The organism is Streptomyces sp. NRRL B-1140 (genome assembly GCF_001280065.1).
Lineage (GTDB): Bacteria > Actinomycetota > Actinomycetes > Streptomycetales > Streptomycetaceae > Streptomyces.
In genome coordinates this window covers 57,672-108,301 of sequence record NZ_LGEA01000100.1, presented here as the reverse complement: position 1 = coordinate 108,301, position 50,630 = coordinate 57,672, and the positions used below count along the sequence as shown (strand labels likewise).

Below are 50,630 nucleotides of genomic sequence, written 5' to 3'. Positions count from 1 at the left end.
GTCGTAATACGCCGACAGGCCCTGGAACCGGGAGTGGATGTCGCCGCCGGCGTCCCGGACATGACCCGCGTCCTTCTTCAGGTCCGCGTAATCCGTCTCCAGCTGCTCCAGATTCCCGGTGAACTGCGGGATCTTCTCCGGCTGGATCACTGCTCTCCCACCCCCGTGTCTCCGTCACCATCAGCTCGGCAAGTTCCCCCGAGCCTTGGCAAGTTGGATCATCATATAAATGAGGTGAGGCTGGTTGGGGAGCCCGTCACGGAATCCCTACAGGTGAGGGCTCGCCGGCCGAGGGGATCGCTCGTCCACCGCAACCGAACGTCAGTGCTGATCGTCCTCCCCGGCAACACCAACCACATCACCGGGGAGAGACGGTATGGAACGCACGGAGGGCACTTTCCCGAGCGAAGCCGCAGCCGCCGAGGACGAGGAGGCCGTCCCTGGGGTCCCCGACTCTGCCCCGGCACCCGACCGCCCTCGACGCACCAGGCGCCGACGCTGGATCAGACGCACGGCCATCGGCCTCCCTTTTATCCTCCTGCTCCCGCTCCTCTCCGCCCTGACAGCCCTCCGGATCAACTACACGGGCGACCTCGCCGACGGCACCCGCACCCGCGACCGCGACGCCCTCTGGCTCGGCCACGCCTGGGTCGACGGCCGCAAGAAGGACTCCGACGTCACCGCCCTCGCCCGCCGCCTGCGAGGCACCGGCATCCGCGACCTGTACGTCCACTCCGGCCCGCTGGAGCACGACGGGACACTCCCGAAGTCGGTGTACCCGAAGGCCCGTTGGTTCATCGAAGCCGTCAACGACAAGATCCCCGGCGTCCGCGTCCAGGCGTTCCTCGGCGATGTCCTCGCCACCGAGACGCCCGACGGCATGCGTCTGGAGGAGCCGGAGACCCGCGCCGCGGTCGTCCGCTCAGCCCGCCAGGTCCTGGACACCGGTTACGAGGGCGTCCACCTGGACCTGGAGCCCCTGCACTCCGGCGACCGCGACTACCTCACCCTCCTCGACGCCCTGCGCCGCGAGACCCGCTCCCGGGACGCGCAACTGTCCGTCGCCGCCCACCAGATCGACCCGCTCCCGGCCTTCCACACCGTCTGGGGCGGCATCACGGGCCACCCCAAGTGGTGGTCGCAGGAGTTCTTCGGGCAGGTCGCCCGCCGCGTCGACCAGATCGCCATGATGTCGTACGACACGATGCAGCCCCTGCAGAGCACCTACGGCGGTTACGTCGCCCAGCAGACCTCCCTCGCCCTGGAGGTCACCCCGCCCTCCACCGACCTGCTGATGGGGCTGCCCTTCTTCCACGAGAACCGCTTCGGGCACTGGAACCACGCCGAAACCGTCCCCGCCGCCGTGCGAGGCGTCCGGCTCGGCCTGTCCCGCACGGACGCCGACCGGGCCAACTTCGGTGTCGCGCTGTACATCGACTTCGCCGCGACGGAGGCGGACTGGCGTTCCTACAAGGAAGACTGGGTGCGGTGACGACGCCCAGACGCCCCCTCACCACCGCCGACCTCGCCCCCCTCGCCCGTGCCGCCCTGGGCCGGTCCCGCGCGCTCACCGGCGTGGAACGCCTGCGCGGCGGCACCAAGAAGGGCGTCTACCGCCTCACCCTCGACGACGACTCCACCGCCGTCGCCTACGTCTGGTCCGCCGACGAGGACTACTGGGATCAGCCGGACCCCGATCCCCGGGACGTCTTCTCGCACGGCACGGGCCTCGGCCTGTTCACGGCGGCCCACGACCGGCTCACCGCCGCCGGTGTCCGCACCCCCCGCCTTCGGTACGCCGACTCCACGCACACGCACCTGCCCGCAGACGCGGCCGTCGTCGAGGACCTCACGGGAGGCAGCCTGGAGGACGCCCTGACCCGCGACCCGGAGCACGCCCCGCGAGCCATGGAGCGGACTGCCGAACTGGTCGCCACCCTGCACAGCCACACCGGTCCCCGGTTCGGGAAGGTCGCCGTCGTCGACCAGGGTGGTTCCTCGTACGGCGTTTCCTGCGAGCAGCGCGTCACCGAAGGAGCCCTGCGTGCCGTGGCCGAAGCCGCCGCACGCGACCCCCGCGCCGCCGCCGCACGCCGGGAGCTGGAGGCGGAGATCCACACCCTGGCCGCCGAGGTCCGTCCCCGCGACAGCCACACCCTCGTGCACGGCGAACTCGGGGCTGACCACATCCTGCTCACGCCCGACGGACATCCGGCGCTCATCGACATCGAGGGCCTGATGTACTTCGACGCGGAGCACGAACACGTCTTCCTGCGGCTCCGCTTCGGCCCCCACTACGACGCCCTGCGCGCCCCCGGCCTGGACGAGGCGCGCCTGCGTCTGTACCGCCTGGCGATGCACATCGGCCTGGTCTCGGGCCCGCTGACCCTCATCGAGGGCGACTTCCCGCACCCGGAACGGATGCGGGAGATCGCCGAACACAACCTCCACCAGGCCCTCAGCCTGCTGAAGAGCGCCTCCTGATCTTCGAGCCCAGCCACACCAGCGGGTCGTACTTGCGGTCGACCGCCCGCTCCTTCAGGGGGATCAGCGCGTTGTCCGTGATCTTGATGCCCTCCGGGCACACCTCCGTGCAGCACTTGGTGATGTTGCAGTAGCCGAGGCCGTGTTCGTCCTGGGCGGTGGTCTTGCGGTCCAGGCCCGACTCCGCCGCCGCGTCCAGCGGGTGCATGTCCAGCTCCGCCACCCGCATCAGGAAACGCGGCCCGGCGAACGCCTGCTTGTTCTCCTCGTGGTCGCGCACCACATGGCAGGTGTCCTGGCACAGGAAGCACTCGATGCACTTGCGGAACTCCTGCGAGCGGTCCACGTCCTCCTGCATCATGCGGTACTCGCCGGGAGCCACACCGGCCGGCGGGACGAACGCCGGGACCTCCCTCGCCTTGGTGTAGTTGAAGCCGACGTCGGTGACCAGGTCGCGGACGACCGGGAACGCCCGCAGCGGCGTCACCGTGATCGTCTCCTCACGGCCGAACACCGACATGCGCGTCATGCACAGCAGCCGCGGCCGGCCGTTGATCTCCGCCGAGCAGGAACCGCACTTGCCCGCCTTGCAGTTCCAGCGCACGGCGAGGTCGGGAGCCTGGGTGGCCTGGAGGCGGTGGATGATGTCGAGCACCACCTCGCCGTCGTTGACCTCGACCTCGAAGTCCTCCAGGCCGCCGCCTCCCACGTCCCCGCGCCACACCTTGAAGTGGGCCGTGTAGCCGCTCATTCGTAGAGCTCCTCTTCGGAGAGGTACTTGACCAGCTCCTCCTTGTCGAACAGGGCGAGCAGGTCGGCACGGACGGGTTCGGTGGTCTCGCGGGTGAGGGCGATCTGGCCGCGGACCGGGTCCGTCGCCGCCAGCCCGCCCGTCGGGTCGGTGAGCGCGCACAGCAGGTTGATCCGCCGCCACGCGCGGTCCATCGACGGGTGGTCCTCGCGGGTGTGCCCGCCGCGCGACTCGGTGCGCTCCAGCGCTGCCCGCGCCACACACTCGCTGACCAGCAGCATGTTCCTGAGGTCCAGCGCGAGGTGCCAGCCGGGGTTGAACTGCCGGTGCCCCTCCACCCCGGCCCGGCGGGCCCGCAGCCGCAGCTCGGCCAGCTTCTGCAGGGCCTGCTCCATCTCCGGCTCCCGGCGGATGATGCCGACCAGGTCGTTCATCGTCTGCTGGAGCTCCTGGTGCAGGGTGTACGGGTTCTCCGGCGGGCCGCCCGCCGGTTCCTCGGTCTCCGCCTCGGCTGAGAAGGGGCGCAGGGCCTCCGCCGCCGCCGAGTCGATCTGTCCGTCGTCCACGACGGGCCGCGCCCCGGCGAGGCCGGCCGCGTACTCGGCCGCGTGCCGGCCCGCCCGGCGGCCGAACACCAGCAGGTCGGACAGGGAGTTGCCGCCGAGCCGGTTGGAGCCGTGCATGCCGCCGGCCACCTCACCGGCCGCGTACAGCCCGGGCACCCCGCGCGCGGCCGCCGTGTCGGACTCGACCGCGACCCCGCCCATCACGTAGTGGCAGGTGGGACCGACCTCCATCGCCTCCGCCGTGATGTCGACGTCCGCCAGCTCCTTGAACTGGTGGTACATCGACGGCAGCCGGCGCCTGATGGTCTCGGCGGGCATCCGCGTCGACACGTCCAGGAACACGCCCCCGTGCGGCGAGCCGCGCCCCTCCTTCACCTCGGCGTTGATCGCCCGCGCGACCTCGTCACGGGGGAGCAGTTCGGGCGGGCGCCGGTTGTGGTCCGGGTCGTCGTACCAGCGGTCGCCCTCCTCCTCCGTCTCGGCGTACTTGTCCTTGAAGACGTCGGGGATGTAGTCGAACATGAACCGCTTGCCGTCGGAGTTGCGCAGCACCCCGCCGTCGCCGCGCACCGACTCGGTGACGAGGATGCCCTTCACCGACGGCGGCCAGACCATGCCGGTCGGGTGGAACTGCACGAACTCCATGTTCAGCAGGGGAGCGCCCGCGAGCAGGGCCAGGGCGTGGCCGTCGCCGGTGTACTCCCAGGAGTTCGACGTCACCTTGAAGGACTTGCCGATGCCGCCGGTGGCGATCACCACGGACGGTGCCTCCAGCACGAAGAAGCGGCCCGACTCGCGTTCGTAGGCGAAGACCCCGGAGACCCGGCCGTCCTCCTTGAGCACGCGCGTGACCGTGCACTCCTGGAAGACCTTCAGCCGGGACTCGTAGTCGCCGGTCTCCTTGTGGTCCTCCTGCTGGAGGGAGACGATTTTCTGCTGGAGGGTGCGGATCAGCTCCAGGCCGGTACGGTCACCGACGTGCGCGAGGCGCGGGTACTCGTGGCCGCCGAAGTTGCGCTGGGAGATCCGGCCGTCCTTCGTACGGTCGAAGAGCGCGCCCCAGGTCTCCAGCTCCCAGACCCGCTGCGGCGCCTCCTGGGCGTGCAGCTCGGCCATCCGCCACTGGTTGAGGAACTTGCCGCCGCGCATGGTGTCTCGGAAGTGGACCTGCCAGTTGTCACCGCTGTTGACGTTGGCCATCGCCGCGGCGATGCCGCCCTCGGCCATCACCGTGTGCGCCTTGCCGAACAGCGACTTGCAGATCACGGCCGTACGGGCGCCCCGCTCCCGGGCCTCGATGGCGGCGCGCAGGCCCGCGCCGCCCGCGCCCACCACGACGACGTCCCACTCCTGCCGGTCGACCACGGACATCGATAAGGCTCCATCCCTCTAGAAGAAGCGCGGATCGTCGAAGGCACCGGACGCGACCAGGTAGACGTAGAAGTCGGCGAGCGCCACGCTCACCAGCGACGCCCAGGCGAGCTGCATGTGCCGGGCGTTGAGCTTCCCCGCCCACTGCCACATCCGGTAGCGCACCGGATGTCTGGAGAAGTGCTTGAGCTTGCCGCCGACGATGTGCCGGCAGGAGTGGCAGGAGATCGTGTACGCCCAGATCAGCACGATGTTGACCAGGAACACGAGGGTGCCGAGCCCCATGTGGCCCCAGGCGTAGCTCTCGTCGCGGAAGGCGAGCACGGTGTCGTAGGTCAGGATTCCGGCGACCACGAGCGCGGCGTAGAAGAAGTACCGGTGGATGTTCTGCAGGATCAGCGGGAAGCGGGTCTCGCCGGTGTACCTCTTGTGGGGCTCGGCCACCGCGCAGGCCGGCGGGGACGCCCAGAAGCCCCGGTAGTAGGCCTTGCGGTAGTAGTAGCAGGTCAGGCGGAAGCCGAGCGGGAAGATCAGGATGATGATGGCGGGCGAGATGCCCCACCAGCTTCCGAAGATCTCCCAGTTCGGGCCGCCCCGCATGGTCTCGCAGTTCTCCGCCAGGCAGGGGGAGTAGAAGGGCGAGACGTACGGCGCCGCGTAGTAGTCGGTGTTCGCGAAGGCCCGCCAGGTCGAGTACACGATGAAGGCGAGCAGGCCGGCGGCGGTGCCGGCCGGGGCCAGCCACCAGCGGTCGGTGCGCAGGTGCGGGGCGGCGATCGCGGCCCGCGCGCCGCCCCGGACACCGCCGCTCTCAGGTCTGGGTTCGGTGGCAGGGGGTTCCGTACCAGTGGCCACGTGACGACTCCGGTCGGGTTCGGGGGAGATGCCGGTCGGGCTCGACTCCTCCCCGGATCAGGGAGCGCGCCGGTCCCGGGCGCCGAGCCCCTCGTCGTCCGAGTCGCTCCACAGGGCGGAGTCGTACGGCGTGTCCGAGATGGTGACCAGCTCGGGACGGGTCGGCGCGGCCGGTGACGCGGCGGCGTCGCGCAGGAGAGCGACGCTCTCGCGCAGGTGGTTCGCGTCGGCACGGACGCGGCGCATCTCCAGACCGCCGGTGCCGAGCTGCTTCTCCAGGCGTCCCAGCGACCGGAACACCTCGTCGAGGCTGCGCTGGACTGACATCAGTTCGTCGTGAACGGACATGACTTGCCCTCACTTCCGCGGGTCCTTCATGGCCCAAGGCGGCAACGCTCATGCGCCTGCGAGTGTTGCGCGTCACACCTTGTGCTGTGAAGGGATGTGCATCGATTGGCCGAGGCGTACGGGTGCACTGCGCGGTGCGTTGCGCCGCACGGGTGACTTCCCGTCCGTGGCCGCCGTGTCGCCCTGTGTTGCCGAACCCTTTCCTCTTCAGTGGCCGCATACATCAGATGAACGCCAAATACCGCCAAAAGTGATCGTAACGCCCGCGGCTTCCCGGAGGTAGCACAGATGTCCCAGCACGGCGTCGGCCCGCGCGCGGTCATGCGCTCGGTCGCCTTCCTCACCGCGGGAGTGCTCGCGGTGCCCGCGCTCGCCGGATGCGGCTCCGACGACCCGTCCGGCAAGCCGCTCGCCGGGCAGGACATCCAGCCCGCACCCCGCGACCGGATCACCGACGGGGGCACCCTGCGCTGGGCGGTCGACTCCGTGCCCGACACGCTGAACACCTTCCAGTCGGACGCCGACGCCACCACCGCCCGCGTCGCCCAGGCCGTCCTGCCGTCGATGTTCCGCATGGACGCCTCCGGACGCCCGGAGCGCAACCCCGACTACCTGGAGTCCGCCGAGGTCGTCGACACCGAGCCCAAGCAGGTCGTCCTGTACAAGCTCAACCAGCAGGCCGTCTGGAGCGACGGCCGGGAGATCGGCGCCGCCGACTTCGCCGCCCAGTGGCGCGCCCTGTCCGGCAAGAACACCGCCTACTGGACCGCGCGCAACGCCGGCTACGACCGCATCCAGAAGGTCGAGCGCGGCGACAACGCCCTGGAGGTCCGGGTCACCTTCAGCCGCCCCTACGCCGACTGGCGCTCGCTGTTCTCCCCGCTGTACCCGAAGGACGTCATGGGCACCCCGGACTCCTTCAACGACGGGGCCCGCAAGAAGCTCAAGGTCACCGCCGGACCCTTCACGGTGAAGAAGGTCGACCGCAAGGACGAGACGATCACCCTCGCCCGCAGCCCGCGCTGGTGGGGCAAGCCGGCCAAGCTCTCCGAGATCGTGCTGCGCACCGTCCCGCGCGACAAGCGGGCCGCCGAGCTGGCCGCGGGCGAGCTCGACCTGGCCGAGATCGATCCCACGGCGGCCCGCCGCATCACCGTCGCCGCCCGCCCCCAGGGCTCCGCGAGCGCCCTGATGGGCCCCGGCGCGGACCGGTCCGCCGCGGACTCCCTCGAGTCCTGGGCCCGCGCCAACGGCTCCGACGAGGACGCCGCCGACGAGGAGATCACCGCCCGCAAGAAGCTGCGCAAGGCGGCCGCCACGTACGCCCGGCAGCAGCAGGCCCTCAGCGGCTTCGAGGTCCGCAAGTCCCTGGAGCCCGCCTACACCCAGCTCGCCCTGAACGGCGCCGAGGGCCCGCTCACCGACGAGCGCGTCCGCAGGGCCGTCGCCCGCGCCCTGGACCGCAAGGAACTCGCCCGGGTCGTCCTGAGGCCCCTCGGTCTGCCCGCCGTCCCGGTCGGCAGCCACCTGGCCCTGTCCGGCCAGGCCGCCTACGCGGACAACAGCGGCGCCCTCGGCGGCCAGGACACCAAGGAGGCCCAGGCCCTGCTCGCGGACGCCGGGTGGGTGCGCGGCGGCCCGGTCGAGGAGGAGAAGAAGAAGGAGAAGGCGGCCGGACCCGAGGGCGACAAGGCCGACGGCACCGGCGAGGACGACAAGGCGCGGCGGGGACCGGACCCCGCCGAGCACCTCGCCCGGGACGGCAAGCAGCACGCCCCCGGGCACCAGGGTGGCGCGCCCGGGGCGTACGCCCCGGAGGGCACGGCCGCCCCGGCGAACCAGGAGGCCGCCCCGCTCGCGAAGAACGGCAAGCCCCTGACTCTCCGCTTCGTGCTGCCCTCCGGCCCCGGCTCCCAGACACTGCGCACGGTCGCGGACCGCGTCTCCCGCATGCTGGGGCGCGTCGGCATCACCACCGAGATCTCCAAGGTCTCCGACGAGTCCTACTTCAAGGACCACATCGCCTCCGGCCAGTACGACCTCGCCCTGTACTCCTGGCCCGCCACGGCGTTCCCCGCCACCGACGCCCGCCCCGTCTACGCCAAGCCCGTCCCGGCCGCCGACGGCTCGCTGAACGTCGAGCAGAACTACACCCGGGTCGGCACCGACCAGGTCGACCAGCTCTTCGACGAGGCCGTGGCCACGCTCGACGAGGGCGAGTCCAACTCCCTGCTCCGCAAGGCCGACTCCCGGATCTGGGCGGCGGCCGGCTCGATCCCCCTCTTCCAGCGCCCCCAGCTCCTGGCGGCCCGCAAGAACCTGGTCAACACCGGCGCGTTCGGCTTCGGCACGCCGGTCTACGAGGACATGGGCTTCCTGAAGAAGGGCGCGAAGCCGGCGGCGGGGCCGTCGGTGAAGGGCTCGACCGCCCCGTAGCTCTGGGAACGCTCAAACGCCTTGCCGCCCCCGCCCGGCGCCCGCACCATGAGACCAGCAGTGATCATGGTGCGGGCGCCGGGCGTCCGTGCGCGGGGGACGGGGGCGGGCGGATGCACGGCATGGTGGGACGGGCCTGCAGGGCAGGGCTGGTCGTCGGGGTGCTGGTGGCGGGGGTGGGGGCGTGTACGGGGAGCGCGGGTGGCGGCAACGAGGCCGACCAGGGCCGTAAGCCGGACAGACGCGTCGCGACGGCCTGCGCGAACGGCACCTTCACCTGGTCCCACCTCACCGAGCGGGACCGCCTGACCGGCGTCTCCGGCCCCGAGCGGCTCAGGAAGGGCAGCGGCACCCTGCAGAACCCGATGCGGCGGGTGTACACCCCCAGCCCCTCGGTACGCGCCGACGGACCGGCCCCCTCCGCCGCGGAGATCCTCTTCTCCCTCGGCAAGAAGATCGGCGAGATCGACTCCGACGCGCGCACCCTGGCGGAGGCGGGCGGCGACACCTGGTCGTTCACCGACGTCCGGCAACCGGCCCCGAGGCTCGACGAGGAGCGCATCAGGCCCGGTGCGCCGGGAAGGTTCGTCCAGTACGCGGGTGTGCGGGAAGTGACGGCCGACTTCCGCTACACCTGCCCGGACGGCCGGACCGTCTCCGGCCGGGCCCGGAACTGGACGATCGACATCACCGGCCTGACCGACTGTGGCGAGCGCCCCGACTCGGCTCTGGCCAGGGAGGTCGCCCGGACCGCCTGCTCCGCGTAGCTCCAGGGCCTGACCTGCACTGACGGAGCCCGGCTAACCTCTGCGCCCGCAGCCCCGTACCATGGGGTGAGGCCGTGGCATGTTGAGCCCGGCAGGGCCCGCGCACCACCGACGTACGCGCAGGGCATTCACTACTCCGGGAGTAAGCCTTTTATGGCCACGCGCCACGACATCCGCAACGTCGCCATCGTCGCCCACGTCGACCACGGCAAGACCACCATCGTCGACGGCATGCTGAAGCAGGCCGGCGCCTTCGCCGCGCACCAGCTCGACTCGGTCGACGACCGCATGATGGACTCGAACGACCTGGAGCGTGAGAAGGGCATCACGATCCTGGCCAAGAACACGGCGGTGAAGTACCACCCGAAGGACGGGGGGGACGTCATCACCATCAACATCATCGACACCCCCGGCCACGCCGACTTCGGTGGCGAGGTCGAGCGCGGTCTGTCGATGGTCGACGGCGTCGTCCTGCTCGTGGACGCCTCCGAGGGCCCGCTCCCGCAGACCCGCTTCGTGCTGCGCAAGGCGCTCCAGCAGCGCCTGCCCGTCATCCTGTGCATCAACAAGACGGACCGCCCGGACTCCCGGATCGACGAGGTCGTCAACGAGACCTACGACCTCTTCCTCGACCTGGACGCCGACGAGGAGCAGATCGAGTTCCCGATCGTCTACGCCTGCGGCCGCGACGGCATCGCCTCGCTGACCAAGCCGGACAACGGCACGGTCCCGTCCGACTCCACCAGCCTGGAGCCGTTCTTCTCCACGATCCTGGAGCACATCCCGGCCCCGACCTACGACGAGGACGCCCCGCTCCAGGCGCACGTCACCAACCTGGACGCCGACAACTTCCTCGGCCGCATCGCGCTGCTCCGCGTCGAGCAGGGCGAGCTGCGCAAGGGCCAGACGGTCGCGTGGATGAAGCGCGACGGGTCCGTCAGCAACGTCCGCATCTCCGAGCTGATGATGACCGAGGCGCTCACCCGCAAGCCGGCCGAGATGGCCGGCCCCGGTGACATCTGTGCCGTCGCCGGTATCCCGGACATCATGATCGGCGAGACCCTGGCCGACCCGGAGAACCCGGTCGCACTGCCGCTGATCACGGTCGACGAGCCCGCGATCTCCATGGTCATCGGCACCAACACCTCCCCGCTGGTCGGCCGTGGCGCCACCGGCAAGGGCGCCGACAACAAGGCGGCCGTCAAGGACCGCAAGGTCACCGCCCGCCAGGTCAAGGACCGCCTCGACCGCGAGCTGATCGGTAACGTCAGCCTCCGGGTGCTGGACACCGACCGGCCGGACGCCTGGGAGGTGCAGGGCCGCGGTGAGCTGGCGCTGGCCATCCTGGTCGAGACCATGCGCCGGGAAGGGTTCGAGTTGACGATCGGCAAGCCGCAGGTCGTCACCAAGGAGGTCGACGGCAAGACCTACGAGCCCGTCGAGCGCATGACGATCGACGTGCCCGAGGAGCACATGGGCGCCGTCACGCAGCTCATGGGCGTCCGCAAGGGCCGCATGGACAACATGTCCAACCACGGCTCCGGCTGGGTCCGCATGGAGTTCGTCGTGCCCTCGCGCGGCCTCATCGGCTTCCGGACCGAGTTCCTGACCCAGACTCGCGGCACCGGTATCGGCCACTCCATCCACGAGGGCTTCGAGCCCTGGTTCGGCCCCCTCCAGACCCGGAACAACGGCTCCCTGGTCGCCGACCGCGCCGGTGCGGTCACCGCGTTCGCGATGACCAACCTCCAGGAGCGCGGCGTGCTGTTCACCGAGCCGGGCACCGAGGTGTACGAGGGCATGATCGTCGGCGAGAACTCCCGCTCCGACGACATGGACGTCAACATCACCAAGGAGAAGAAGCTCACCAACATGCGGTCGTCCACGGCCGACGTGACCGAGTCGATCGTCCCGCCGCGCAAGCTGTCGCTGGAGCAGTCCCTGGAGTTCTGCCGCGACGACGAGTGCGTCGAGGTCACCCCGGAGGCCGTGCGCATCCGCAAGGTGAACCTGGACGCCCGCGAGCGCGCCCGCGCCGCGAGCCGCGCCAAGCACGGCTGACGCCCGCCGCTGCGACGACGACACCGGGCACCCCGCGAGGCGGGGTGCCCGGTGCTGTTGTCTGAAGGAGGGGCACGCGAAGGCAAGGGTAGGGAAAACCCTCGACTTGCCCGCGACGGCCGTCCGGAGCGGTTCTCTCCCACTACCCTGCTCCGGAAGCGCCACGCGCCCCCGGCCTCGGGGATCGCGCAACGGCCTTGCCGCACAAGCTACTTGAGCGCGCGACAGACACCGAGGGAACCCTGCACGGATTCCACGGTACGCCGCAAGCGGTTTATCTCACTCTCGCGTCCGGAATGCGGACAGTCGGCACCGATAGATGTGTAACAAGTCCGTTTCGCAGGGATCTTTCACCAAACCCTTTGTCCGGATTTTGGAAGATGTATACGCGAGCTGTGATCGAACCGAGACCTCGAGGGTGTGGTTCGGTCTCGGTGTTTGGCAGATAGTTAGGCGCGTAGAGCTCGGATGTACGGGTCAGTAGCCGGCAGCGGCGCGACTCACGAGCGCGGGGGCACTCGACGAATTCCGGCACCGGCGACGGGCGGGGGCCGTGATGTGTCGTGTGCTCCCTTCGCGGTGAACCAATGACTTCTAGGAGGAACCCATGCGCGGTGCCAAGAGCGCCAAGTGGGTCGCGGGGGCGATAGTCGTCGCCCTGGCCGCCACTGCCTGCGGCGGCGGCGACGACAGTGCCGGCGACGACATGAACAAGGGGAAGGCCGACCCGAACGGCATCGTCACTGCGCAGCTGAGCGAACCTCAGAACCCGCTGCAGCCGGCCAACGCCAAGGAGAGCCAGGGCAGCCGCGTGCTGCGCACGATCTTCGCCGGCCTGGTCGACTACGAGCCCGGCACCGGCAAGCTCGAGTACGTCAACGCCGAGTCGGTCACGCCGAACGACGACTCGTCCGAGTGGACCGTCAAGCTCAAGCCGGGCTGGAAGTTCCACGACGGCACGCCGGTCACCGCGAAGTCCTACGTGGACTCCTGGAACTGGTCCGCCAACATCAAGAACAACCAGACCAACTCCAGCTGGTTCGCGGACATCGTCGGCTTCGAGGACGTGCACCCGGAGAAGGGTGACCCGAAGAGCGACAAGATGTCGGGTCTGAAGGTCGTCGACGACAACACCTTCACGATCAAGCTCACGCAGCCGGTCTCGTACTTCGCGTACAAGCTGGGCTACGACGTGTGGGCGCCGCTGCCCGAGGCCTTCTTCAAGGACCCGAAGGGCTTCGGCGAGAAGCCGGTCGGCAACGGCCCGTACAAGTTCGTGTCCTGGGAGCACAACAAGCTCATCAAGGTCCGCAAGTTCGCGGGCTACAAGGGCCCGAACGCCGCCAAGAACGGCGGTATCGACTTCAAGAACTACACGACCGCCGACGCCGCGTACTCGGACCTGCGTTCCAACAACGTGGACTGGATCGAGCAGGTCCCGACCACGGCGCTGACGAACTACAAGTCGGACCTCGGCGACCGCGCCATCGACCAGCCGTACTCGGCCGTCCAGTCGATCGTCCCGGCGTTCTACACCAAGCAGTTCAAGGACATCGACCCCAAGGTCATCCAGGGTCTGTCCATGGCGATCGACCGCGCGACGATCACCAAGACCGTCCTCCAGGGCACGCGTACCCCGGCCGACTCCTACGTCGCCCCGGGCGTCCTCGGCTACAAGAAGGGCGCGCTCGGCGACATCGTCAAGTTCGACCCGGCCCAGGCCAAGAAGCTCATCCAGGAGGGTGGCGGCGTCCCGGGCAACAAGATCCAGATCCAGTACAACGCCGACCAGGACCACAAGCCCTGGGTCGACGCGGTCTGCAACTCGATCCGCAAGTCCACCGGCGTGGAGTGCACGGGCGACCCGAAGCCGACCTTCCAGGCCGACCTCGACGCCCGCGACAAGGATCAGGTCAAGTCCATGTACCGCGGTGGCTGGGTGCTCGACTACCCGGTCAACTCGAACTTCATGCGCGACCTGTACGGCTCCACGGCGGCCGGCAACACCAGCGGTTACTCCAACAAGGAGTTCGACAAGCTGAGCTCCGAGGCGGACAAGGCCGGCTCGATCGACGAGACCGTGGCCAAGTACCAGGAGGCGGAGCAGCTCCTCGCCAAGGACATGCCGGCGATCCCGCTCTGGTTCTACAAGGTCAACAGTGGTCAGTCCACGCACATCCTGGGCAAGATCAAGTACGGCCAGGACGGTGACCCGATCTTCGACCAGATCCAGGTCAAGCAGAAGTAAGTAGACGACCGCAGACCGGTGCCGCCTCTCCCGGAGAAAGGGGAGCGGCGGCACCGGTCCGTAGGCACAGGCCTCCACCTCACCCCTCAACCTGCGGTGCAGATGAGTGCGCAGGCCTCGCCGACCCCTCACGGCATGGAGGCGCAAGATGGGGCGCTACGCCGCCAGGCGACTGCTCCAGATGATCCCGATCTTCATCGGGACAACTCTGTTGATCTTCCTGATGGTCCACATCCTGCCGGGCGACCCGGTCCGGGCCATCTACGGGGACAAGGCTCCCGATCCCGCACAGATCGCGCAGATCAAGCGCGAGTACGGCTTCGACAAGCCCGTCCTCGAGCAGTACTTCCACTACATGCTGAATCTCCTCAAGGGAGACTTCGGCAACAACCTCGCCGGACGCCCGGTCATCGACCTCATGAGCGAGGCCTTCCCGGTGACCCTGCGGCTGACGCTGCTGGCCATCACCATCGAGATCATCATCGGTGTCGGCCTGGGCGCGTGGGCCGGTCTGCGGGCCGGTAAGGCCGCCGACACCGGCGTGCTGGTCTTCACCCTGACGGTGATCTCCATCCCGGTGTTCGTGCTGGGCTTCATCGCCCGCTTCATCTTCGCCGACGAACTCGGCTGGCTGCCGCCCAACGTCCAGGACTCCACGGACTACTCGCAGTTGTTCCTGCCCGCGTTCGTCCTCGCCATGCTCTCCATGGCGTACGTGGCGCGGCTGACCCGGACGACCTTCGCCGAGAACCTGCGGGCCGACTACATGCGCACCGCGCTGGCCAAGGGCCTGCCCCGGCGCCGCATCATCGGGGTCCACCTGCTGCGCAATTCGCTGATCCCCGTGGTCACCTTCGTCGGCACCGACGTCGGCGGCTTCATCGGCGGCGCGGTCATCACCGAGGGCATCTTCAACATCCAGGGTGTCGGCAACCTCCTCTACCGGGCGATCCAGACGAGCGAGGGCTCCACGGTCACGGGTGTGGTGACGGTCCTCGTCCTCGTCATCCTCCTGATCAACCTGCTCATCGACCTGCTGTACGCGGTCCTGGACCCGAGGATCCGGTATGCCTGACGTGACCAAGGCCCAGACCACCGACGCCGCGACCGTGGACGCCGTGGCCCCGCCGGCCGTCGACGCTCCCGGCAAGCAGAGCGCGCAGAAGAGCGACAAGCCCCGCTCCCTGTGGGGCGACGCCTGGTACGACCTGCGGCACCGGCCCATGTTCTGGATCTCCTCGGTGCTGCTGGTCCTGCTGCTGGTGATCGCCGCGTTCCCCGGCTGGTTCACCAGCGTCGACCCGCGCGACGGCGACCTCGTCCACCACTACCTGGGCAAGCCGGAGCTGGGTCACTTCTTCCAGCCCGACTGGTTCGGTTACGACCAGCAGGGCCGCTCGATCTACTCGCGCGTCATCCACGGCACCCGCGCCTCGATCCTCGTCGGCGTCTGCGTCACCGCGGCCGTCACCCTGATCGGCGGTCTGCTCGGCATGCTGGCGGGCTACTTCGGCGGCTGGGTCGACTCGGTGATCTCCCGGGTCGTCGACATCTTCTTCGGCCTGCCGTTCCTGCTCGGCACCATGGTCGTCCTGAACGCCTTCACCGAGCGCAAGGTGTACGTCGTCATCCTGGCCCTGGCCTTCCTCGGCTGGACCTCGATCGCGCGGGTCATGCGCAGCTCCGTCATCACGGCGAAGCAGGCGGACTATGTGACGGCGGCCCGGGCGCTGGGCGCCGGCACCCCGCGGATCCTGTTCCGCCACGTGATGCCGAACGCCGTCGCGCCCACCATCGTCGTGGCCACGATCGCCCTCGGCGGTTACATCTCCGCGGAGGCGACCCTGTCGTTCCTGGGCCTCGGCCTCAGCGACCCGACGATCTCGTGGGGCATCGACATCTCCGAGGGCAGCAAGGTGATCCGGGACAACCCGCACACGCTGCTGTTCCCGGCGGGCATGCTCAGCCTCACCGTCTTCGCGTTCATCATGCTCGGCGACGCGGTGCGCGACGCCCTCGACCCGAAGCTGCGCTGAGGAGGGCGTACGTGACCACCATCGACAAGACCCGGAACGTCCCCGAGCCGCGCGGCGCGGCCGACGGCGACGTTCCCCTGCTCGAAGTGCGCGACCTGCACGTCGAGTTCCACACCCGTGACGGTGTGGCCAAGGCCGTCAACGGCGTCAACTACACCGTGAACTCCGGCGAGACCCTCGCCGTGCTCGGTGAGTCCGGTTCCGGCAAGTCCGTGACCGCGCAGGCGATCATGGGCATCCTCGACATGCCGCCCGGGCGGATCCCCCAGGGCCAGATCCTGTACCGGGGCGAGGACATGCTCACCATGTCCGGCGACGCCCGGCGCAAGATCCGCGGCCGGAAGATCGCCATGATCTTCCAGGACGCGCTGTCCGCGCTGAACCCGGTGCTCTCCGTCGGCTACCAGCTCGGCGAGATGTTCCGCGTCCACCAGGGCCTGAGCAAGAAGGACGCCAAGGCCAAGGCCATCGAGCTGATGGACCGCGTGAAGATCCCGGCCGCGAAGGAGCGCGTCGGCGACTACCCGCACCAGTTCTCCGGCGGTATGCGCCAGCGCATCATGATCGCGATGGCGCTCGCCCTGGAGCCGGACCTGATCATCGCCGACGAGCCGACCACGGCCCTCGACGTGACGGTCCAGGCCCAGGTGATGGACCTGCTCGCGGAGCTGCAGCGCGAGTACAACATGGGCCTCATCCTCATCACCCACGACCTCGGCGTCGTCGCCGACGTCGCGGACAAGATCGCGGTGATGTACGCGGGCCGGATCGTGGAGACCGCGCCCGTGCACGAGCTGTACAAGCGGCCCGCGCACCCCTACACCAAGGGTCTGCTCGAATCGATCCCGCGCCTGGACCAGAAGGGCCAGGACCTGTACGCGATCAAGGGCCTGCCGCCCAACCTGACGCGCATCCCGTCGGGCTGTGCCTTCAACCCGCGCTGCCCGATGGCGCAGGACATCTGCCGTACGGACGTCCCGCCGCTGCTCCCGGTCACCGAGCGGGACGGCGGCGAGCTGGCCGGCCGCGGCAGCGCGTGCCACTTCTGGAAGGAGACGATCCATGGCTGAGCTGGACAAGACGGACGAGTCCATGGACGCCACCCCCAACGTCACCGAGGTCGAGACGGTGGAGGCCGCGACCGACGAGGAGGCCGTCGCCGCCATCGAGGCGCCGGTCGAACGCGGTGAGCCGATCCTGCAGGTGCGCAACCTGGTCAAGCACTTCCCGCTGACCCAGGGCATCCTGTTCAAGCGTCAGATCGGTGCGGTCAAGGCCGTCGACGGGGTCTCCTTCGACCTCTACCAGGGCGAGACCCTCGGGATCGTGGGCGAGTCCGGCTGTGGCAAGTCCACCGTCGCCAAGCTCCTGATGATGCTGGAGAAGGCGACCGCGGGCGAGATCTTCTACAAGGGCCAGGACATCACCAAGCTGTCCGGGCGTGCGCTGAAGGCGGTCCGCCGGAACATCCAGATGGTGTTCCAGGACCCGTACACCTCGCTCAACCCCCGTATGACGGTGGGCGACATCATCGGGGAGACCTTCGAGATCCACCCCGAGGTGGCGCCGAAGGGCGACCGCCGCCGCAAGGTCCAGGACCTCCTGGACGTCGTCGGCCTCAACCCCGAGTACATCAACCGCTACCCGCACCAGTTCTCGGGCGGTCAGCGCCAGCGCATCGGCATCGCCCGCGGCCTCGCGCTCAACCCCGAGATCATCATCTGCGACGAGCCGGTCTCCGCGCTGGACGTGTCCGTCCAGGCCCAGGTCATCAACCTGATGGAGAAGCTGCAGAACGAGTTCAACCTCTCGTATCTCTTCATCGCGCACGACCTGTCGATCGTCCGGCACATCTCGGACCGCGTGGGTGTGATGTACCTCGGCAAGATGGCCGAGATCGGCTCGGACACGGAGATCTACGACCACCCGACGCACCCCTACACCCAGGCGCTGCTGTCGGCCGTCCCGGTCCCCGACCCGGAGTCCCGTGAGGGCCGCGAGCGGATCATCCTCACCGGCGACGTCCCGTCCCCGGCCAACCCGCCCTCGGGCTGCCGCTTCCGCACCCGCTGCTGGAAGGCGCAGGACAAGTGCGCCCAGGAGGTCCCCCTCCTGGCGATCCCCGAGCGCTTCCAGGGCGCGGACACCCCGGCGGCCCACGAGTCCGCCTGCCACTTCGCGGAGGAGAAGGACGTGGTCCACGCGGCCTGACCGCGCCACCTCGTTTCCCGGTATCCCCAGGGGTGCCGGGAAACGCTGCTGTCCGGGCCGGGCTCCCGCACCGCGAGCTCCCGCCAACTGCGTTAACACGCAGGCAACTTCGCCGACCCGGTTCCGATATACGGACACGTCAGGCTGGTCAGCGTACGGCCGTGCGGGTGCCGTAGACGGGCCGGGACGCCGCCAAGGCGTGCCGGCCCGTCGTCGTCTTCAGCCGGTCGTGAGACCCAGGGAGCGCTTCAGGAAGTCGACCTGGAGGAGGAGCAGGTTCTCGGCGACCTGTTCCTGGGGGGTGATGTGGGTGACGCCGGACAGGGGCAGCACCTCGTGGGGGCGGCCGGCGGCCAGCAGGGCCGAGGACAGGCGCAGGGCGTGGGCGACCACGACGTTGTCGTCGGCGAGGCCGTGCACGACCATCAGGGGCCGGTGCGGCTCGGCAGGGGAGGACAGCCCCTCGGCCGTGACGAGGGAGCTCTTGGCGTACGCCTCCGGGTGCTCCGCCGGAGTGCCCAGGTAGCGCTCGGTGTAGTGGGTGTCGTACAGACTCCAGTCCGTCACCGGAGCCCCCGCGATGCCCGCGTGGAAGACGTCCGGGCGGCGCAGCACCGCCAGGCCCGCCAGCCAGCCGCCGTAGGACCAGCCGCGGATCGCCACCCGGGACAGGTCCAGGGGGTGGCGCTTCGCGAGGTCCTCCAGGGCCTCCACCTGGTCGTCCAGCGACAGCGTGAAGTCGTGGTGGATCGCCTTCTCCCAGGCGGGGGAGCGGCCCGGGGTGCCGCGGCCGTCCGCGACCACGACCGCGAATCCCTGGTCCGCGAACCACTGCGAGGTGAGGTGGGCGTTGTGCGCGGCCACCACCCGCTGGCCGTGCGGACCTCCGTAGGGGTCCATGAGCACCGGCAGTGGGGTGTCACCGTCGTAGTCCCGAGGCATAAGCACGGCGCACGGGATGCGACGTGCGCCCCCCTCGGTGAGCGTCACGCGGGGGGACATACCGGGATCTTCGGCGTACGAGGGGACAGTCCTGGTCGGTTTTCCGTCGCGCAGGACCTGCACCAGAGAACCTGGCCGGTTCAGTGTCGCCGAGACCAGGACCGTCACCTCCCCGGAACGCACCGCCGCGTGCACACCCGGCTCCCGCGAGACGCGCTCCACGCCCAGCTCGTTCACCCGGTACACGTGCACCTCGCCCGTCTCCACCTCTCCGGCGGCCTCCGCGCCCGCCGACGCCGAGATCAGCACGTCGTGCTCGGAGACGTCCAGCAGGGCCCGGACGTGCAGCTGCGCCCCGGTGAGCGGCCGGTCCCCGACCGCCAGCACCCGCGCACCGCCCTCGTCGGCGATCCGCACCAGCCGGCCGGACGGGCTCCAGCACGGCACCCCGGGGAAAAGATCAAGCCATGTTCGATCTTCGTCGGCGTGCACCATCCGTGTCGCGCCGGAATCCGGATCCACGGCCAGGATCAGCTGACTGCGCTGGTCGCGCGCCTGCACGAGCAGCAACGGCGCGCCCGCCCCTGACCAGTGGACATGCGCCAGGTACGGGTAGCGCGCCCGGTCCCAGACGACCTCCGTCCGCACCCCGTCCAGGCCGATCACGAACAGCCGCACCTCCGCGTTCGCGGTGCCCGCCGCCGGGTACGGCACCCGCTGCGGCTCCCGCTCCGGATGGGCGGGGTCGGCGATCCACCAGCGCCGCACCGGCGTGTCGTCCACCCGCGCCACGAGCAGCCGGTCCGACTCCGGAGCCCACCAGAAGCCCCGCGAACGCCCCATCTCCTCGGCCGCGATGAACTCGGCCAGTCCGAACGAGACATTCTCCGACTCCGGCTCGGCGAGCGCCCGGTCGCCCTCCCCTTCCGCGCCCACCACCCGCAGGGCGCCCTGCGCGGCATACGCGACGTGCCGCCCGTCGGGCGAGGGGCGCGGGTCGATCACGGGCCCCGGCACGGACAGTTCGCGCGCCGTCCCGGCCCGCAGTTCGGCCGCGAAAAGCCGTCCCGACAAGGCGAAAGAGGCCAACTCGACGGCCGTGTCGGTGGCGTACCCGACGATGCCGGCGCCGCCCTCGCGGCTGCGTTCACGCCGGGCCCGTTCCTCGGGCGACAGGTCCTCCGAGGCGCCGCCCAGCAGGGCACGCGGGTCGGCGGCGACGCGCTCGGTGCCGTCTTCCGGGTCGAGGACCCAGAGCGCGTTCGCCCGGTCCGTACCGGAACCGGAGCGAAGGAACACGACACGTGAACCGTCCGGTGCCACGGTGAACGAACGCGGCGCGCCGAGCGTGAAGCGCTGGGTACGGGCGTGCCGTCGGGGGAAGGAGTGAGGCTCGGTCGTCATGCCCTGACCATATTGGCCATGCGCCCCCTTGTGCGGCCGTGCGCCGATCGATGCGCGCAGAGGGATAGTTATGATCAATGTCGCATAGTGGGTATGAACCTGCTGGCTGCTGTACGGATTTGATGCCCCCATAGTCCGACCCCCCGCGCCCTCGTGGATCTTTGGAGGTGAACCGCCGTGGCACTCTCGATTTCGGCGGTGGTGCTGCTGGCGATCATCGTCTTCCTGCTGATCAAGAAGTCGGGACTGAAGGCGGGGCATGCGATCGTCTGCATGCTGCTCGGCTTCTACCTGGCCTCCTCGACCGTCGCTCCCACGATCAGCGAGCTGACGACGAACATCGCGGGCATGATCGGCAGCATCAAGTTCTGAGCGCCGTGGGACCTCGTAGGCTGGCCCCATGACGGAACTGCCCGACCGGCGTCTGCTGCTGGTGCACGCGCACCCGGACGACGAGTCGATCAACAACGGCGCGACCATGGCCAGGTACGCGGCCGAGGGTGCCCACGTCACCCTGGTCACCTGCACCCTCGGCGAACGCGGCGAGGTCATCCCGCCCGGGCTCGCCCATCTGACGGGCGCCGCCCTGGGTCAGCACCGCCGCCGCGAGCTCTCCGCCGCCATGGCCGAGCTCGGTGTCCAGGACGTCCGCCTGCTCGGCGGCGCCGGGCGCTACAGCGACTCCGGGATGATGGGCCTGCCCGACAACGACGACCCCGGCTGCTTCTGGCAGGCCGACGTCGACGAGGCCGCCGCGCACCTCGTCGAGGTGATCCGCGAGGTGCGTCCCCAGGTTCTCGTCACCTACGACGACCACGGCGGCTACGGTCACCCGGACCACATCCAGGCCCACCGCGTCGCCATGCGCGCCGCGGAACTGTCCGCCGACGCCGGCCTGCCGATCCCCAAGGTGTACTGGAACCGGGTCCCCCGGCCGGTTGTGGAGGAGTCCTTCGCGCGGCTGAGGGAGGACCTGCCCGGCACGGCCTTCACCAAGGCCGCCGACGTCGACGACGTCCCGGGTGTCGTACCCGGGGAACGGATCACCACCGTGATCGACGGCACCGCCCACGCCGCCGCCAAGACCGCCGCGATGCGCGCCCACGCCACCCAGATCACCGTGGACGGGCCCTACTTCGTCCTGTCCAACGAACTCGCCCAGCCCATCCTCACCACCGAGTACTACGAACTGGTGCGCGGCGAGGCGGGCCCCGGTGAGCGGGAGACGGACCTCTTCGCCGGCCTCGGGGAGGCCTCATGAGCGACCGGACGCCGATGCTGGCCCAGCCCATGCGCCCGCCCACCGCCGGACGCGTCACCGCCTGCCTCGGTTTGTTCGTGCTCGGGGCCGTGGTCGGCGTCGCCGGGGCCCTGGTGCAGCCCGGGTGGTTCCCGGGCGGGCTGCTGCTCGCCCTTCTCGCGGAGGCCGGAGCCGTCCTGGGCGCCTCATGGGCCGTCCGCGGCCGCGCGGGGGGCGTCGCGGCCGCCGCGGGCTGGATGCTCGCGGTCGTCCTGCTCACCGCCAGCCGCCCCGAGGGCGACTTCCTCTTCGCCGCGGGGAGCGGCTCCTATCTCTTCCTGCTCGGGGGCATCGCCGTGGCTGTGATCTGCGCCACCCTCGCCCCGGGGCGGCAACCGGACGGCGGTCCCGTCCGACTTGCCAAGTGACGTACCACTTCGCCAGGCGTGGCCGTGGGGGTCCGGTGTGGGTTTCCACGGCGGTCATGGGATACGGGCGAGAAGTGGCCAGTATGGTGGTGCGCGCCGCCGAGCTGCCCGCGTGAGGTCGTGTCGGGCGGCGGAGCCAACCGGGAGAACCTGCCTTGAGTCGTGAAACTGACACTCCGTCCTCCGGGCCCAACGGGCGCGGCGGAGCCGCCTACCCGTCGGGTACGCCGCCTTACGGGATTCCGGCGGTCCCCGACGCCGGTACGGACGCGGGCCGTTCCGCCACGCGGCCGGAGGAACGCAAGACCGAGACCACGCTGACGACCCGGATCCGGATCAACATCCCCGGGTCGCGGCCCATTCCGCCCGTGGTGGTGCGCAAGCCCGTCGCCGAGACGGAGGGTACGGCCCCCGACACGGACACCCGCGGTGAGGCCCCGGCGGCGCCGGGCACCGCCCCGTCCCCGTCACCGGCCGAGCCTCCCGCCGAGCCCGGTCAGCCGGGCGATGACAAGCCGGCCAGCGACTGGTTCGCGCCCCGCAAGTCGGGCGGCGGCAAGGGCGGTCAGGGCAGCGGCTCGACCAACGGGGCCGGTCTGCCGGGTGGTTCGCGCCCGGCGGCGGGCGCTCCTGCTGCCGCGGCGCCGGGTCCCGGTGCTTCCGGTGGGGCGCGGCCCGGCACCGGGCGGCCCGGAGGTGTGGTCGGCTCCATGGGCGCGCCGGGCGGCTCTCGGTCCGGCGGTACCAACGGCGCCGGACTTCCGGGCGGCGCGACCGGTGGCCCTGTCGCGCCCGGGCACGGTGGCGGCACCGGCTCCTTCGACGTCACCGAGGCCCTGGCCGCCGGCCCGCTGGGCAACGGCTCGCGTCCCGCCCCGGGCGGCGGCGAACCGCGCCGCGACGACCTGCCGTACTTCTCCGAGAACGGCCGCGAGGGGCAGAACGGCCAGAACGGGCAGGGTGGCTACGGCGGCCCCTCCGGCGGTCCCGGATCGCAGGGCCCGGCCGGCCCGACCGGCGGACCGGTCACGGGCGACGGCCCGATGCTGCCGCCGGCCGGCGGGCCGGGTGGCCCGGGCGGGTTCAACGCACCGGGCGGTCCCGATGCCTTCGACACCGCCGGCCGGCCCGGTGCCTCCGGCGGGCCCGGCGGCCCTGGCGTCCCCGGCCCCGGCGGTTTCGGTGACCCGGGCAGGCCCGGTGCTCCCGAGGCGTTCGACGGGCCCGGCCCGACCGGCGCCCCCACCGGCCCCGGCGGTTTCGGTGGCCCGGGCAGGTCCGGTGGCCCCGAGGCGTTCGACGAGCCCGGCCGCCCCGGTGGCGCCGGGGCCCCTGGTGCCTTTCACGAGCCCGGCCGCCCCGGTGTTCCCGGCGGCCCCGGCGTCGTAGGTGGCGGCCCGGGCGGCCCCGGCGGTCCCGCGGGCCTCGGTCCGCGCACCGGCACCCCCGGCAGCGCCTCCGCACCCGGCACCGCGGGCCCCGGCGGTGGCATGAGCGACGACACCGCCATCCTCACCCCGCAGAAGCCCGCTCCCGAGCCGTCGGACGGCCCGGGCCACGGTCCCCGGCACGACAACGTCTCCGGGCACACCGTCACCAGCGGCATCCCCGTCGTACCGTCCGGGGCGGCCTCGCCGTTCGCCCCGGGCGCACCCGGTGACGGCCCGGTGCCCCACGCGGCCCCGAAGCTGCCCGAGCCGGTCTCCCCGCCCCCGGCGAGTTCCTCGAAGGCGCCGAAGAAGAAGGGGCGCAGCAAGCTCGTGCTGGTGGCCGTCGGCGTGGTCGTCCTCGCCGGTGGCGTCTACGGCGCCGGTCTGCTGATGAACCGCACCGACGTGCCCAAGGGCACCACCGTGCTCGGTGTCGACATCGGCGGCACCACCCGCGACGGCGCCGTCAGGAAGCTCGACGAGGCCTTCGACGGCCGCGTCGGCACGCCGCTGAAGGTGTCGGTGGGCGGCAAGACCGTCCCGCTCGACCCGGACAAGGCGGGCCTGCAGTTCGACATGGACGCCACGGCCGACGCGGCGGCGAAGAGCGACTACAACCCGGTCTCCGTGATCGGCTCGCTCTTCGGCGACCACCGTGTCGTCACGCCCGTCATGCCCGTCGACGAGGAGAAGCTGCACGCCTCCCTGGAGACCGCGGCGGGCGGCTCCGGCGCGACGACCGACGGCACGATCGAGTTCAAGAACGGCAAGGCCGTCCCGGTGTACGGCAAGACCGGCAAGGGCATCGACCTCGCCAAGTCGACGACGGTGGTGGAGGAGGCGTACCGCACCCAGGTGGAGACCGGCACCGCGGGCACGGTGAACCTCCCGACCACCACCCGGCAGCCGACCGTCTCGAACGCCGAGGTCGACCGGGTGCTGAAGGACTTCGCGCAGCCCGCGATGTCGGCCAAGGCCATCGTGCAGACCGATCCCGCGCACAGCATCCCGTTCGGCGCGCTGTCGCTGCCGAAGATCCTGAGCTTCAAGGCCGTCGACGGCAAGCTGGTGGACACGTACAACCTCAAGGCGCTCCAGGAGGCGTACGGCACGACCTTCGACGGCGTGCAGATCGAGGGCGCGAGCGGCAAGCGCGACGTCACACCGCAGGACGTCGTCACGGCCCTGCGCAAGGCCCTGCGCGGCAAGACGCCCGCGGAGCGCGTCGGAGTCATCGACACCAAGCCGAACTGACACCCGGCCACGCGCCGTTCGAGAGCCCCTGCCCGGCGAGGGCGGGGGCTCTCGCCGTCACCTCGTCGGCATGACACCTGTCATGCGGCACTCCGGACACCCGGCACTGCCCCCGCCGGCGCCCCCGAAGCCACGATGTCCGTATGACAACGACAGCTTCGGTGGTCGCCTTCGACCAGGTGAGCAAGGCCTACGACGCCGTCCGGGCCGTGGACGGGCTGACCCTCGCCCTCAGGCCGGGGGAGACCGTGGCACTGCTCGGTCCCAACGGCGCCGGCAAGTCCACCACCCTCGACCTGCTCCTCGGCCTCAAGAACCCCGACAGCGGCACCGTCCGGCTCTTCGGCACCAGCCCCCGGGAGGCCATCGTCGCCGGGCGCGTGGGTGCCATGCTGCAGAGCGGCGGGCTCATGGACGAGGTCACGGTCGCCGAACTCGTGCGGCTCGCCTGCGACCTGCACCCCAAGCCGTACCGGCCCTCCGAGGTCCTGTCCCGGGCGGGCATCGCGCAGATCGCCGACCGCAAGGTCGACAAGCTCTCCGGCGGACAGGCCCAGCGCGTCCGCTTCGCCCTCGCCACCGCGGGCGACAGCGACCTCATCGTCCTGGACGAGCCCACCACCGGCATGGACGTCACCACCCGCCAGGCCTTCTGGGCCACCATGCGCGAACAGGCCGACCAGGGCCGGACCGTCCTCTTCGCCACCCACTACCTCGAAGAGGCGGACGCCGTCGCCGACCGGGTCCTCGTCCTGCACCGCGGCCGCCTCCTCGCCGACGGCACGGCCGCCGAGATCAAGGCCAAGGCGGGGGCCCGCCGGATCTCCTTCGACGTGGAGGGCACCGTCGACGAGGTGGCCCTGCACGCCCTGCCCTTCCTGACCGGCATCGACATCTCCGGCCGGACCGTGCGCATCCAGTCCGCCGACGCCGACGCCACCGTCCACGCCCTGTACGGCCTCGGCGTCCACCCCCGCAACCTCGAAGTCGCCGGACTCGGCCTGGAACAGGCCTTCGTCGCCATCACCACCGCCGAGGAGGCGAAGTCCAAGTGAACGGCCTGATCAAGCTGGAGCTCACCCGGGCCCTGCGCAACCGCAAGTTCCTGTTCTTCTCCGTGATCTACCCGTCGGTGCTGTTCCTGATCATCGCGGGCAACGCCGACAGCACCACGAAGGTCCCCGGCAGCGACCTGACCCTCCCGACCTACATGATGGTCTCCATGGCGTCCTTCGGCGCCCTCACGGCCGTCCTCATGGGCAACAGCGAGCGCATCGCCAAGGAGCGCGAGGGCGGCTGGGTGCGGCAACTGCGCCTGACCACACTGCCGGGCCGCGGCTACGTCCTCGCCAAGACCGCGAGCGCCGCCGTCGTGAGCCTGCCGTCCGTCGTCATCGTCTTCGCCGTGGCTGCGGCCGTGAAGGACGTGACCCTGGACGCCTGGCAGTGGCTCGCCCTCACCGGCGCGATCTGGGCCGGCAGCCTGGTCTTCGCCGCGCTCGGCGTCGCCATCGGCTACCTGGCCAGCGGGGACGCGGTCCGCCCGATCACGATGATCACCTACTTCGGCCTGTCCATGCTGGGCGGTCTGTGGATGCCCACGACGACCTTCCCGGGCTGGCTCCAGGACATCGCGAAGTGGCTGCCCACGCACGCGTACGCTGCCCTGGGACAGGCGATCGAGCAGAGCCGGGCCCCGCACGTGCAGGACCTCGCCGTCCTCGTGGTGTCGTTCGTCCTCTTCGCGGGCGGCGCGGCCTGGCTGTACCGGAAGGACACCCTGAAGGCGTGAACGACGTCGGCGTCGGGATCGGGCAGCGCCCGGTCAACCGCAGGCAGAAGGTGGTGAAGTCCCTGTGGACCGGCATCTGGCTGGTCTACCTGGGCGCACCCGTCACCGACCTGCTGCACGGCGGCCACAGCACGGGCGTGCGGATCCTCGGCTGGCTCGGCCTGGCCGCCTTCGTGGCCTGGTACATGCTGCTGGTCTTCCGAACCGGCCGCGGTGAACGCAACGGCCTGGTGCTCGGCTCGCTCGGGGTCCTCGCCGCCCAGTCCACGCTCCTCGCCCTCACCCTGGGCCGCGAGTGGCTGGTGCTGTTCGTGTACGTGTCGATCGCGTCCGGCGCCGCCCTGCCGCTGCGCATGGCCCGCTGGACCATCCCGGGCGCCTGCGCCCTGCTGACCGCCGTGGCGTTCGCCGTGCCGGGCGGACACTCCTACCTGGCCGGCCTGCTCATCCCGGCCCTGCTCGGCGGCTTCGCGATGACCGGCGTGCGCGAACTCGTCCGGACGACCATCGCCCTGCGAGAGGCCCGCGCGACCGTCGCCCAGCTCGCCGCCAACGAGGAGCGCCTGCGCCTGGCCAGGGACCTGCACGACCTGCTCGGCCACTCACTCTCCCTGATCACGCTCAAGAGCGAACTGGCCGGGCGGATGCTGCCCGGGCAGCCCGACAAGGCGGCCCAGCAGGTCGCCGACATCGAGCAGGTCAGCCGCCAGGCCCTCGTCGACGTACGCGAGGCCGTCACCGGCTATCGCCGCCCCCGCCTGAACGCCGAACTCGCCGGTGCCCGCGTCGCCCTGACCGCGGCCGGAGTCACCGCCGGACTGCCCGCCGAACCCGGCCTCGCCGATGTGCCCGAGGAGCGCGAGTCGGCCCTCGCGTGGGCGCTGCGCGAGGCGGTCACCAACGTCGTACGGCACAGCGGCGCCCGCCGCTGCACGGTCGAGCTGGTGCGCCGCCAGACCCTCGACGGGCCGGTCCTGGAACTCACCGTCGAGGACGACGGCTCGGGCGGCAAGGGAACCGTCGCGGGAAACGGTCTCGCCGGGCTCACCGAACGCCTCACCAAGGTGGGCGGAACCCTGGAGGCGGGCCCGTCCAAGCACGGCTTCCGCCTGGTCGCCCGCGTGCCGGCGGCCGGAGCGGCGGACGTAGGATCCCGGGCATGAGCCGCACGATCAAGGTCCTGCTCGCCGAGGACCAGTCGATGGTCCGCGAAGCCCTGGCCGCCCTGCTCGGCCTGGAGGAGGACATCGAGGTCGTGGCCCAGGTGGCCCGCGGCGACGAGGTCCTCGAGGCGGCCCGCGAGCACGCCGTGGACGTGGCCCTGCTGGACATCGAGATGCCCGGCGCGACGGGCATAGAGGCCGCGGCGCGCCTGCACACCGAGCTCCCGGCGGTGAAGCTGGTCATCCTCACCACCTTCGGCCGCCCCGGTTACCTGCGCAGCGCCATGGAGTCCGGCGCCGACGCCTTCCTCGTCAAGGACGCCCCGGCCGCCCAGCTCGCCGAGGCCGTCCGCAAGGTCCTCACCGGGGAACGGGTCATCGACCCGACCCTCGCGGCAGCGGCCCTGGCGGAGGGCGCCAACCCGCTGACGGACCGGGAGCGAGAGGTCCTGCGGGCAGCAGCCGACGGCTCCACCAACGCCGAACTGGCCACGACCCTGCACCTCTCCCAGGGCACGGTCCGCAACTACCTCAGCACAGCCATTCAGAAGCTGGCGGTACGCAACCGGGCGGAGGCGGTCCGGGTGGCACGGGAGAAAGGCTGGTTGTGAGAGCGCCCCGTCAGGGGCGCGGGGAACTGCGCGAAGCAGGTCCACGCACCCGCACGCAAGACCACACGAGCCCCTAGGGCGGGAAGGCGTCAGTTGAGCATCGCCCGGGCCGCAAAAGCCTCCCCCCGCACCCGCTCGGCCGCGCCCTCATCCACGGCCTCCACCACCTCCGCGTAGGCCTCCAACTCCAAGGCCCCACCGAGAAACTCCCCCCGCCGCACGAGCAACTGCGCCCGCTCGTACCGCAACCGCGCCGGATGCGACGGCAGCAGCAACGACAACTCCACCGCCCACAACGCCACATCCGACCGTTCGGGCCGGGCCGCGGCCCACGCCCGTACGTTGTTCAGGATCCGCAGCACCACATCCAGCGGATCCGCCGGCCGGAGCATCGACGGATCGATCCCCGCCCCCGTCGCCCCGGCCACCAGCACCTGCGCGTCGGCCCCGCTGAGCACCCGCCCTCCGTCGAACGGATCGGCGAGAACCTGCCCCTCCTCGGGCCCGAACCCGACGACGAAATGCCCCGGCAGGGCCACCCCGTACACCGGCGCCCCCGCCCGCCTGGCGACCTCCATCCACACCACCGACAGCAGGATCGGCAGCCCTCTGCGCCGCACGAGCACCTCGTGCAGCAGCGAGGACTCCAGGCGCTGATAGTCACCCGCGGTGCCGTGGAACCCCATCCGGTCGCCGAGCAGATCCCGCAGGGCGACCGCCCAGGCCCGCGGTCCGGCGGGCCGGTAGGGCAGCAGACCGGCCAACCGGTCCAGTTCGACCTGCGCTGCGTCCAGGCCCGCCTCGTCCAGCTCCCTGTCCGCCTCCGCGCCCACCAGCAGGCACAGCGTCGACAGATCGGGCCGTTCGGACCTGGCCTCCTCGGCGAACCGCCGCCGTAGCTCGGCGGAACGCCCGGGGGACGGGGGGTACGGGGGACGCATGGCTGGCTCGTGCCCTCTCGCGACGATCGTCTACCGGCCGGTGCCGCCGGCGTCCGGCGCCCGGTAGTGGTGGTAGGCGTGGTGCACTTCGAGGCCCATGGGGGCGTACAGCGCCCGCGCTCCGGCGTTGCCGGCCTCGACCTGGAGCCACGCGGCCGACGCGCCCTCGTCGAGCGCCCGGCGGGCCAGCGCGGCCATCACGGCCGTGGCGAGACCCTGCCGCCGCAGCGCCGGATCTACCTCGACGGCGGCGAACCCGGCCCACCGCCCGTCGACGACACACCGCCCGATGGCGGCCGGCCCCGCCGGCCCGGGCACGCTCGCGAACCACACGGAGGACCCGCTCCGCAGCACCCGCAACGCCACCTCGCTCACGCCCTTGCGCTGGTACCGGCCCAGCCAGGCCTCATCGGCCTCCCGGGACAGGACGACCCCCGCAGTGTCCCCCCGGTCGGCGACCGGCGCCAGCGGCCCGGTCCACAGCTCGGCGGTCACCTCCCGCACCCAGCCCCGCCGCTCCAGCTCGGCGCAGAGCAGCTCCTGCGTGCCCTCGGCGCCGGTCGCGGTCTGGACGTAGGCCGGCAGTCCGCGCTCGCCGTACCAGCGCCGCACGGCACCGAGCGCCTCGTCGAGCGGCACGCCCGGCTCGCCCAGTGGCAGCACCGAGTTGGCCCGCCGGGTGAACCCCGACGCGGCCCGCAGCTCCCACTCGCCGAGCCGTTCGCTCTCCACCGGCCGCCAGGCCCGCGCGGCGACCCGGGCCAGCTCCTCGTAGGAGGCGGCCGGGCCACGGCGACGCGCCGGTGCGGAGGGCACGGTCTTCCCCGCGACCAGCGCCGATTCCGCGATACGGACGCTCTCGCCACTCCTGCGTGTGATGAGCAGCACACCGTTGTCCCATGATGTGAGAACACCGACCGTGTCGGTGAACTTCTCCACCGGAACCGGATGTTCGATCAAGCTCCGCACGGAGACCCGTTTGCCCACGTCAGCAGGCGTGATACGGACCTCGAGTCGCCCGGCGGCAGAGATTTCCACAGGTCAGTTCACCCCTCCTGTTCGGATCATGCCCAGGAACGGAGATACTAGGGGCGGGCATCGACGACGCCGCGCTCCCGCGCGCCAGGCGGCGGAGCCTGAGGAGGCCCGCCAGCGCCCTATCGAGGAGGAACGACAGCGTGACCTACGTCATCGCGCAGCCTTGTGTCGACGTCAAGGACAAGGCGTGCATCGAGGAGTGCCCGGTCGACTGCATCTACGAGGGCCAGCGGTCCTTGTACATCCACCCGGACGAATGCGTCGACTGTGGTGCCTGTGAACCGGTCTGCCCGGTCGAGGCGATCTTCTACGAGGACGACACTCCCGAGGAGTGGAAGGACTACTACAAGGCGAACGTCGAGTTCTTCGACGAGCTCGGCTCGCCGGGCGGCGCCAGCAAGCTGGGGCTGATCGAGCGCGACCACCCCTTCGTCGCCGCGCTGCCGCCGCAGAACCAGTAGGAGCGGCCCGCACTTGCGTGCCGCCTCGGTCCCGTACGGCCCGATCACCCGTTGATCGCCGTACGGGGCCGAGGCGTTTGCCGTCACCGGCTCGTACGTACCAGAAAGTGAGCCAGAACCCGTGTCCGCAGTCTCCGACCGCCTGCCCACCTTCCCCTGGGACAAGCTGACCCCGTACAAGGCCACGGCTGCCGCCCATCCGGACGGCATCGTCGACCTGTCCGTCGGCACCCCCGTCGACCCGGTGCCCGAGCTGATCCAGAAAGCGCTGGTGGCCGCCGCCGACTCGCCTGGCTACCCGACCGTCTGGGGCACGCCCGAGCTGCGCGACGCGATCACCGGATGGGTGGAGCGCCGCCTCGGCGCCCGGGACGTCACCCACCGCCATGTGCTGCCGATCGTCGGCTCCAAGGAACTCGTCGCCTGGCTCCCGACCCAGCTGGGCCTCGGCCCCGGCGACCGGGTGGCCTTCCCGCGCCTGGCCTACCCGACGTACGAGGTCGGCGCCCGGCTCGCGCGTGCCGCGTACGAGGTCTACGACGACCCGACGGAGCTCGATCCCGAGGGCCTGAAGCTGCTCTGGCTGAACTCCCCGTCGAACCCCACGGGCAAGGTCCTCGCCAAGGAGGAGCTGACCCGGATCGTGGCCTGGGCCCGCTCGCACGGCATCCTGCTCTTCTCGGACGAGTGCTACCTGGAGCTGGGCTGGGAGGCCGACCCGGTCTCGGTCCTGCACCCGGACGTCAACGGCGGTTCCCACGAGGGCATCGTCGCCGTCCACTCGCTCTCCAAGCGCTCGAATCTCGCCGGCTACCGCGCCGCCTTCCTGGCCGGCGACCCGGCGGTCCTCGGCCCGCTGCTGGAGATCCGCAAGCACGGCGGCATGATGACGTCGGCTCCGACCCAGGCGGCGGTGATCGCGGCGCTCGGCGACGACGACCACGTCCGGGTCCAGCGCGAGCGCTACGCCTCCCGCCGTGAGCTGCTGCGCGAGGCCCTGGTCACCCACGGCTTCCGCATCGAGCACAGCGAGGCCAGCCTCTACCTGTGGGCCACCCGGGGCGAATCCTGCTGGGACACGGTCGACCACCTGGCCAAGCGGGGCATCCTCGTGGCCCCCGGCGACTTCTACGGTCCGGCCGGCGCCGAGTTCGTCCGGGTGGCGCTGACGGCGTCGGACGAGAGGGTCGCGGCGGCGGTACGGCGCCTGTAGCCGGTGCCGCGGTGAGCACATGCCTGAGGGGCCCGGGGAAGCTTCCCCGGGCCCCTCAGGCCTCGGACAGAGGGCTCGGCGTCAGCCGACCGGCAGGCCCTTCGTCGGCAGGGCGCCCGGGCCGCCCTTCGCGAGGGAGTCCGTCGGCAGACCGCCCTTGGTCGAACCGGCTGCCTCACCGACGAGCTTCCCGGCGGTGCCCGCCGCCTCACCGGCCGCCTTCTGCGCGACGGGCGTGGCCTTCTTGACCGCCTTGCCGCTGAGCTTGCCCGCGGTCGGCACCGCCTTCTTGACGGCCTTGCCGCCGGTGTCACCCGCGGTCTTGGAGACGTCCGTCGTCGCGGTGTCGACGGTCTTGCCGGCGTTCGCCGTGTCCAGGGCGGTCAGCCCGCCGAGGTTCGGGGCGGCCGGCAGCTCGGGGGCCGCACTGGCGGAGCCGGCCGCACCGACCCCGGCAGCCGCTCCCGCAGCGACGATCAGCGCGGCACGGGCGATACGGCGGGTCAGGGGGAGGGACATGGTGCTCCTTCAACGGGAGAGAACAGAGGTTCGTGAAGTGTCCGACCGGCACCGGGCGTTGATCGACTGGCTGTGATCGACCCCGGGCTCGGACGCAGTGACTACCGCTCGAAACCCACGAAGGTTGCGGCGCCGGAACGTAAAGAGTTGGTAATGCGTCGCATAATCGGCTGCGGACAAACGGGCGAAAAGGCCTCCGCCGGAAAGCCCGCCGCGCCCCTTCCGGCCCTGTGCGCCCAAGGGTTTTCGGGAGTTTTCGGGGGAGGGGGCGAAAACCTGGCCACGCCCTCCGTGCGGGGCCGCACGGATAACGCCCAAGGGTGAGTTCCCGTACCCCTGCGCGATCTAGCGCATCGTGACAATACGGACGGCGTCCGCGGTGCGTTCCGCACCCGCGGTGCCCTTCCGCGCGATGGTGCGCCACTGGCTGGCGGTGTTCCCCGCCACCCACTCCCGCCCCGCGTAGGTGACGCGCGCGATGTGCAGCTCGGAGGCGTTGGCCACGGCCCAGTGCGCCAGCTGCCAGCCGCGCAGGCCCGGGCCCCGCCCGGCCGCCGAGGGGGCGTCCGCGCTCACCGGCAGTGTCACGGTCCGCCCGCCGCTCCCGTCCGTGGCGCTCGGGGACGGTGTGGGCGTGCCCCCCGACGTACCGTCCACCTCGGCGCCGGCCGGGTCCAGAACGTCCCGCCCGAAGTCGCGCACGAGTGCGGCACGCACCCCGTCCGGGCCCGATGCCCGGGTCGCGGCCGGGCGGCCGTCGCAGGTCAGCGTGGCCGCGGACTGCCCGGTGAGGGCCGCGGCCAGCAGCGCTGCGTCCGGCTCGTGCTTGGCGTAGGCCTGCGGGAAGCCGCTGCGCTGCACGCGCTGCGCCGCGACGGTGAGCGGCAGCCGGGTGTAGCCGGGCACCTTGACCAGATGGTCGTAGAACTCACCGGCCGAGTACGTCGGGTCCATGATCTCCTTCGGCGTTCCCCAGCCCTGCGAGGGCCGCTGCTGGAACAGGCCGAGGGAGTCACGGTCGCCGTGCCTGATGTTGCGCAGGGCCGATTCCTGCAGCGCGGTCGCCAGGGCGATGGTCACGGCCCGCTCGGGCAGACCGCGCCCGGTCCCGACGGCGGTGATCGTCGCCGCGTTCACCGCCTGCTCGGGCGTGAACTCGTACGACGCCCCGTCGCCCTTGCCGGAGACCACCTTGCAGCCCGGCCCGCCCGAGCCCCCGGTGACGTACTGCACGACGAGGTAACCGGCGACCGCGAGCAGGGCCACGAACGCGGCTCCGCATCGGAAGAGGCGGCCACGACGCTTGGGGGAGGACGACTCTGGCACGCCGTACAAGGTACTGGAGAGTACGCAGTGACATGAGCCAGGTGGGAAGAGTGCGGCCGGGGCCTGGCGCGTTAGGGTCGACGGCATGGCCGACACCTCGCTTGACCTCACGCTGGACGCCGCGGAGCTCACCGCCCGGCTCGTCGACTTCCGCTCCGAGAGCGGCACCGAGAAGCCCCTCGCCGACGCGATCGAGACCGCGCTGCGCGCTCTGCCCCATCTGACGGTCGACCGGTACGGCAACAACGTCGTGGCCCGCACGAACCTCGGCCGCTCGGAGCGGGTGATCCTGGCCGGGCACATCGACACCGTGCCGATCGCGGACAACGTCCCCTCCCGGCTCGACGAGGACGGCGTCCTGTGGGGCTGCGGCACCTGTGACATGAAGTCGGGTGTCGCCGTGCAGCTGCGCATCGCGGCCACGGTCCCGGCCCCCAACCGCGACCTGACCTTCGTCTTCTACGACAACGAGGAGGTCGCAGCCGAGCTGAACGGCCTCAAGCACGTCTCCGAGACGCACCCCGAATGGCTGGAGGGCGACTTCGCGGTGCTTCTGGAGCCGTCGGACGGCCAGGTCGAGGGCGGCTGCCAGGGCACGCTGCGGGTCCTTCTGAAGACCACCGGCGAGCGGGCCCACTCCGCGCGCGGCTGGATGGGCTCCAACGCGATCCACGCCGCGTCCCCGATCCTCGCCCGGCTGGCCGCCTATGAACCCCGCTGGCCGGTCATCGACGGCCTGGAGTACCGCGAAGGCCTGAACGCGGTCGGCATCAGCGGGGGAGTGGCCGGCAACGTGATCCCCGACGAGTGCGTCGTCACCGTCAACTTCCGCTACGCGCCCGACCGCACGCCCGAGGAGGCTGTCGCGCACGTCCGGGAGGTCTTCGCGGACTGCGGGGTGGAGGAGTTCGAGGTCGTCGACCACAGCGGCGCGGCGATGCCCGGACTGTCCCACCCGGCGGCGAAGGCGTTCATCGAGGCCGTCGGCGGCACCCCGATGCCGAAGTACGGCTGGACGGACGTCTCCCGCTTCTCGGCGCTCGGTGTGCCCGCGGTCAACTACGGCCCGGGCAACCCCCACTTGGCGCACAAGCGGGACGAGCGCGTGGAGGTCGCCAAGATCCTCGCGGGCGAGGAGCGGCTGCGGAACTGGCTGACCGCCTGAGCCCGCCGGACGCCCCTCGGGTTTACGCCGCTCCATCGCGGACATGCTCACGTCCCTCGTTCGTAACCCGCGTAGATCTACGCTGAGGTGGAAAGACAGGCACCACGGAGGGAGCGCACATGGCGACCGGCAACCCCGAGGGGAAGAAGCAGCCGCCGGAGGAGAAGCGCCTTGGCCCGGTCCTCCAGCGGCGGGACCAGGTGCAGGCCAGCACCACCGACCAGCGGCTGCTGGACGAGCGGGCCCCCTCCGACTGGGTCCACACCGACCCCTGGCGCGTGCTGCGCATCCAGTCGGAGTTCATCGAGGGCTTCGGCACGCTCGCCGAACTCCCGCCCGCGATCAGCGTCTTCGGCTCGGCGCGGACCCCGGCGGACTCGCCCGAGTACGAAGCGGGTGTGCGGCTGGGGCAGGGTCTGGTCGACGCGGGCTTCGCGGTGATCACGGGCGGCGGCCCGGGCGCGATGGAGGCGGCCAACAAGGGCGCCCTGGAGGCGAAGGGCATCTCCGTCGGCCTCGGCATCGAGCTGCCGTTCGAACAGGGCCTGAACCCGTACGTCGACATCGGCCTGAACTTCCGCTACTTCTTCGTCCGGAAGATGATGTTCGTCAAGTACGCCCAGGGCTTCGTGGTCCTGCCCGGCGGACTCGGCACCCTCGACGAGCTCTTCGAGGCCCTCACCCTCGTCCAGACCCAGAAGGTCACCCGCTTCCCGATCGTCCTGTTCGGCAGCGACTACTGGGGCGGCCTGGTCGACTGGCTCCGCGACACGGTGATCGCCCAGGGCAAGGCGGCGGAGAAGGACCTGCTGCTGTTCCACGTGACGGACGACGTGGACGAGGCGGTGGCGCTGGTGTCGAAGGAGGCGGGGCGCTGAGGCGCTTTGCGAGCCCGGCCTCCTGTCCGACCGTGTCGGGCGGCGGGCGGGCATGGATCCCGGGGGTCCAGGGGGCGGAGCCCCCTGGTACCAGGGCTAGGCCAACCCCCGCCGGGCGACGGCAGGACCCCGATGCCCCGCGATCGCCGCCACCATCTCCAGCACCTGCCGCGTCTCCGCGACCTCGTGCACCCGGTACACCTGCGCCCCCAGCCACGCGGACACCGCCGTCGTCGCCAATGTCCCCACCACCCGCTCCTTCACGGGCCGGTCCAGCGTCTCCCCGACGAAGTCCTTGTTGGACAGCGACACCAGCACAGGCCACCCCGTGGCCACCATCTCGTCCAGCCGCCGCGTCGCCTCCAGGCTGTGCCGGGTGTTCTTCCCGAAGTCGTGCCCCGGATCGATCATGATCGACTCCCGTGGCACCCCCAGCGCGAGCGCCCGCTCGGCCAGGCCGACCGTCACGTCCAGGATGTCCGCCATGACGTCGTCGTACTCGATCCGGTGCGGCCGCGTCCTCGGCTCTGCCCCGCCCGCGTGCGTGCACACCAGCCCCACCCGGTACCGTGCGGCGACCTCCGCCAGGCCCGGATCGACCCCGCCCCAGGCGTCGTTCAGCAGATCGGCCCCGGCCTCGCACACGGCCTCGCCGACCTCGGCCCGCCAGGTGTCCACGCTGATGATCACGTCCGGGAACCGCCGCCGCACCTCCGCGACGAACCCGACCGTGCGCCGGGCCTCCTCCTCGGCCGTGACCTCCTCGCCCGGCCCGGCCTTGACTCCGCCGATGTCGATGATCGCGGCCCCCTCGGCCACCGCCTGCTCCACACGCGCCAGGGCCGGCTCGTCGCGGAAGGTGGCGCCCCGGTCGTAGAAGGAGTCCGGGGTGCGGTTCACGATCGCCATGATCACCGGCTCGTGCGATCCGAATTCCCGCTTGCCCAGCCTGAGCATCCCCTGTGACCTTTCCTGGATACGTCCCGTCTTCCGCCGCCTGCGACCCTAACGGTCGGACTCGCATGGCACGATCGGAGCCTGACAACATCCGACTCGGAGGACGTGCGCAGCGTCCGATGCATCCGACCGTGGGGGCCCCGCGATGGTTATGTTCCTGTTCCTGGTCGTCGCGCTCGCCGTCGTGGTCGGCGCGGTGACGCTCGCCGTGGTGGGCGGCGGTGAGAGCAGCCCGCTGCCCGAGGCCGCCCCCGAGCGGCTGCGGGACCCGCTGCCCCCGGACCGGCCGGTCGACCGCGCGGACGTCGAGAGCCTGCGCTTCCCACTCGCCGCCCGCGGCTACCGCATGGCCGACGTGGACGACGCCCTGAGCCGCCTGGGCGCCGAGCTCGCCGAGCGCGACGCCCGCATCGCCGACCTGGAGTCCGCCCTCGCCGGTGCCCGGTCGTCCGCCGCCCACGGGCCGGCGCCGGCCGGGGAGAACCATGTCTCCATGGACAAGCCGAAGCGGGAGGACCGGCCGTGAGCGACGGCTCCGCCCTGGCCGGCCCGGACGGCGCACCGCGCTGCCCCTGGGCCCTGTCCGCCCCGGAGTACGTCGCCTACCACGACGAGGAGTGGGGCCGCACCGTCCACGGCGACGACGCCCTCTTCGAGCGGCTCAGCCTGGAGGCCTTCCAGTCCGGCCTGTCCTGGATCACCATCCTGCGCCGCCGGCCCGGCTTCCGCGCCGCCTTCGCCGACTTCAAGATCGCGTCGGTGGCCGCCTTCACCGAGGAGGACCGCGGGCGTCTCCTGGCCGACGCGGGCATCATCCGCAACCGGGCCAAGATCGACGCGACCCTCGCCAACGCCCGTGCGCTGGCCGAATGGGCCCCGGGCGAGCTGGACGAACTGATCTGGTCCCACGCCCCCGACCCGGCCGGCCGCCCGGTCCCGAAGACCCTCTCGGACGTCCCGCCCGTCACCCCCGAGTCGACGGCCCTGTCCAAGGCCCTGAAGAAGCGGGGCCTGCGCTTCGTCGGCCCGACGACGGCGTACGCATTGATGCAGGCGTGCGGCCTGGTGGACGATCACTTGGAAGCGTGCGTGGCGAGGGGCGCCCCGAAAGGGGCGCGGGTAACTGCGCGCTCCACCACGTAGAACCCGCAGCTCCCGACGGCGCTGAACCCCCGAGCTCACCGGCCCAGATACTTCGGCTTCTCCTTGTTCACGAAAGCCTGCACCGCGATCGCGTGGTCCTCGGAGGAGCCGGCCCGGGTCTGGAGCTCGTCCTCCTTCTCCAGGGCCTCCTCCAGGGAGTGCGTCAGCCCGTACGCCACCGACTCCTTCAGCGCCGCGTACGCCACCGTCGGCCCCTCGGCCAGCGCCCGCGCCACCTTCTCGGCCTCCGCGCGCAGCTCGGCGGACGGCACCAGCCGGTTGGCGATGCCCAGCTCGTACGCCTCCTGGGCGCCGATGCTGCGCGGGAAGAGCAGCAGATCGGCGGCGCGGCCCGGGCCGATCACCCGCGGCAGCGTCCAGGAGATCCCCGAGTCGGCGGTCAGTGCCACGCCGGCGAACGAGGTGTTGAACGCCGCGGAGTCCGCCACGATCCGGTAGTCCGCGGCGAGCGCGAAGCCGAAGCCCGCCCCGGCCGCCACCCCGTTCACGGCGGCGACGACCGGCTTCGCCGCCCCCGCCAGCGCCCGCACGATCGGGTTGTAGTGCTCCCGGACCGTGCTCATGGTCTGCCCCGAGCCGGTCTCCCGGTCCTGGACCAGCAGCCCGATGTGCTCCTTGAGGTCCTGCCCGACGCAGAACGCCCGGTCCCCGGCCGCGGTCAGCAGGACCGCCCGCACGGCACCGTCGCCCGCCGCCGACTCGACCGCCTCCCGCAGGGCGACCTTGGTCTCCACGTTCAGCGCGTTCATCGCCTCCGGGCGGTTCAGCGTGATCGTCGCGAGCCCGTCGCTCACCTCGTAGAGCACGGTGTCGGCCATGGCGTATCCCCTCCAGGTCGCGGAACGGGGACGTACCGGCCGGTACGCCCCGGGTCTGCAGGACAGCATGACGGAGATCGCGGGCCGGTAACCGGACCGGACGTGTGACCTGCGTCAAACAATTCTCGTCCGGATCGGTTCGGAGGAAGTGTGTGCGGTGGCGGAGTATTGCAGTCTCATCGCCGAATTGAGTGGTTTTGCTCGCGTGCGTTGCCCAAGCGATGCCGACCGATGTTGGTCATCGGGTCCTGAGATGCGGGATAATGGCTTGGAAGCAATGTGTTCGATGCCGGTGTCGCGTGTCCTGCCACAAGGACCGCACGTGTGCCCTTCTCAGGGGCCGTCGGCTTTGACGATGAGCTGGGTTTCAGGAAGGGGAACGAGCATGGCGGCCATGAAGCCGCGAACGGGTGATGGCCCGCTCGAGGTGACCAAGGAGGGGCGGGGCATCGTCATGCGCGTTCCGCTCGAAGGCGGCGGTCGGCTCGTCGTCGAGCTGACCCCGGACGAGGCCGACGCGCTCGGCGACGCCCTCAAGAAGGTCGTCGGCTGACGCGCAAGCGACCATACCCTTTCAGTCGCCCCGGCATCACCTCGGTGCCGGGGCGGCTGTTTTTCCGGCCGATGACACTCGCCTGCCCCGGCCCCCGCTCCGGCTAACGTGCGACCCGGCTAGCGTTTCACCGCGCACAGCAGCCCGTCGCCCACCGGCAGCAGTGACGGCACCAGCTCCTGGCTCTCGCGCACCGCGCGCAGCAGCTCCCGCAGCCGCAGTACCTCCGTGGGCTGCGGGCCGGAGTCCACCGTCCGGCCGTTCGCGAAGGCTCCCTCGAAGACGACCAGCCCTCCGGTGCGCAGCAGACGCAACGATTCGGCGAGGTAGTCCATGACCTCCAGACGGTCACCGTCGCAGAAGACCAGGTCGTAACCGGCGTCGGCGAGGCGGGGCAGCACGTCCAGGGCGCGGCCCGGGATGAAGCGGGCCCTGTTGCTGGCGAAGCCGGAGGCGCGGAAGGCCTGACGGGCGAACTGCTGGTGCTCCGGCTCGGGGTCCACGGTCGTCAGGACACCGTCCGGCCGCATACCGTGCAGGAGGTGGATCCCGGAGACACCGCAGCCGGTCCCGATCTCCGCGACGGCCTTGGCGTCGACCGACGCGGCCAGCAACCGCAGCGCGGCGCCCGTGCCGGGCGTCACCGAGCGCAACCCTGCCTCGCGGGCCCGGTCCCGGGCCCAGTGCAGTGTTTCGTCCTCGGCGACATAGGCGTCGGCGAACGCCCAGCTCGTCTGCCGGTTGCCGGTAATGACCCTCTCCTGTCCCCGTGAATGCCTGGGCGTGACTGTATCCGTTGGGCACGGGAACCCGCAGATGGGACCGGTCGTTCAAAGAGATGAGCGAGCGGCGTGGGCCGGGGCGGGGGGACGGGCAGTGGATCAGGACGCCGAGCAAGGGCTGACGCAGCAGTACGAGGCGTATCAGCCCAGATCAAATTCTCGTAAAACCACTTATCCGGTCCTAACGGGCGAGGTGGCTATGGTAGGGGCTCCACTGGACACCACCAGAGCTGACAGGGGAGGTGCGGCTGCGCCTGTGGATCGCGGAGGAGTGTTCCGGCGCTTCCGCGGACCGGCAGGCAGGCCGACATCTGTGAACGACACCGCTGCTGACCACAGTCACGCCACCGACTTCGCCCAGACCGCGACCTTCACCACCGACGCGGACGGGCAGGCGTGGACTCCGCCCACGTGGGAGGAGATCGTCAGCACGCACAGCGGCCGGGTCTACCGGCTCGCCTACCGTCTGACCGGCAACCAGCACGACGCGGAGGACCTCACGCAGGAGGTCTTCGTCCGCGTCTTCCGCTCCCTGTCGACCTACACGCCGGGCACCTTCGAGGGCTGGCTGCACCGCATCACCACGAACCTCTTCCTGGACATGGTCCGCCGCAAGCAGCGCATCCGCTTCGACGCGCTCGGCGAGGACGCGGCCGAGCGCCTGCCCAGCAAGGAGCCCACGCCGCAGCAGATCTTCAACGACGCGCACTTCGACGCGGACGTCCAGCAGGCCCTCGACACCCTCGCCCCCGAGTTCCGCGCCGCGGTCGTCCTGTGCGACATCGAAGGACTGTCCTACGAGGAGATCGCGGCGACCCTCGGCGTCAAGCTCGGCACGGTCCGCTCCCGGATCCACCGCGGACGCTCCCAGCTGCGCAAGGCTCTCGCCCACCGCTCCCCGGAGGCGCGCGCCGAGCGCCGCTCCTTCGTGCCCCGGGTTGCCGCCCTGGGAGGAGGGGGCGCGAGCGCGTGAGCGGATCTCGGCCGAAAGCCTCCGAGGGTCACCTCGCAGAGCAGCATCTGGGAGACCGGCTCTCCGCCCTGGTGGACGGAGAGCTCGGTCATGACGCGCGTGAGCGCGTACTGGCGCACGTGGCCACCTGCCCGAAGTGCAAGGCGGAAGTGGACGCCCAGCGCCGGCTGAAGAACGTCTTCGCGGAGGCGGCCCCGCCGCCCCCCTCCGAGAGTTTCCTGGCCCGCCTGCAGGGACTACCCGCGGGCGGCGGCCCGGACGGTGAGATCACACCGCCGGGCGGAGGAGGACTGCCCGGAGGACTGTCCGGACGGTTCGGGTCGTCCGGGGCCTTCGGTGTGAAGCGCGAGGAGCGGTTCGAATTCGGGTACGCCCCGTCCCGGTCCCACCTGCCCGTGGTGCCCGCGTCCCCGGGTGGAACCCCCGGCCTTCCCTCCGGCGGTCCGCTGCCCGGCCACCGGGGTCTGCCCTCGGAGCGGGGCTTCCGCATGCACGACGTGGGCCGGCACGACGGCGACCGGTCCTCCTCACGGCTGCGCATCGCGTTCGTGGCCGCCGGTGCCGTGTCCCTGGCGGCGATCGCGCTGGGCGGCGTCACCACCGGCATCCCGGCCGACACGGAGGCCCGCGGCGGCCAGGGCACGGGGAGCAACGTCACCCCGATGCGCACCCAGGGCACCGGCGCCGCGACACCCGAGTCGCAGCGCCGCCGGACGGCCCCGCAGCTCGGGCAGGTCCACGGCGAGAGCATGCTCGGCCGCCCCCCGGTCGCCCCGACCGAGGTCTCGGCCCCGCTGCTGCCAGGGGTGCCGTCCGCCGCACAGCACCACGCGTTCCACGCGCTGACCGCCCCGGTGGTGGCCGGAGCCGCCGCCATGTCCCCGTTGATACGTCCGCTCGAAGCGGCCACTCCGGTCGCTCTGACCTCGTGGTCCGCGGTCCCCGAGATCAGGGCTCCGCTGCTCGCCGTGCCCCTCTCGGACCCGACTCCTTCCTCCTCGTCCCCGGCTTCCTCGCGTACGGCTCACTGACCGGCCTCTGCGCACCGGCCCGCGAACCTGATTGAATCCGGGGGTAGTCGCCCGTGGCCGAGGTGAGGCCGGGCGCCGGTTCGAGGAACCGCGGCCACCGCGACGAGCCGTGCCGCGGCTGTGGGGAGAGCATGAACGAGGGGAAGCCCACGAAAGCGAAGTGGTGGAGCCGTCCACGGCCGCAGGACCTTGCGGGGGAGCCGGAGGGCACGGACCAGGCCGTGGCCCAGGCCCCGGGTGCGAGCGGTGTGCACGGGCCGGTGACGGCCCCGGGCCAGGCCGGCTCCGACGGGGACTTCGAGCTGCCCCGTCCCGCGCCCCGGCAGGACGCGGACGGCGACTACGAGCTGCGGCGCCCCGAGGCGGTCCCGGCCGAGAGCGCGGGAAAGCCGACGGCATCGGAGCCCGGGGCGGCGGAGGCCGGGCAGGGCGTTCCCGTCGCCTCCGTCTCACCCGCCGGGCCGGTGCAGGATGCTCCCCGGCCGCTGCACGACCCCGACCCGTACAGCACCCCGCCCTACGGCGAGCCCGGCCCCTGGGCGCCCGCGCCGCCCGTGCAGCACCCTGCGACGATCCCCGCGCAGGGCATGGCGATACCGGGACAGCCGGCCGTGCCGGGCACCGCGGCCGTGCCGTCGCCGCCCGAGCCGCACGGCGCACCGTCCGCCCCGGCCACCGGCGAGAGCGCCCCCTCCGCTCACCCGTCGGCCGAGATGCCGCACCCCGGTGCTCCCGCACCCGCCTCCGCCCCCGGCCCTTGGCAGCGCTACGACCCCTGGGCGGCCCCCGGTGCGGCCGGGCTACCGGGGCCCTTCCAGCAGAACGGCGCCGCCGTGCTCAGCACGGAGCAGCGGCGCAGGCGGGGCAGGAAGTCCCTGGTACTCGGCGCCGTACTGCTCGCGCTCGTGTCCGGGGGCATCGGCGGGGCCGTGGGGACGTATATGGAGCGCAACGGGGGCATGGGGACCGTCGAACTGCCGCAGGCCGGGAAGGAGGCCTCCGCGCGGGACGCGGACAGTGTGGCCGGGATCGCCGGACGGGCCCTGCCCAGTGTCGTCACCCTGCACGTCAGAGGCTCCGGCGAGCAGGGCACGGGCACCGGCTTCGTGCTCGACACCCGCGGGCACATCCTCACCAACAACCACGTCGTGCAGCCCGCCGGATCCGGCGGCGAGATCACCGTGACGTTCAACGGCGGGCAGACCGCGAAGGCCGAGGTCGTCGGCCGGGACAGCGGCTACGACCTCGCCGTCGTGAAGGTGAGGGGCGTCAGCGGACTCACGCCCCTGCCGCTGGGCAACTCGGACAACGTGCAGGTCGGCGACCCGGTCGTGGCCATCGGCGCCCCCTTCGACCTGGCCGGCACGGTCACCTCCGGCATCATCAGCGCCAAGGAGCGGCCCATCACGGCCGGTGGCGAGAAGGGCGACGGCAGCGACGTGTCCTACGTCGACGCGCTGCAGACCGACGCGCCCATCAACCCCGGCAACTCCGGCGGCCCCCTGCTCGACGCACGGGCCCGCGTCATCGGCATCAACTCCGCCATCCGCTCGGCGGACAGCGGCTCCGCGCAGGACAGCGCCCGGTCGGGGTCGATAGGCCTCGGCTTCGCCATACCCGTCAACCAGGGCAAACGTGTCGCCGAAGAGCTGATCAACACCGGGAAGGCCACCCACCCGGTCATCGGCATCACCCTCGACATGGACTACACGGGCGACGGCGCCCGCGTCGCCGCCGAGGGCAGCGAGGGCGGACCGCCCGTCACCGCGGACGGCCCGGGCGCCAAGGCGGGGATCAAGCCGGGCGACGTCATCACGGAGGTCGACGGCGTGCGGGTGCACTCCGGCGAGGAGCTGATCGTCAAGACCCGGGCGCACCGACCGGGCGACCGGCTGGAGCTGACCGTGCAGCGCGGCGGCAAGGACCGTGAGGTCTCGCTCGTCCTCGGGTCATCCGATGGCTGAGACATGAGGTCCGCGCCATGGGACGGCGTCCCGTCGGGCCGCACAACGGACCCACAAGGCAAACAATCGGGAAAGCGCTCACACCTCCCGCACTCGGAGGTCCCGGGACAGTACCGGTCGGACAGGATCGCCGGGTACCGTGGATCCGGCCCGGACCACGGCAAGACCCGCACCGACCACGAGGGCCGAGGACCGAGGACATCGCTAGGAGCTTCAGGTGTTCAATGACATAGGACCACTCGAGCTGGTGACGCTCATCGTCCTTGCCGTGCTCGTCTTCGGTCCGGACAAGCTCCCCAAGGTCATCCAGGACGTGACGCGCACGATCCGGAAGATCCGTGAGTTCTCGGAGAGCGCCAAGAACGACATCCGGGAAGAACTCGGCCCGGAGTTCAAGGACTTCGAGTTCGAGGACCTCAACCCCAAGACGTTCATCCGCAAGCAGCTGGACAACGAGGATCTGGGGCTCAAGGAGATCCGCAACGGTTTCGACCTGAAGAAGGAGATGGCCGAGGTCACCGACGCCGTCCACAGCCGTGACTCCGACACCTCCTCCGCTTCGTCGTCCGCGGGTTCCGCCGGTTCCTCCGGTGGTCGCATCGACATGACGAAGAAGCCCGAGGCGCCCGGCCCGGACGACCGGCCGCCCTTCGACGCCGACGCCACCTGACGCACACGGCCGGGGCGTACGCCGCGGGTGCGTGACGCGTTTCATACTCCGGTCGGGCTGTGTAGGGCCTGAACGGGGCGCCCGTGCGGCCCACGCGCCGGGCGGTTTCCCTGCTGCTCGCAGCGGTGTGGCTATGCTGCCGAGTTGTTGTGCGGACCGTGACGAGTACGCCCGAAGGGGGGCGGGCCGTAGCGGTCCGACTAGAGCGAGGAGGCGTCCGGGCACATGGAGACGACGAGTCGGGCTGTCGCGCAGACGCCGGCCGCGGAGGGCGGGCAACAGGCTCCCTTCGCCCGGCGTACGGTCGACGACTACCTGCGTGCGCCCTTCCCGTGGTACGGCCTCGACGAGGCCTTCACGGGGCCGCGCCGGCTGATGCAGGTGGGTACGACGGCCGACGGGGCCGTGGAACACGGGTCGATCGGCCACGGCGACGAGCCCACCATCCGCAACGAACATGCGGCCGGGAGCGATCAGGACGCCAAGGAGAAGTTCGCGGTCGTGGTGACGGTGGCGGCGCATCCCTCACGGCGTACGGCGGACGGGACGGGGCTCCTGGAGGCCACCTCGGTGTCCTCCGCGGCGTGGCTCGCGGGCGTCGGACTGCTGTCCTTCACCTGGCCCGGGCAGATGGACCACGCGCTGCGGGACGACTGGCTGGAGCAGCAGACCGAGACGGCGTGGGTGCTGGCGGACGACCTGGACGGGGACGACTGGTCGACGCTGTCGCTGCCCGTGGACGGGGTGCCGACGGCGTTCCACTACCGGGAGTCGGAGTTCGGCTGGGTGCTGGCCGGGTCGACTTCCGCGGGTGTCCACGTGGGCGCGTACGGCAGGGGCATGAGTGCGTACGGGCTCGGCTTCGCCGTGGTGAAGGACATCGCCGCGTACGCGTGAGTCCGCCCGGGGCGCCGTGAGTTTCGGCGCCCCATCGCCGTGGGGGTTCCGCTGTGCGGGCGGCTGCGGGTCGTGCGTGGTTGCCCGCGCAGTTCCCCGCGCCCCTGAGGTCGGTTCAGAACTTGTTCCTCGGAGTGATACCGAGCGACAGGCCCGACAGGCCTCGCTGGCGGCCGCCCAGCTTGCCCGCGATCGCCCGCAGGGCCGAGCCCGCCGGGGAGTCGGGGTCCGTGAGGACGACCGGCTTGCCCTCGTCGCCGCCCTCGCGCAGGCGCACGTCGATCGGGATGCTGCCGAGGACCGGGACGGTCGCGCCGGTCGTGCGGGTCAGGCCGTCGGCGACCAGCTGGCCGCCGCCCGTGCCGAAGACGTCGACCATCTCGTCGCAGTGCGGGCAGGGCAGGCCGGACATGTTCTCGACCACGCCGACGATCTTCTGGTGGGTCTGCACGGCGATGGAGCCCGCGCGCTCGGCGACCTCGGCCGCCGCCTGCTGCGGGGTCGTCACGACCAGGATCTCGGCGTTCGGCACCAGCTGCGCGACGGAGATCGCGATGTCGCCGGTGCCGGGCGGCAGGTCCAGGAGCAGGACGTCCAGGTCGCCCCAGTACACGTCCGCCAGGAACTGCTGCAGGGCGCGGTGGAGCATCGGGCCGCGCCAGACGACGGGGGCGTTGCCCGGGGTGAACATGCCGATGGAGATGACCTTCACGCCGTTCGCCGACGGCGGCATGATCATGTTCTCGACCTGGGTGGGACGGCCGTCGGCGCCCAGCATGCGCGGTACGGAGTGGCCGTAGATGTCGGCGTCGACGACACCGACCTTGAGGCCGTCGGCCGCCATCGCGGCCGCCAGGTTGACCGTCACCGAGGACTTGCCGACGCCGCCCTTGCCGGAGGCGACCGCGTAGACGCGGGTCAGGCTGCCCGGCTTGGCGAAGGGGACCTCGCGCTCGGTCTGGCCGCCGCGCAGGGCGGACGCCAGCTCCTTGCGCTGCTCGTCGCTCATCACGTCGAGCGTGACGTCGACGCGGGTGACGCCCTCGACCGCGGAGACCGCGTCCGTCACGCGCTGCGTGATCGTCTCCCGCATCGGGCAGCCCGAGACCGTGAGGTACACGGTGACCGCGACCGCACCGTCCGCGCCGATCTCCACCGACTTGACCATCCCGAGTTCGGTGATGGGCTTGTGGATCTCGGGGTCGTTCACCGTCGCCAGTGCCTCGCGCACCGCGTCTTCCGTAGCCATAGGACGATGGTACGGCGCCGTACCGGTGCGTAGGAAAGCGTCTCAGCGGTCGTCTGCGTCACGTCCGCCTGACCGTTCCGCCGGGAATACGACGGGGTCGTGACGGTGTCCGTTCTGCCGTTCCTCCATCTCCTTGACCATGTCCTGCAGCTCCGAGCGGATCCAGTCGCGGGTGGCGACCTCGCCCAGGCCGATGCGCAGGGCGGCGATCTCCCGCGTCAGGTACTCGGTGTCGGCGATCGACCGCTCGTTCTGCTTGCGGTCCTGCTCCAGGTTGACCCGGTCCCGGTCGTCCTGCCGGTTCTGGGCGAGCAGGATCAGCGGGGCGGCGTAGGAGGCCTGGAGGGACAGCATCAGCGTCAGGAAGATGAAGGGGTACTCGTCGAACCGCAGGTGGGCGGGGGCGAGGCTGTTCCAGACCACCCACAGGATGATGACGACCGTCATCCAGACGATGAACCGCCCGGTGCCCAGGAAGCGCGCGATGCGTTCCGACAGCCGCCCGAAGGCCTCCGGGTCGTACTCGGGCAGGAACCGGCGCCGGCGGGGCAGCGGCTGGTCGAGGCGGGTGGTGCGGGGCCGGGAGGCGGCAGTGGCGCCCGCCGGCGTGCGCTCCCGCGGGCCCTCGCGCTCAGGAACCATCGGTCGCCACCTCCTCGTCCAGGTGGAACTCCTGCTCTCGCCAGTCCTCCGGGAGCATGTGGTCGAGCACGTCGTCCACGGTGACCGCGCCCAGCAGCGACCCGGCCTCGTCGACGACGGGTGCGGCGACCATGTCGTACGTGGCGAAGAAACCGGCGATGGCCGGCAGCTCTGCCTCCGGGTCGAGCGGCTGCAGATCGGTGTCCACGATCGAGCTGACCAGGGACGGCGGTGGCTCGCGCAGCAGCCGCTGGAAGTGGACCGTGCCCAGGTACTTGCCGGTCGGCGTCTCGTCCGGGGGCCGGCAGACGTAGACCTGGGCGGCGAGGGCGGGGGAGAGGTCGCGGTTGCGGACCCGGGCCAGGGCGTCGGCGACGGTGGCGTCCGGGCGCAGCACGATCGGCTCGGTGGTCATCAGACCGCCCGCCGTGCGGTCCTCGTACGACATCAGGCGCCGCATGTCGGCCGCGTCGCCGGGCTGCATCAGGCTCAGCAGCCGCTCCTGCTCGTCCGTGGGCAGCTCGCCCAGCAGGTCGGCCGCGTCGTCCGGGTCCATGGCCTCCAGGACGTCGGCCGCGCGCTCCTCCTTCAGCTTGCCGAGGATCTCGATCTGGTCGTCCTCCGGCAGCTCCTCCAGCACATCGGCGAGCCGGTCGTCGTCGAGTGCGGCGGCGACCTCGGCCCGGCGCTTGGCGGAGAGGTGGTGCAGGACGTTGGCCAGGTCGGCCGGGCGCAGCTGCTCGAAGGTGGCGAGCAGGTTCTCGGCGCCCTGCCCCTGCTCCTCCAGGGAGAAGCCGGTGACGGCGGTCCACTCGACGGTCAGCGCCTCGCCCTTGGCCCGCCGGAAGGCACTGCCCTTCCTGCCCTTGCGGACGAAGACCCGGTCGATCTCCCACTCCCGGCGGGCGGGCAGCTGATGCACCGACAGGTCGAGGACGGTGACCTCCTCGCCGGTCTCGGTGAGCGTCACGCGCCGGTCCAGCAGCTCCCCGAAGACCAGCCGCTCGGTGGGCCGCTGCTCGAAACGCCGGACGTTGAGCACTCCGGTGGTGATGATCTGGCCGGACTGGATGGCGGTGACCCGGGTCATCGGCAGGAAGATACGGCGGCGGGTGGCGAGTTCGACGACGAGGCCGAGCAGCCTCGGCGGCCGCTGCCCCACCCGCAGCATGACGACCAGATCGCGCACCCGCCCCACCTGGTCGCCGGCTGGGTCGAAGACGGCGACACCTTGGAGGTGCGATACGAAGATCCGGGGGGCGCCCGCTGCCATGGCCGCGGCTCCTTTTCGTGCGGGGTGGTTCGTGGGTCCTGTGTGGAGGGCTTTCTTTGTGCCTGTGTCTTCCGAATTGCCCGCTCGGGTGGGCTTCAGGCTAGCCCGTCCTGATCGGTGGCGCGTCGGCGGCCGGTCCGGACGGACTGGCTCCGATCCGCCCGCACGACCCCGGTACCCTGCGGTACGCCGTTCAGGTCTCCCGTCAGAGAGGCAGCCCCACCTGTGACTCCGATTCGCCAGAGCCGTGGCCGCCGTGCCGCGCTCGCGAGCGCGACATGCGCCCTGCTCGTGACGGGAACGGTGCTCACCGGCTGTGCGGAGGATCCGAACGAGGGCACCAACGGGGTCGGCAGACTCCCCGCCGCCAAGATCCAGGGCAAGACCCGGTCGGCCGCCGAGGCCGCCGACGCGGTCCGGGTGCACGGCAACGTCGTCAGCGGCGGGCGGACGTACGCGCTCGACATGCGGCTGAAGGACGACGGCGGTGACGGTTCGGTCACCGCCAAGGGCGCGACCTTCAAGCTGCTGCGCATCGGCGAGCAGCTCTACGTCATGGCGGACGCCGAGTTCTGGACTCACGGCAGCGGCCGGGGCGGGAGCGGCAAGGCGGACGCGGCGGCGGCCTCCAAGCTCGACGGCAAGTTCGTGAAGGTGCCGCAGGGCGATCCCGCGTACAAGAAGTTCAGCGGTTTCACGGACAAGGCTCTCCTCCTCGACGGTCTGCTGACCCTGCACGGGACGCTCGCGACGGACGGCCACGACGAGGAGGCGGGCGTCCGCACCATCCGCGTCACCGGTGACAAGGGCTCCGGCGGCACTCTGGAGGTCTCCCTGGAGGGCAAGCCGTACCCGCTGCGCCTGGAGCGGGCCGGCGGGGCGGGAACCCTCACCTTCTCCGCCTGGGGAGAGGACTTCTCGCTCAGGAAGCCGGAGAGGAACGAGACCGTGGACTACGGCAAGCAGCTGCCGTCCTCGTAGGCCGTCAGGTCCGTTTGCGCTTCCTCAGCAGCAGGCGGGGCAGGCCCGCCGGGACCGGCCGGCGGGTGATCGCCGGGGACGGCAGGGGAGGCTCGGACAGCGAGCCGTCGGGCAGGGGCGCGGTCGCCCCCGTCGGTTCCAGGCGCAGCACCCGGCACTCGCGGGCCCAGCGGTCGGTCATGGCCTCGCCGTCCGGTGCGTTCAGCCGCTTGCCCTTGAGCTCGGCGACCGTCGCGTCCCACGCCTCGGAGCGCGGGGCGAGCTCCGTGACCCGCGCCGTCCAGGTGGCCAGCCGGCCGCCCTTGTCCTTGCTGCGGACCGTCACCTTCGCCTCGGCGCCGTCGGCGAGACTTGGCAGCGGCTGCTCGCCCGGCCCGTCGCCGACCAGGCACGCGGCCCCCTCGTGCCACACGTGCCACAGGGCGCGCGCCGGGCCGTCGGGGCCCTGGACCCAGACGAGGCCGGACTTCTTGGTGGCCTCCTCGACGAGGGCCTTGTCGAGCAGCTCGCTTGTCATGGGCCCAGCCTAACCAGGCCGCTCACAGCCATCCGTTCCGCTTCAGGGTGCGGTGGATGCCGAGGCAGACCACCACCGTGAAGCCGAGGATCACCGGGTAGCCGTAGCGCCAGTGCAGCTCCGGCATGTGGTCGAAGTTCATGCCGTACACGCCGCACACCATGGTCGGCACGGCGATGATCGCGGCCCACGAGGTGATCTTCCGCATGTCCTCGTTCTG

48 protein-coding genes (1 of these 48 only partly in view) are annotated in these 50,630 nt (G+C 71.2%); 31 read left to right on the top strand and 17 right to left on the bottom strand.

All coding sequences use genetic code 11. The annotated features are described in order from the left end of the window. Positions 1-376 precede the first annotated feature (376 nt). Both ADK65_RS20150 and ADK65_RS20145 read left to right on the top strand, forming a co-directional pair. Positions 377-1,492, top strand: coding sequence for a hypothetical protein (locus tag ADK65_RS20150; RefSeq protein WP_078956062.1), 1,116 nt, complete (start codon positions 377-379; stop codon positions 1,490-1,492). Then, the gene (locus ADK65_RS20145) at positions 1,489-2,484 is read left to right on the top strand and encodes a phosphotransferase (RefSeq protein WP_053671706.1); all 996 of its coding nucleotides are present in this window, start codon (positions 1,489-1,491) and stop codon (positions 2,482-2,484) included. The genes ADK65_RS20150 and ADK65_RS20145 overlap by 4 nt, the downstream gene beginning before the upstream one ends. Here ADK65_RS20145 and ADK65_RS20140 read toward each other — a convergent pair. From ADK65_RS20140 to ADK65_RS20125, 4 genes are read right to left on the bottom strand one after another with little or no spacing between them, the layout of a single operon-like run. Beyond that, entirely contained in the window at positions 2,459-3,235 is a 777-nt protein-coding gene (locus tag ADK65_RS20140) for a succinate dehydrogenase/fumarate reductase iron-sulfur subunit (RefSeq protein WP_053671705.1), read from the bottom strand. The genes ADK65_RS20145 and ADK65_RS20140 overlap by 26 nt on opposite strands. Next, positions 3,232-5,172: a fumarate reductase/succinate dehydrogenase flavoprotein subunit gene (locus ADK65_RS20135; protein ID WP_053671704.1), complete on the bottom strand. Its 1,941-nt coding sequence runs from the start codon at positions 5,170-5,172 to the stop codon at positions 3,232-3,234. Before ADK65_RS20135 ends, ADK65_RS20140 begins: the two co-directional genes overlap by 4 nt. Positions 5,173-5,190: 18 nt before the next feature. Beyond that, positions 5,191-6,027 carry a hypothetical protein gene (locus ADK65_RS20130; protein ID WP_053671703.1) on the bottom strand — a complete coding sequence of 279 codons (837 nt, stop codon included), beginning with the start codon at positions 6,025-6,027 and terminating at the stop codon, positions 5,191-5,193. A gap of 57 nt (positions 6,028-6,084) precedes the next feature. After that, positions 6,085-6,375, bottom strand: coding sequence for a hypothetical protein (locus ADK65_RS20125; protein ID WP_053671702.1), 291 nt, complete (start codon positions 6,373-6,375; stop codon positions 6,085-6,087). 288 nt (positions 6,376-6,663) lie between these two features. Here ADK65_RS20125 and ADK65_RS20120 point away from each other — a divergent pair, with 288 nt between their 5' ends. The 8 genes from ADK65_RS20120 to ADK65_RS20085 all read left to right on the top strand — a co-directional run bounded on the left by ADK65_RS20120 (position 6,664) and on the right by ADK65_RS20085 (position 18,134). Then, complete coding sequence (locus tag ADK65_RS20120) at positions 6,664-8,811, top strand: ABC transporter family substrate-binding protein (protein WP_053671701.1); 2,148 nt, start codon at positions 6,664-6,666, stop codon at positions 8,809-8,811. A gap of 122 nt (positions 8,812-8,933) precedes the next feature. Beyond that, positions 8,934-9,578 (top strand): hypothetical protein, encoded by a 645-nt coding sequence (locus tag ADK65_RS20115; protein WP_159038807.1) that lies wholly within the window; start codon positions 8,934-8,936, stop codon positions 9,576-9,578. Positions 9,579-9,731: 153 nt separating this feature from the next. Continuing rightward, positions 9,732-11,639, top strand: a complete 1,908-nt coding sequence (typA, locus tag ADK65_RS20110; RefSeq protein WP_053671699.1) for a translational GTPase TypA — start codon at positions 9,732-9,734, stop codon at positions 11,637-11,639. 607 nt (positions 11,640-12,246) lie between these two features. Next, positions 12,247-13,887, top strand: coding sequence for a peptide ABC transporter substrate-binding protein (locus ADK65_RS20105; RefSeq protein ID WP_053671698.1), 1,641 nt, complete (start codon positions 12,247-12,249; stop codon positions 13,885-13,887). A 148-nt stretch (positions 13,888-14,035) separates the two neighbouring features. Next, positions 14,036-14,962: an ABC transporter permease gene (locus ADK65_RS20100; protein WP_053671697.1), complete on the top strand. Its 927-nt coding sequence runs from the start codon at positions 14,036-14,038 to the stop codon at positions 14,960-14,962. Beyond that, entirely contained in the window at positions 14,955-15,923 is a 969-nt protein-coding gene (locus ADK65_RS20095; RefSeq protein WP_053671696.1) for an ABC transporter permease, read from the top strand. Before ADK65_RS20100 ends, ADK65_RS20095 begins: the two co-directional genes overlap by 8 nt. Before the next feature lie 11 nt (positions 15,924-15,934). After that, positions 15,935-16,993, top strand: a complete 1,059-nt coding sequence (locus ADK65_RS20090) for an ABC transporter ATP-binding protein (protein WP_053671695.1) — start codon at positions 15,935-15,937, stop codon at positions 16,991-16,993. After that, positions 16,986-18,134: an ABC transporter ATP-binding protein gene (locus tag ADK65_RS20085; RefSeq protein WP_053671694.1), complete on the top strand. Its 1,149-nt coding sequence runs from the start codon at positions 16,986-16,988 to the stop codon at positions 18,132-18,134. Before ADK65_RS20090 ends, ADK65_RS20085 begins: the two co-directional genes overlap by 8 nt. Before the next feature lie 219 nt (positions 18,135-18,353). Here ADK65_RS20085 and ADK65_RS20080 read toward each other — a convergent pair whose 3' ends face one another. Continuing rightward, positions 18,354-20,480, bottom strand: coding sequence for a S9 family peptidase (locus ADK65_RS20080; RefSeq protein ID WP_053671693.1), 2,127 nt, complete (start codon positions 20,478-20,480; stop codon positions 18,354-18,356). A gap of 177 nt (positions 20,481-20,657) precedes the next feature. On the opposite strand from ADK65_RS20080, the gene ADK65_RS20075 reads away from it, so the two are divergent. The 8 genes from ADK65_RS20075 to ADK65_RS20040 all read left to right on the top strand — a co-directional run bounded on the left by ADK65_RS20075 (position 20,658) and on the right by ADK65_RS20040 (position 28,398). Further along, positions 20,658-20,852 (top strand): hypothetical protein, encoded by a 195-nt coding sequence (locus ADK65_RS20075; RefSeq protein WP_003992731.1) that lies wholly within the window; start codon positions 20,658-20,660, stop codon positions 20,850-20,852. Positions 20,853-20,880: 28 nt separating this feature from the next. Beyond that, on the top strand, positions 20,881-21,741 hold the full coding sequence (gene mshB / locus ADK65_RS20070) for an N-acetyl-1-D-myo-inositol-2-amino-2-deoxy-alpha-D-glucopyranoside deacetylase (protein ID WP_053671692.1): 861 nt from the start codon (positions 20,881-20,883) through the stop codon (positions 21,739-21,741). Next, complete coding sequence (locus ADK65_RS20065; RefSeq protein ID WP_053671691.1) at positions 21,738-22,148, top strand: DUF6113 family protein; 411 nt, start codon at positions 21,738-21,740, stop codon at positions 22,146-22,148. The genes mshB and ADK65_RS20065 overlap by 4 nt, the downstream gene beginning before the upstream one ends. Positions 22,149-22,303: 155 nt before the next feature. Beyond that, complete coding sequence (locus tag ADK65_RS20060; RefSeq protein ID WP_053671690.1) at positions 22,304-24,832, top strand: hypothetical protein; 2,529 nt, start codon at positions 22,304-22,306, stop codon at positions 24,830-24,832. A gap of 143 nt (positions 24,833-24,975) precedes the next feature. Beyond that, a complete protein-coding gene (locus ADK65_RS20055) occupies positions 24,976-25,887 on the top strand; it encodes an ABC transporter ATP-binding protein (RefSeq protein WP_053671689.1) in 912 nt (303 codons plus the stop codon). Further along, a complete protein-coding gene (locus ADK65_RS20050; protein ID WP_053671688.1) occupies positions 25,884-26,624 on the top strand; it encodes an ABC transporter permease in 741 nt (246 codons plus the stop codon). The genes ADK65_RS20055 and ADK65_RS20050 overlap by 4 nt, the downstream gene beginning before the upstream one ends. Then, positions 26,621-27,787, top strand: coding sequence for a sensor histidine kinase (locus ADK65_RS20045; RefSeq protein ID WP_053671687.1), 1,167 nt, complete (start codon positions 26,621-26,623; stop codon positions 27,785-27,787). Before ADK65_RS20050 ends, ADK65_RS20045 begins: the two co-directional genes overlap by 4 nt. Then, positions 27,784-28,398, top strand: coding sequence for a response regulator transcription factor (locus tag ADK65_RS20040; RefSeq protein WP_053671686.1), 615 nt, complete (start codon positions 27,784-27,786; stop codon positions 28,396-28,398). The genes ADK65_RS20045 and ADK65_RS20040 overlap by 4 nt, the downstream gene beginning before the upstream one ends. An 89-nt stretch (positions 28,399-28,487) precedes the next feature. On the opposite strand, the gene ADK65_RS20035 is transcribed toward ADK65_RS20040, so the two are convergent. After that, positions 28,488-29,339, bottom strand: coding sequence for a transglutaminase-like domain-containing protein (locus ADK65_RS20035; RefSeq protein WP_053671685.1), 852 nt, complete (start codon positions 29,337-29,339; stop codon positions 28,488-28,490). A gap of 30 nt (positions 29,340-29,369) precedes the next feature. Then, positions 29,370-30,377: a GNAT family N-acetyltransferase gene (locus ADK65_RS20030; RefSeq protein WP_053671684.1), complete on the bottom strand. Its 1,008-nt coding sequence runs from the start codon at positions 30,375-30,377 to the stop codon at positions 29,370-29,372. A gap of 140 nt (positions 30,378-30,517) precedes the next feature. Between ADK65_RS20030 and fdxA the strand changes: the two genes are divergently transcribed. After that, positions 30,518-30,838 (top strand): ferredoxin, encoded by a 321-nt coding sequence (gene fdxA, locus ADK65_RS20025; RefSeq protein WP_003973842.1) that lies wholly within the window; start codon positions 30,518-30,520, stop codon positions 30,836-30,838. Between the two features lie 121 nt (positions 30,839-30,959). Further along, a complete protein-coding gene (locus tag ADK65_RS20020; protein ID WP_053671683.1) occupies positions 30,960-32,051 on the top strand; it encodes a bifunctional succinyldiaminopimelate transaminase/glutamate-prephenate aminotransferase in 1,092 nt (363 codons plus the stop codon). 81 nt (positions 32,052-32,132) lie between these two features. Here ADK65_RS20020 and ADK65_RS20015 read toward each other — a convergent pair whose 3' ends face one another. Further along, the gene (locus ADK65_RS20015) at positions 32,133-32,570 is read right to left on the bottom strand and encodes a hypothetical protein (RefSeq protein WP_053671682.1); all 438 of its coding nucleotides are present in this window, start codon (positions 32,568-32,570) and stop codon (positions 32,133-32,135) included. A gap of 345 nt (positions 32,571-32,915) precedes the next feature. Then, positions 32,916-33,896 (bottom strand): heavy metal transporter, encoded by a 981-nt coding sequence (locus ADK65_RS20010; protein WP_078956061.1) that lies wholly within the window; start codon positions 33,894-33,896, stop codon positions 32,916-32,918. Positions 33,897-33,981: 85 nt separating this feature from the next. On the opposite strand from ADK65_RS20010, the gene dapE reads away from it, so the two are divergent. Further along, entirely contained in the window at positions 33,982-35,061 is a 1,080-nt protein-coding gene (gene dapE, locus ADK65_RS20005; RefSeq protein ID WP_053671680.1) for a succinyl-diaminopimelate desuccinylase, read from the top strand. A 119-nt stretch (positions 35,062-35,180) separates the two neighbouring features. Next, positions 35,181-35,939 carry a TIGR00730 family Rossman fold protein gene (locus ADK65_RS20000; protein WP_053671679.1) on the top strand — a complete coding sequence of 253 codons (759 nt, stop codon included), beginning with the start codon at positions 35,181-35,183 and terminating at the stop codon, positions 35,937-35,939. A gap of 96 nt (positions 35,940-36,035) precedes the next feature. On the opposite strand, the gene folP is transcribed toward ADK65_RS20000, so the two are convergent. Beyond that, a complete protein-coding gene (gene folP / locus ADK65_RS19995; protein ID WP_053671678.1) occupies positions 36,036-36,896 on the bottom strand; it encodes a dihydropteroate synthase in 861 nt (286 codons plus the stop codon). A gap of 145 nt (positions 36,897-37,041) precedes the next feature. On the opposite strand from folP, the gene ADK65_RS19990 reads away from it, so the two are divergent. Both ADK65_RS19990 and ADK65_RS19985 read left to right on the top strand, forming a co-directional pair. Continuing rightward, positions 37,042-37,422 carry a DivIVA domain-containing protein gene (locus ADK65_RS19990; RefSeq protein ID WP_053671677.1) on the top strand — a complete coding sequence of 127 codons (381 nt, stop codon included), beginning with the start codon at positions 37,042-37,044 and terminating at the stop codon, positions 37,420-37,422. Next, positions 37,419-38,039 carry a DNA-3-methyladenine glycosylase I gene (locus ADK65_RS19985; protein ID WP_053671676.1) on the top strand — a complete coding sequence of 207 codons (621 nt, stop codon included), beginning with the start codon at positions 37,419-37,421 and terminating at the stop codon, positions 38,037-38,039. The genes ADK65_RS19990 and ADK65_RS19985 overlap by 4 nt, the downstream gene beginning before the upstream one ends. 35 nt (positions 38,040-38,074) lie before the next feature. Here the strand turns inward: ADK65_RS19985 and ADK65_RS19980 are convergent, their stop codons facing one another. Next, positions 38,075-38,878, bottom strand: coding sequence for an enoyl-CoA hydratase/isomerase family protein (locus ADK65_RS19980; protein ID WP_053671675.1), 804 nt, complete (start codon positions 38,876-38,878; stop codon positions 38,075-38,077). A gap of 385 nt (positions 38,879-39,263) precedes the next feature. On the opposite strand from ADK65_RS19980, the gene ADK65_RS37270 reads away from it, so the two are divergent. Further along, complete coding sequence (locus tag ADK65_RS37270) at positions 39,264-39,431, top strand: DUF3117 domain-containing protein (RefSeq protein WP_003966491.1); 168 nt, start codon at positions 39,264-39,266, stop codon at positions 39,429-39,431. 119 nt (positions 39,432-39,550) lie between these two features. Here the strand turns inward: ADK65_RS37270 and ADK65_RS19975 are convergent, their stop codons facing one another. Next, on the bottom strand, positions 39,551-40,249 hold the full coding sequence (locus ADK65_RS19975; protein ID WP_324614290.1) for an O-methyltransferase: 699 nt from the start codon (positions 40,247-40,249) through the stop codon (positions 39,551-39,553). 163 nt (positions 40,250-40,412) lie between these two features. Between ADK65_RS19975 and sigE the strand changes: the two genes are divergently transcribed. From sigE to ADK65_RS19950, 5 genes are all read left to right on the top strand, one after another. Then, complete coding sequence (sigE, locus tag ADK65_RS19970) at positions 40,413-41,186, top strand: RNA polymerase sigma factor SigE (protein ID WP_234352917.1); 774 nt, start codon at positions 40,413-40,415, stop codon at positions 41,184-41,186. Continuing rightward, positions 41,183-42,217, top strand: a complete 1,035-nt coding sequence (locus ADK65_RS19965) for an anti-sigma factor family protein (RefSeq protein WP_053671673.1) — start codon at positions 41,183-41,185, stop codon at positions 42,215-42,217. Before sigE ends, ADK65_RS19965 begins: the two co-directional genes overlap by 4 nt. Positions 42,218-42,348: 131 nt before the next feature. Beyond that, positions 42,349-44,181, top strand: a complete 1,833-nt coding sequence (locus tag ADK65_RS19960) for a S1C family serine protease (protein ID WP_053671672.1) — start codon at positions 42,349-42,351, stop codon at positions 44,179-44,181. A 217-nt stretch (positions 44,182-44,398) separates the two neighbouring features. After that, complete coding sequence (locus ADK65_RS19955) at positions 44,399-44,851, top strand: sec-independent translocase (RefSeq protein WP_053671671.1); 453 nt, start codon at positions 44,399-44,401, stop codon at positions 44,849-44,851. 225 nt (positions 44,852-45,076) lie between these two features. Further along, positions 45,077-45,748: a hypothetical protein gene (locus ADK65_RS19950; protein WP_053671670.1), complete on the top strand. Its 672-nt coding sequence runs from the start codon at positions 45,077-45,079 to the stop codon at positions 45,746-45,748. Positions 45,749-45,863: 115 nt separating this feature from the next. Here the strand turns inward: ADK65_RS19950 and ADK65_RS19945 are convergent, their stop codons facing one another. The 3 genes from ADK65_RS19945 to ADK65_RS19935 are packed head-to-tail and all read right to left on the bottom strand — an operon-like array spanning position 45,864 to position 48,912. Further along, positions 45,864-46,997 carry an Mrp/NBP35 family ATP-binding protein gene (locus ADK65_RS19945; protein ID WP_053671669.1) on the bottom strand — a complete coding sequence of 378 codons (1,134 nt, stop codon included), beginning with the start codon at positions 46,995-46,997 and terminating at the stop codon, positions 45,864-45,866. Positions 46,998-47,039: 42 nt separating this feature from the next. Next, positions 47,040-47,639, bottom strand: coding sequence for a DUF1003 domain-containing protein (locus ADK65_RS19940; protein ID WP_053671668.1), 600 nt, complete (start codon positions 47,637-47,639; stop codon positions 47,040-47,042). After that, entirely contained in the window at positions 47,629-48,912 is a 1,284-nt protein-coding gene (locus tag ADK65_RS19935; RefSeq protein WP_053671667.1) for a magnesium transporter MgtE N-terminal domain-containing protein, read from the bottom strand. Before ADK65_RS19935 ends, ADK65_RS19940 begins: the two co-directional genes overlap by 11 nt. Positions 48,913-49,137: 225 nt before the next feature. Between ADK65_RS19935 and ADK65_RS19930 the strand changes: the two genes are divergently transcribed. Next, complete coding sequence (locus ADK65_RS19930) at positions 49,138-49,893, top strand: hypothetical protein (protein WP_053671666.1); 756 nt, start codon at positions 49,138-49,140, stop codon at positions 49,891-49,893. A gap of 4 nt (positions 49,894-49,897) precedes the next feature. On the opposite strand, the gene ADK65_RS19925 is transcribed toward ADK65_RS19930, so the two are convergent. Both ADK65_RS19925 and ADK65_RS19920 read right to left on the bottom strand, forming a co-directional pair. Then, entirely contained in the window at positions 49,898-50,410 is a 513-nt protein-coding gene (locus ADK65_RS19925) for a hypothetical protein (RefSeq protein ID WP_053671665.1), read from the bottom strand. A gap of 22 nt (positions 50,411-50,432) precedes the next feature. Continuing rightward, positions 50,433-50,630 carry the end of a magnesium and cobalt transport protein CorA gene (locus ADK65_RS19920; protein ID WP_053671664.1) on the bottom strand. 918 nt of this gene lie beyond the right edge of the window, so 198 of the gene's 1,116 nt are visible here — the last part of the coding sequence; the start codon falls outside the window, past its right edge; its stop codon occupies positions 50,433-50,435.

Excerpts from the sequence above, each read along its gene's own strand:
- ADK65_RS20150 (WP_078956062.1), top strand. The coding sequence starts at position 377 with ATGGAACGCACGGAGGGCACTTTCCCGAGCGAAGCCGCAGCCGCCGAG.
- ADK65_RS20140 (WP_053671705.1), bottom strand. The coding sequence starts at position 3,235 with ATGAGCGGCTACACGGCCCACTTCAAGGTGTGGCGCGGGGACGTGGGA.
- ADK65_RS20135 (WP_053671704.1), bottom strand. The coding sequence starts at position 5,172 with ATGTCCGTGGTCGACCGGCAGGAGTGGGACGTCGTCGTGGTGGGCGCG.
- ADK65_RS20125 (WP_053671702.1), bottom strand. The coding sequence starts at position 6,375 with ATGTCCGTTCACGACGAACTGATGTCAGTCCAGCGCAGCCTCGACGAG.
- ADK65_RS20120 (WP_053671701.1), top strand. The coding sequence starts at position 6,664 with ATGTCCCAGCACGGCGTCGGCCCGCGCGCGGTCATGCGCTCGGTCGCC.
- ADK65_RS20115 (WP_159038807.1), top strand. The coding sequence starts at position 8,934 with ATGGTGGGACGGGCCTGCAGGGCAGGGCTGGTCGTCGGGGTGCTGGTG.
- typA (WP_053671699.1), top strand. The coding sequence starts at position 9,732 with ATGGCCACGCGCCACGACATCCGCAACGTCGCCATCGTCGCCCACGTC.
- ADK65_RS20105 (WP_053671698.1), top strand. The coding sequence starts at position 12,247 with ATGCGCGGTGCCAAGAGCGCCAAGTGGGTCGCGGGGGCGATAGTCGTC.
- ADK65_RS20100 (WP_053671697.1), top strand. The coding sequence starts at position 14,036 with ATGGGGCGCTACGCCGCCAGGCGACTGCTCCAGATGATCCCGATCTTC.
- ADK65_RS20095 (WP_053671696.1), top strand. The coding sequence starts at position 14,955 with ATGCCTGACGTGACCAAGGCCCAGACCACCGACGCCGCGACCGTGGAC.
- ADK65_RS20085 (WP_053671694.1), top strand. The coding sequence starts at position 16,986 with ATGGCTGAGCTGGACAAGACGGACGAGTCCATGGACGCCACCCCCAAC.
- ADK65_RS20080 (WP_053671693.1), bottom strand. The coding sequence starts at position 20,480 with ATGACGACCGAGCCTCACTCCTTCCCCCGACGGCACGCCCGTACCCAG.
- mshB (WP_053671692.1), top strand. The coding sequence starts at position 20,881 with ATGACGGAACTGCCCGACCGGCGTCTGCTGCTGGTGCACGCGCACCCG.
- ADK65_RS20065 (WP_053671691.1), top strand. The coding sequence starts at position 21,738 with ATGAGCGACCGGACGCCGATGCTGGCCCAGCCCATGCGCCCGCCCACC.
- ADK65_RS20055 (WP_053671689.1), top strand. The coding sequence starts at position 24,976 with ATGACAACGACAGCTTCGGTGGTCGCCTTCGACCAGGTGAGCAAGGCC.
- ADK65_RS20040 (WP_053671686.1), top strand. The coding sequence starts at position 27,784 with ATGAGCCGCACGATCAAGGTCCTGCTCGCCGAGGACCAGTCGATGGTC.
- ADK65_RS20035 (WP_053671685.1), bottom strand. The coding sequence starts at position 29,339 with ATGCGTCCCCCGTACCCCCCGTCCCCCGGGCGTTCCGCCGAGCTACGG.
- ADK65_RS20015 (WP_053671682.1), bottom strand. The coding sequence starts at position 32,570 with ATGTCCCTCCCCCTGACCCGCCGTATCGCCCGTGCCGCGCTGATCGTC.
- dapE (WP_053671680.1), top strand. The coding sequence starts at position 33,982 with ATGGCCGACACCTCGCTTGACCTCACGCTGGACGCCGCGGAGCTCACC.
- ADK65_RS20000 (WP_053671679.1), top strand. The coding sequence starts at position 35,181 with ATGGCGACCGGCAACCCCGAGGGGAAGAAGCAGCCGCCGGAGGAGAAG.
- folP (WP_053671678.1), bottom strand. The coding sequence starts at position 36,896 with ATGCTCAGGCTGGGCAAGCGGGAATTCGGATCGCACGAGCCGGTGATC.
- ADK65_RS19990 (WP_053671677.1), top strand. The coding sequence starts at position 37,042 with ATGGTTATGTTCCTGTTCCTGGTCGTCGCGCTCGCCGTCGTGGTCGGC.
- ADK65_RS19980 (WP_053671675.1), bottom strand. The coding sequence starts at position 38,878 with ATGGCCGACACCGTGCTCTACGAGGTGAGCGACGGGCTCGCGACGATC.
- ADK65_RS37270 (WP_003966491.1), top strand. The coding sequence starts at position 39,264 with ATGGCGGCCATGAAGCCGCGAACGGGTGATGGCCCGCTCGAGGTGACC.
- sigE (WP_234352917.1), top strand. The coding sequence starts at position 40,413 with ATGGTAGGGGCTCCACTGGACACCACCAGAGCTGACAGGGGAGGTGCG.
- ADK65_RS19960 (WP_053671672.1), top strand. The coding sequence starts at position 42,349 with ATGAACGAGGGGAAGCCCACGAAAGCGAAGTGGTGGAGCCGTCCACGG.
- ADK65_RS19950 (WP_053671670.1), top strand. The coding sequence starts at position 45,077 with ATGGAGACGACGAGTCGGGCTGTCGCGCAGACGCCGGCCGCGGAGGGC.
- ADK65_RS19945 (WP_053671669.1), bottom strand. The coding sequence starts at position 46,997 with ATGGCTACGGAAGACGCGGTGCGCGAGGCACTGGCGACGGTGAACGAC.
- ADK65_RS19940 (WP_053671668.1), bottom strand. The coding sequence starts at position 47,639 with ATGGTTCCTGAGCGCGAGGGCCCGCGGGAGCGCACGCCGGCGGGCGCC.
- ADK65_RS19935 (WP_053671667.1), bottom strand. The coding sequence starts at position 48,912 with ATGGCAGCGGGCGCCCCCCGGATCTTCGTATCGCACCTCCAAGGTGTC.
- ADK65_RS19925 (WP_053671665.1), bottom strand. The coding sequence starts at position 50,410 with ATGACAAGCGAGCTGCTCGACAAGGCCCTCGTCGAGGAGGCCACCAAG.